This is a genomic window from Janthinobacterium sp. 1L-D-8-B-C4 (genome assembly GCF_057291295.1).
The window spans coordinates 55,853-113,236 of sequence record NZ_JBXAVX010000016.1 but is presented as its reverse complement, the minus strand read 5'-3'; the positions used below and the strand labels follow the sequence as shown (position 1 = coordinate 113,236).

Here is a 57,384-nt window from a genome sequence, read left to right as displayed (position 1 = left end):
CCGCATCAAAGCCTTCGGCCAGCTTGGTGATCGACAGGCCCGAGGTGTTCGAGGCGAAGATCGCGTTCGGGCCGATATGCGGCGCCACCTTCTGGTACAGGTCGTGTTTCCAGTCCATGCGCTCGGCGATGGCTTCGATGATCAGGTCGCAACCGGCCAGCAGGTCCAGGTTGTCTTCGTAGTTGGCGACCTGGATCAGGGCCGCGTCATCCTTGTTGCCCAGTGGCGCAGGCGACAGTTTTTTCAGGTTCTCGATGGCGCGCAGGACGATGCCGTTCTTCGGGCCTTCCTTCGCTGGCAGGTCGAACAGCACCACCGGCACTTTCGCGTTGATGCAATGGGCGGCGATCTGCGCGCCCATCACGCCGGCGCCGAGAACGGCAACTTTTTTAACGATGAAATTGGTCATATTTTCCTCAAGTCTTAGAACAGGTCTGCGTCGAGTGCCATCAGGTTGGCCGAACCGGAGCGCGCCTGGCGGATCAGGGTGGCCGTTTCAGGTTGCAGGCGGGCGAAATAGAAGCGCGCGGTGGCCAGCTTGGCGGTGTAGAAGGTGTCGCCACTGGATTCTTTTTCCAGTGCGATCTTCGCCATCTGCGCGAACAGGTAGCTGTAGATCATGTGGCCGACCACGCGCAGGTAAGGCACGCAGGCCGCGCCCACTTCGTCCGGATTCTGGAACGCCTTCATGCCGATTTCCATGGTCAGCTTGGTGACCTTGTCGCCCAGGTCGCCCAATGGCGTGACGAATTCGCTCATCGCTTCGTCGGTGCCGTTGTCTTCGACAAACGCCTTGATCTTCTCGCCGAACTTGCGCAGCTTGGCGCCGTTGTCGCCCAAAATCTTGCGGCCCAAGAGATCCAGCGACTGGATGGTATTGGTACCTTCGTAAATCATGTTGATGCGCGCGTCGCGCACGTATTGTTCCATGCCCCATTCCGAAATATAGCCGTGGCCGCCGAACACTTGCATCGCGTCCGAGGTGGCGATCCAGGCGTTGTCGGTAATAAAGGCCTTGATCACGGGCGTCAAGAGCGCGACTTCGTCGGCCGCTTCCTTGCGCACGTCGGCGTCCGGGTGGTGCAGTTCGCGGTCGATCTGCAGCGCCACGTATGACGTGAAAGCGCGCGCGCCTTCGGCGTAGGCTTTGCCGGTCAGCAGCATGCGGCGCACGTCAGGGTGAACGATGATGCGGTCGGCCGGCAGTTCCGGGTTCTTGATGCCGGACAGCGAACGCATCTGCGTACGGTCCTTGGCGTAGATCAGCGCATTCTGGAACGCGATCTCGGTCAGGCCCAGCGACTGCATGCCCACGCCCAGGCGGGCCGCGTTCATGAACACGAACATGGCGTTCAGGCCCTTGTTCGGCTGGCCGATGATCCAGCCACGCGCGCCGTCCAGGTTCATCTGGCAGGTCGAGTTGCCGTGGATGCCCATTTTTTCTTCGATGGCGCCGCAGGTGATCGGGTTGCGCTCACCAACCGAACCGTCTTCTTTCGGCAGGAACTTCGGCACCAGGAACAGCGAAATGCCTTTCGAGCCTTCCGGTGCGTCCGGCACGCGGGCCAGCACCAGGTGCAGAATGTTTTCCGCCATGTCGTGTTCGCCGGCGGAAATGAAAATCTTGTTGCCGGTGATCAGCCACGAACCGTCGTCCTGTGGCAGCGCTTTCGAGCGCAGCAGGCCCAGGTCGGTGCCGCAATGCGGTTCGGTCAGGCACATGGTGCCGGTCCATTCGCCCGACACCAGTTTCGGCAGGTAGACCTGTTTCTGGTGGTCGGTGCCATGTTCCTTCAGGCACTCGTAGGCGCCGTGCGACAGGCCAGGGTACATCGACCAGGCCTGGTTCGACGAGTTGAGCATTTCATAGAACGAGTTGTTCAGTACCACCGGCAGGCCCTGGCCGCCGTATTCCGGATCGCAGGCCAATGCCGCCCAGCCGCCATCGACGTACTGCTTGTACGCTTCCTTGAAGCCTTTTGGCGTGGTCACGGTGTGGGTTGCGGCGTCGTGCTTGCAGCCTTCGCGGTCGCCCGAGTGGTTCAGCGGGAACAGTACTTCGGAGGTGAATTTGGCGCCCTCTTCCAGCACCTGGTTGATGATGTCGGCATCGACATCGGCGTAATCGGGCATGGCTTTGAGTTCTTCACCGACGTTCAGGAACTCATGCAGAACGAATTGCATATCACGGATAGGCGCGACGTATTGACCCATTATTTTCTCCTCAAGGCATTAGCTGAATGTTGGTATGTGTTCGTTGTTGCGGATGCTGCTGAACTTCTTATTCTGTGACGGCGGCGTGGTTCTGGTACGACTCGATCAGGCGCTCGAAACCGCGCTGCGCCCGCTCGATGCTGCCCGGCACGCGCAAAAAGCGCGCGTCGTGATGCAGGGCCAGAATCAGGCCATACATTTCATACACCATCTGCTGGGCGTCGGTGCCCGCCTTCAGGTCGCCCGACGCGATCGATTGCTGCACGCTGCGCAGCAAGGCGCCCTGCCAGGCTTGCACCATCGCCACCAGCGACTCGCGGATCGGACCCGGGCGGTCGTCATACTCGACGGCGCCGCTGATATAAATGCAGCCCGAGGCGATTTCCACGCTGACGCGCTTGACCCAGCGCGCGAACATCGATTGCAGGCGCGCGATGCCACGTGGCTCCTTCATGGCAGGGAAAAACACTTCCTGCTCGAAACGATGGTGGTAGAGCTTGAGCACTTCCATCTGCAAATCTTCGCGCGAGCCGAAGTGGGCAAACACGCCCGACTTGCTCATGTTCATTTTGTCGGCCAGCAGCCCGATGGTCAGCCCTTCCAGGCCGTCGCGGCTGGACAGGTCCAGCGCCACGTCGAGAATGGCGGCCCGGGTCAGTTCGCCCTTGCGCATGAATTTGACTGAAGTATTCAAAATGACCGTTCTAAAGTAATGGTGCCAATCTGGTGGATTTTGCCGGCGCGGCAAAAAAAAGCACGCCATGAAAAAATCCGAACGCTCGTACTATTATCCAGTGAGCCTCAAAAGTCAAACACGAAATTTAGAGCGGGCGTTCTATTGATGCGATGCAGCAATTCCCGGCCGCCTTATCACGGCCAGGAAACGGCGTATTGAACCACCTCAGGAGAGGTCGCCGGCCTTGCTCAGTTGACGGCGGTCGCGCTTGGTCGGCCGCCCTTTGATGGTGCTGCCCGGCTCGCGGAACAGTTTGCGCTCTTCCTGGGCCTGCTCGCGGCGGGCGATGCTGGCCGGCGTTTCGGCATACAGCAGGCGCGCCACGGGCGCCGCGCCGCGCTTGTCGGACAGGCCCAGCACCGCCACTTCCCAGGTGTCGGAGCCATTGTCGATCGCCAGCTCGTCCCCGATGCGCAGGCCGCGCGCCGGTTTTACACGTTCGCCGCCAACCTTTACCTTGCCCGTATCGACGGCCTCGCTGGCCAAGGTGCGCGTCTTGAAAAAGCGCGCCGCCCACAGCCATTTGTCGATGCGCAAATTGGTCATTTCGTTCATGCGTATTTCCCTACCGAAAAAATGCGCATTACCAGGCGGTAGGTCCAGAACGCCAGTTCATAACCGATGCGCTGCACCCGGCCGATATGCTTGAAGTCGTCCTGGTGGATCACCTTGCCGTCGGCAATGCCCTGTTCTATATGCTGGCGCAAGGCCTGGGCAAACGCCACGTCCTTGATCACCACATTGGCTTCCTGGTTCAGGAACAGGCTCAGCGCGTCGATATTGCTCGAACCCACCGTGGCCCAGTCGTCATCGACCACCGCCACCTTGGCGTGCAGCTGCGTCTTGCGGTATTCGACGATCTTCACGCCGGCCGCCAGCAGCTTCGGATAAAACGAGTGCGCCACCGCGTCCTGCATGCGAAATTCGCCCACGCCGATCAGCAGCACCACGTCCACGCCGCGCTGGGCGGCCTGCGCCAGCGCCCGGCGCAGCTTGTGGCCGGGTGCGAAATACGGGTTGGCCAGCATCACGCTCTTGCGCGCCTGGCCCAGCGCCTGCAGATAGGCGCGCTGGATGGTGCGGCGGTTGCGCAGGTTGTCGCGCACCACGAAGCCGGCCACCACCGGGTTCTTCGCCAGCTCCTTGCCGACCACCCGCATCTTGCGATACAGCTTGATGCGGCGCACCAGGTTCATCTTGCCCAGGCGCGCCCACTGCGCCTGCGCTTCCATATGGATGGCGTCGACCAGCGGGCCTTTCACCTGCACCGCAAAATCCCAGCGCGGCGCTTCCAGGCTGATATTGTGGTCGTAGTCGCAGAACATGTCGTCGTTGATATTGATGCCGCCCACCAGCGCCACTTCGAAATCGACCACGCAGATTTTCCGGTGGGTGCGCGTGATGCCGCGCAGGAACCACGGGTTGAACACGCGGTGATGCACGCCGGCCGCTTCCAGCTGGGCATGCATGGCGTTGACCCGGCGCCGGCCGGTGCCGAACCAGTCGGTAATCATGCACACCAGCACGCCGCGCGCGGCCGCCCGCTTGAGGGCATCGAGCACCAGGGTGCCGGTGGCATCGTCGGCAAAGATATAGGTCTCGAAATAGACCTCTTTCTTTGCGCTGTCGATGGCGCCGATCAGCGCGGGAAAATAGTCGGTGCCACATTTGAGCAGCTGGATGTCGTTGTGGGCGGTGTAATGAACTGAACGCATGCGCGACTCTATGCCAGTTTCAAGGCGGCAACGATCGGCGCGTGATCCGACAATTTTGCCCACAAGGTGCCGTGCATTACTTGCGCGCCTTCCACCTGGAAGCCGCGCACATAGATCCGGTCGAGGCGGAACCACGGCAAGGCGGCCGGAAAGGTGCGCGCCGGCACCGGCACCGGCGGGCGCGCCTGGCGCCGCGCCAGGGTCCGCACCAGGTCGCCCAGCGCCGAATTCGAAGCGCGCTGGTCGAATACTTCCACCACGCCCAGCGCATTTCTCAGCTTGTCGCTGAGGGTATTGCGCCAGTCGTTGAAGTCGCCGGCAATAATCACCGGCTCGCCATTCGGCGCCGAGGCCATCACGGCGTCGATCAGGGCCTGCGTCTGGCGGCCTCGCCCGGACTCGAACAGGCCCAGGTGCACCACATAGCAGTGCACGTCGGCATCGGGTGTTTTCAGCACGCAATGCAGGATGCCCCGCTGCTCGTACGCATGGTCCGACACGTCGTGGTTGACCTGGGAGCCGATCGGATATTTGCTGAGCAAGGCGTTGCCGTGGTGGCCATGGTCGTACACGGCGTTCATGCCGTAAGCCGTATGATGCTCGGGGCCGGCAAAGAATTCATGCTGCGACGCTTCCGGCCAATGCTTGTGGCCATGCGTCTCTGCGCCATAGCGGGCCGCATTGCGGTCGTGCTTGCCCTGCACTTCTTGCAGGAAGACAACGTCGGCATCGAACAGGGCAATCGCCTGCTTGAGGGCATGCACGCGGGGCAGTCCCCGTACGGAGGAGACGCCCTTGTGGATATTATAAGTTGCTACGCGGATTTTCATGCATTGATTCTACTCCCAGACGAGCGCTTTTCGCTGCTTCAATGGTGCGCGCGTGCGCCCCATCCGGCAAGTTGAATCAAGCCAGCATGCGCCCTACGCCGGCCGTCACGCTGACCAGCAGGGCCGTGATGGCGGCCGCCCACACGATCTTGACCAGCAGCGGCGCGCCGCGCCAGGCCACCGTGCGCTTGCCGGGCATAAACGCCCCCGGATGCAGCAGCCAGCCCAGCGCCACCAGCGGCATGCCGATCGGCGGCGTGCGCTCGGGCGGATTAAAGCGGAACAAGGCCAGGATCACGCAGATGCAGAACGCGATACCAAGCGCGCCCAGCAGCTTTTGTTGCATCGTCAAATAATTCCAGTTCAGCATCAGGTACTTTCTCTCGGGGCAAGACCCGTAATCGCAGGCAATTGCAAGATGGCTTCCGCATTGGAAGAAGAAAAACACTGGTCGGCCGCCGCCAGATACGGCAGCCACGTATAGCGCAGGTGTTCCCGCGGATTGACGGTCACGACGCAGTCGCGCGGCACCCGCACGCTGAATACATGTTCCGTATTGTGCAGTACGCCGGGCGCGTAGCGGTGGCGCCAGACCGGATAAATCTCGTAGATGTTCGACAACTGCCAGTCCTGCAGCGCAATCAACTGGCCATCGGCAACGATGCCGGTCTCTTCGAACAGCTCGCGCGTGGCTGCCTGCACCAGCGGTTCGTCGACGTCGTCGATCGAACCGGTGACCGATTGCCAGAAGCCGGGCTGCCCCGCGCGCTCGATCAGCAGTACTTCGAGGTCGGCCGTATGAATGACGACCAGCACGGAAACGGGGATTTTATGGCTCATGTCAGTCATGAAAAAGGCGCCTTGTCAGCGCCTTTTTATTTAGCTTGCTCAAACAGCGGCCGCTTGCGCGACCGCCCGGGCCTTACGCTACTTTAGGATCGGCGCTGCGCAAACGGATATGCAGTTCGCGCAGTTGCTTCTCGTCCACTTCCGACGGCGCATGGGTCAGCAAGTCTTGCGCGCGCTGGGTTTTCGGGAAGGCGATCACGTCGCGGATCGATTCGGAACCGGTCATCATGGTCACGATACGGTCCAGGCCGAATGCCAGGCCGCCGTGCGGCGGCGCGCCGTATTGCAACGCGTCGAGCAGGAAGCCGAATTTCAGCTGGGCTTCTTCGGCATCGATCTTCAGTGCGCGGAACACTTTCGACTGCACTTCTTCGCGGTGGATACGGATCGAACCGCCGCCCAGTTCCCAGCCGTTCAGGACCATGTCGTAGGCCTTGGCGATGCAGGCGCCCGGATCGGTTTCCAGCATGTCTTCATGGCCGTCTTTCGGCGCCGTGAACGGATGGTGGGTGGCGGTCCAGCGGTCCGCTTCTTCGTCGTGTTCGAACATCGGGAAGTCGACCACCCACAATGGCTTCCATACGTCGTCGAACAGGCCGGCTTTCTTGCCGAATTCGCTGTGGCCGATTTTCACGCGCAGCGCGCCGATGGCGTCGTTGACAACCTTGGCCTTGTCGGCGCCGAAGAAGATCAGGTCGCCGTCTTGCGCGCCGGTCTGCTCGAGGATGGTGGCCAGCACGTCGGCCGGCAGGAACTTGACGATCGGCGACTGCAGGCCTTCAGGGCCCTTGGCTTTCTCGTTGACCTTGATGTAGGCCAGGCCCTTGGCGCCGTAGATGGCGACGAACTGGGTGTAGGCGTCGATTTCCGAACGCGGCATGCTGCCGCCGCCCGGAATGCGCAGGCCCACCACGCGGCCGCCCTTCATGTTGGCGGCGCCGTTGAAGACCTTGAACTCGACCGTTTTCATGATTTCGGTCAGGTCGGTAAACGCCAGCTTGACGCGCATGTCCGGCTTGTCGGAACCGTACAGGCCCATCGCTTCGGCAAAGTCCATTACCGGGAACGGGTTAGGCAGCTCGATGTTCAGGGTGTTCTTGAACACCACGCGGATCATGTCTTCGAACAGGTCGCGGATTTCCTGCTCCGTCAGGAACGACGTTTCACAGTCGATCTGGGTAAATTCAGGCTGGCGGTCGGCGCGCAGGTCTTCGTCGCGGAAGCACTTGGTGATCTGGTAGTAACGGTCGAAGTTGGCCACCATCAGCAGTTGCTTGAACAGCTGCGGCGACTGCGGCAGCGCGAAGAAGCTGCCGGCGTTGACACGCGACGGCACCAGATAGTCGCGCGCACCTTCCGGGGTCGACTTGGTCAGCATCGGCGTTTCGATGTCGATGAAGCCCAGGTTGTCGAGGTACTTGCGCACTTCCATCGTCACCTTGTAGCGCAGGCGCAGGTTGTTCTGCATCTGCGGGCGGCGCAGGTCCAGCACGCGGTGCGTCAGGCGCGTCGTTTCCGACAGGTTGTCGTCGTCGAGCTGGAACGGTACCGGCACCGACGGGTTCAGCACTTCCAGTTCCGAGCACACTACTTCGATCTTGCCCGATTTCAGGTTGTTGTTGACCGTGCCTTCGATACGGTTGGTCACCACGCCGGTCACGCGCAGGCAGAATTCATTGCGCACGGCTTCGGCCACCTTGAACATCTCGGCTTGTTCCGGATTGCAGACGATTTGCACCAGGCCTTCGCGGTCGCGCAGGTCGATGAAGATCAGGCTGCCATGGTCGCGGCGGCGATGTACCCAGCCGCACAGGCTGACGGTTTGTCCCAGCATGGCTTCGGTGACGAGGCCGCAATATTCAGTACGCATAGACATAAAAATTCTCAGTTCAGGTTAGTGAGTGTTCAATCCGGCCACGCCCCGCATGGGACGCCTGCCTTTATTCTTTGGCTGCCAAGGCTGGCACAGCAACAACTTCTGCGGGCGCCACCACGCCCATCGAGACGATGTACTTGAGCGCCGCGTCGACGCTCATGTCGAGCTCGACCACATCGCTGCGTTTCATCATCAGGAAAAAGCCCGATGTGGGGTTGGGCGTCGTCGGTACATACACGCTGACATAGTCGCCCACCAGGTGGTTCGCCGCATCGCCGCCTGGCACACCCGTCAAAAAGGCGATGGTCCAGGAGTTCTGGTGCGGATACGGCACCAGCACGGCCTTGCGAAACGCGTTGCCCGACGAGGAAAACAGGGTGTCCGACACCTGCTTGACGCTCGAATACAGGGAGTTGACGATGGGAATGCGCTGCAGCAGACGCTCCCACAGTTTCACCACGTAGTTGCCGACCAGGTTGTTGGTCAGCAAGCCAGTCAGGAACACGATCAATATGGTCAGTATCGTGCCCAGGCCGGGAATGTCAAAGCCAAACAGCGACTGCGGGCGGAAACGTTGCGGCACCAGCAACAAGGACTGGTCCAGCGTGCCGATCACCAGGTTCAGTACCCAGACCGTGATGGCCAGCGGCACTAAAATCAGCAATCCGGTAATAAAGTATTTACGCATCGGTTTCTCGGTAATGGCCACGGGCTGCGGCTTGCGCCGCAGTGTTTCAGTCCGCCTTTGGCGTGGCAGCCGGCGTCGCCGCTGGCGTGGCGGCGGCAGGCGCGCTGTCGGCGGCCGGCTTGGCGCTGTCGGCAGGCCCGGTCGGAATGGCGGTGGTCGGCGCCGTGCCGCCACGGAAATCGGTGGCGTACCAGCCGGTACCCTTCAACTGGAAGCCGGCGGCGGTCAGTTGTTTCTTGAAACTGGGCTTGCCGCACGACAGGCACACCGTCAGCACGGGATCGGACATCTTTTGCAAGACATCCTTGGCAAAACCACACTCTTCACAGCGGTAAGCGTAAATCGGCATCAGAACTCCGCAAAAATCATCAAAAACCCTGAATTATAAAGCTTTTCCACGGCTCTTAGCAGAAATAGCCGGGGCAGGTTCAGCCGGCCTTGCGGCGCCAGCTCATCCATCGCTCCTTGCCGGCAAAGACGGCAATCGAATCGTCGACGCTTTCATCGGCCAGGCAGTCAAAATGCGGCGCCAGCAAGGCAAACAACTGTTCACGGCCGATGCCGAACGGCGGCCCCTTGGCGTTGTCGTCAAAGAAAAAGTAGCCAGCCAGCATGGCGCCCGGCGCCAGCAGCTGCGCCCAGCGAGCGGCGACCTGCGGCCACATGGCGCGCGGCATGGCGCACAGAAACGCCCGCTCGTAGATCAGGTCCAGCGCCGCGGCTGGCTGCCAGGCAAAGAAATCGGCCAGTTCCACCTGCCCTGCCCGCTCGCCCAGCACGGTGCGAGCCGCCGCCACGGCGGCCGGCGAAAAATCGATCGCGGTAGCATCCCAGCCATGATCGAGCATGAAGGCCAGCTCATACGCCGAACCGCAGCCGGGGATCAGGCAGCGCAGCGGCGCCGGGCTGCCAGCCACAAATTGCGCCAGGCGCGCTGGCACGCCCCCCTGGTCCCAGGGCGTGAACTGCTTGTCGAAACGCTCGTCCCAGAACGCGGGAGAAAGCGGATCGCGGGTCTGAAAGTCAGCCATCACTATCCTTGTCAGGCGCTTAAAAAGGCAGCTGATGCCAGCGCATATACAGTTGGAAACCGAGGGCGCCCAGCGCAAAGGCGCCGACGAAGTAAACAATAAAGCTCAGCAAACGATTGGTTTGCCGTTGCTCGGCCAGCAAGGTTTTCATCAGCTCCACCTCGTTTTCGCGCGGCTCGCCGGCCACCGTCAGGGCTTGGTGCACCAGGCGCGGCAGTTGCGGGAAGATATGCGCATAGCGTGGCGCCTCGGCGCGCAGGCGCTCCATGAAGCCTTGCGGCCCCACCTGCTTGCTCATCCATTTTTCCAGATACGGCTTGGCCGTCTGCCACAGGTCCAGTTCCGGGTCCAGCTGGCGGCCCAGGCCTTCGATATTGAGCAGGGTCTTTTGCAGCAGCACCAGTTGCGGCTGCACTTCCACGTTGAAGCGTCGCGAGGTCTGGAACAGGCGCAGCAGCACCTGGCCGAAGGAAATATCCTTCAGGGGGCGGTCAAAGATCGGTTCGCAGCAGGCGCGCACGGCAGCTTCGAGTTCGTCGACGCGGGTTTCCTTGGGCGCCCAGCCCGATTCGATATGTGCCTCGGCCACGCGCTTGTAGTCGCGGCGGAAAAAGGCCAGGAAGTTTTGCGACAGGTAATCTTTGTCGTAGTCGTTCAGGGTACCGACGATGCCGAAGTCCAGCGCGATATAGCGGCCGAACGATTCGGGCGCGATCGACACGAGAATATTACCCGGGTGCATATCGGCATGGAAAAAGCCGTCGCGGAACACTTGCGTGAAGAAAATCTCCACGCCATCGGTGGAGAGCTTGCGCAAGTCCACGCCGGCTGCCATCAGGCGGTCGATCTGCGAGACGGGAATGCCGTTCATGCGTTCCATCACGATCACGCTGCTGGAGCAGTAATCCCAGTACATTTCCGGCACCAGCAGCAAGTTCGAATCGGCAAAGTTGCGGCGCAGCTGGCTGGCGTTGGCCGCCTCGCGCATCAGGTCGAGCTCGTCATGCAGGTATTTGTCGAACTCGCCCACCACTTCGCGCGGCTTCAGTCGCTTGCTGTCGGCCCACAGGCGGCTGGTCCAGTCGGCGGCGATATGCATCAGCGCCACGTCTTCGTCGATCAGCTTTTTCATGCCGGGACGCAAAACCTTGACGGCCACTTCCTTGCCATTTTTTAACGTCGCAAAGTGCACCTGGGCAATCGAGGCCGACGCCACCGGGTCGCGCTCGAAGTGCGCAAACAGCTGGTCCGGGTGCGCGCCCAGGGAACGGGTGATCTGCGCAATCGCCAGGTCCGAGTCGAACGGCGGCACCCGGTCTTGCAGGTGCGCCAGTTCTTCGGCGATATCGGGTGGCATCAGGTCGCGCCGGGTCGACAGCACCTGGCCGAATTTCACAAAAATCGGCCCAAGCTCTTCCAGCGCCAGGCGCAGGCGCAGGCCGCGCGGCGAGGACAGGTCGCGCCAGAAGATGATGGTATCGATGAGTTTGGCGGTACGCGGTACTTTCAAGCCGGAGATGGCGATTTCATCAAGACCGTATTTGATCGATACCCGGATGATTTTCAGCAGGCGCAAAAATTTCAAGATCATGTAGACACATCCGGTGAAGGTGGCAAAGGCTGGCTGGCGGCAAGCGCCTTTTCCAGCTTGGCAAGGCGCTTGGCCAGGCGTTCGACGTCGTCGCGCACGCGCGTGACGCCGGCGGAATACTCAAGCAGGTGGGCAGGACGGATCAGCAAAGGCTGTTCTTCCAGGAAATACTCGGCGACGTTTTCCGCCAATTTTTGCTGGCTGCCACGGACAAAGGCGACGGCATCGCGCGCGCCAGCGGCCAGGCGCGTGGCAAGGATGGGACCGAGCACTTTTTCCAGGTCGTGTTCGGCATCCCAGCGCAGCCCCTTGCTCAGCTGGGAGATCGCATTGGCAAATTCGGCGTCGCCGTCGATTTTCACATACGAAAACGCGCGTTCGCGGTTTTGCGCAATCAGCGGCAAATCCGACAATTTCACGCGGATGGTGACGTTGGCCGGCATATCATTCGGTGCCGTTTCCAGCATGCCGATGCCGTCCACGCGCAGGCGGATGGCCACCGCGCCGGTGTCAATGGCGGCGAGCTTGCCGGCATGCACGGCCAGTTGCCGGCGCGCCCACGGCTCCTGCGCCAGCAAGTGGTTGATGGTGGCCACGGCTGCAAAGCTGGCGGCGCTCGTCGGGGAAAGATCTGGAATCGGAGCAATCATATGCTTGCGCGCCAGGCGCGCCCTTAAAAAGAAAAGACCGCCCGAAATACCTGCGGGCGGTCTTGATCTTAACATTTCAGCAGGCAAACTTCGTCAAGCATCATGCATCGTGCCTGGAATTAAGCCCAACTTCAGCAAGTATTTACACTTGCTGGATACCGGCCAGTACCCAGCCCGTGCTGCCACTGACCGGTTTCGACATATTCCACACTTCCGAGAACGGCTCGGCGGCAGCGCCCGGCGCCGAACGGATCTGTCCGATGAACTTCACGCTGGCCAGGTAATCGTTGACGCTGGTCTCGATGCCCAGCAATTCGGCGTCGATGGTGACGACATCGGTAAAGTCCGCTTGCGCGCCACGTTCCTGGATCTGCATGCGTAGTTCGGCATACACTTCCGGCGTGGTGAATTCACGGATATCGTTGACATCGGCCTTGTCCCAGGCGGCCTGCAGGCGAATGAAATTGCTTTTCGCATGGCGCAGGAAAGCGGCCTGGTCGAAGTCGGCCGGCACGCCCCATTGCGCGGGCGCCACCGGCGCTGCGGGCTTGTCCAGGCCCACGCCGGACGAGACCGGTTGCAGCGGTGGCAGCGGCGCAATGCGCGAGCCGATGTCCGGCGTGTTGCCGGCCGGCGCAGGCACATTGCCGCCAAAACCGGCAAATGGCGCGTTGCCAGTGCCATTGTTTTCGCGCTTGCCGCGCACCATGCGATAGATAAAGTAGGCTGCGCCGGCCAGCAAGGCGACCATCAGCAAGGTGCTGATCATGCTGGCCAGGGCGCCGCCCAGGCCGAAATGCGACAGCAGCGCGCCGAGGCCCAGGCCCAGCAAGGCGCCGCCCAGCAAGCCCTTCCAGCGGCTAGGTGGTTTGGCGGCCGCTGCCGGAGCCGGCGCGGCAGGTGCCGGTTGTGCCTGGCGTTGTGCCGCTGCTGGTGCGGGGGCTGGCGCCGGTGCGGGCGCCTGGCGGCTAACGCTTTGCGACTGGCGGCCGATCGAGCGGCCACCACCCATGGGACGGGCCAGCGCCTCGCCCAGCATCGATACGGTGGTGGCGGCCAGCATCATGCCAACCATAAATTTTTTCAGTTTCATTCCATCTCCTGTTACCAACGACCAACAAACAACTTACATCTTGATGCCGGTATGCAAAGCGGCGATGCCCGCCGTCAAATTGTAGTACTGCACGCGCTCCAGGCCCGCCGTTTCCATCATGGTCTTCAGGGTTTCCTGGTCCGGGTGCATGCGGATCGATTCGGCCAGGTAGCGATAGCTTTCCGCGTCGCCGGCAATCTTCTGGCCAAACCAAGGCAGCACCGAGAACGAATACAGGTCGTACGGTTTCTGCAGCGGCGCCGCCACCTTGGAAAACTCCAGCACCAGCAGCTTTCCGCCCGGTTTCAGCACGCGACGCATTTCGGCCAGCGCCACATCCTTGTGCGTCATGTTGCGCAGGCCAAAGGCCACGCTGACGCGGTCAAAATAGTTATCGGGAAACGGCAGTTTTTCCGCGTCACACAACATGGTGGGGGTCAACAGCCCGCGATTCAAGAGGCGGTCGCGGCCCACGCGCAGCATCGATTCGTTGATATCGGTCAGCCAGACTTCGCCGGTGGGGCCGGCCTGCTTGGCAAACGCCTTCGACAAGTCGCCCGTGCCGCCAGCGATATCGAGCACCTTGAAGCCGGGACGCACGCCCGCGTTGGCAATCGTGAAGGTCTTCCACAAGCGATGCAGGCCGCCCGACATCAGGTCGTTCATCACGTCATATTTGGCAGCGACGGAATGGAACACCTTGGCGACTTCGCGCACTTTATCGTCTTCTGCAACTGTTTTGTATCCGAAATGAGTCGTATTGGTCATGGTAGGCAGCCCTGTTGATTTGGCTGCATTATACAAGCGGCCAGCCCTTTACCGTACACAGGAGCCGGGCTGGCGTCAAGGCGATGGCAGCCCCCCGCAAACTGCGCGCGCCGGCTATACGCCGAAATACTGAGGATAATGCTTTGGGGAAATGTAATTGCGCGTGTCCAAGGGCGGATCGATACGCTCCAGCGGCACCTTGCGCAGTAATTGCTCGATGATTTCGGCATCGCGCACATTCTGTTCGGAGACCGTCCAGCTATCGCTCACGGAAATTTTGATCCTGTCGGCAAAACACCAGATAAACACCTTGATCCCCACGACTTCGCAGTGGCCAGGCTGTTCCAGCCAACGCGTGCCGGGAATGAGCGACGGGAACTGAATAAACACGTCGCCGGGATAGGACACGCCCACCTGCGCCTGCGCGGGTTGGGTATCGAACTTGCGCAACTGCACACCCAGCTGTGCCAGGCATGATGCCATCTGTTCCTGCGTCCGGTAGGCAAATACGACATCGAGCGCATCGCCATCATTCGCATGGCCGCCATAGGCCCTGAAAAAACGAAAAAACGCCAGTCTTCGCGCCCAGGCGCGCAACTCCTCTTCGGAATGCGCCTCGAATAAATATGCCTGCCATCTGTCCATCAGTTCGCCTCCATCAATGGTTCAGAGGGGCATGGAACAACACGCCTTATCCTTGGTATCGTAACCCAATCGCTGCATGCCCGCGCCAGGCATGGGCCCTGCCCGGCTGTGACAAACCCAGGTGAGCACGCAAGGTCGTGCAGCGGTCGCCGCAGATCTTATCGGTCATGCTGGACCAGATCCGCGCCACAGGCCAGTGGGCGGCCAGCCATCCGCAAGAGATCGCCGCCTGATCGGCCCGATACCGAAACCGGTGACGGTGGCGGGCAATGTGTGGGTGTGGAAGCAGGCAAAACCGTGATGTGGATTTTGTGGGTGATGCATGTCGGATTAGCGCGGCGAAGCCACGCGTAATCCGACAACATTGTTGGCGCTCGATTTAATGCTTGTGACCGCAGCTGGGGCCATGCACATGGCCCGACGACTGCTTGATCGTCATGTCGGCCTTGGCGTCGCGCCCGCTGTCGCCCGGAAAGCCGGCGGCCGTCAGGTTGTCCAGGTATTGCTGCCAAAGGGTCGCCTGCTCGGCGCCCAGCTTGTACAGATAGGTCCAGGTGTAGAGGCCCGAATTGTGGCCGTCGCTGAAGGTGGGCTGGACGGCGTAGTTGCCGACCGGGTCCAGGCTATTCAGGCCCACCAGGCGCTTGCCCAGTTGCAGGGTTTCCTGGCCCTTGCCATGGCCCTGCACTTCGGCCGATGGCGAGTACACGCGCAGGTATTCGAAGGGCAGCGAAAAGGCGGCGCCGTCGTCAAAGGTGATTTCCAGTACGCGCGACTGGTTGCGTACGGTAATGCCGGTAGGCTGGGGAGTAGTTGTGCTCATGGATAAATTCTTTATGCGGTCAAACGTTCGATGATGGCGGTGCGCAATGCCGGTAACAAGGCGCGGCGCGCGGCCAATACCTCGGGTGGCGTTGTGCGCTGGACCACGGCCCAGCTCGGATTCGGAAAATGCGCATCGTCCAGGTAGCGCGGGATCACATGCCAGTGCACGTGCGGCGTCATGTTGCCGAAACTGGCCACATTCACCTTTTCCGGCTGCATTACTTCGCGCACGGCCAGCTCGACCTGCCACACCACTTCCATGACATAGTTGCGCTCGCCTGGTGTCAGATCCGTCATTTCCTTGACGTGCCTGTTCCAGATCACGCGGCAAAAGCCGGGGTAGGACGGATCATCGACGGCCACCACCGACAGCCTATCGCTGCGCCACAGCAAGGCGTCACCGCCCTGCTGGTTGGCAAAGCCGTCGAGCAAATTGCACAGGTCGCAAGGGGTGGACATTACACCAGCACCCGTTCGATGCCGCCATCGTTGGCGCGTTTCACGTAGTCCGGCATCCAGTTCTCTCCCAGCAAGTGTTTGGCGATCTCGACGACGATATAGTCGGCGGTGGTGCCCGAATCGTCATTGTAGCGCGACAAGCCTTGCAGGCAGGACGGGCAGCTGGTGAGGATTTTCACGTCACCGGTAAAGCCATCGCCGCGCAGCTTGTCGGCGCCTTTGACCATTTCTTCTTCCTTGCGGAAACGCACTTGCGTGGAAATGTCGGGACGCGTCACGGCCAGCGAACCGGATTCGCCGCAGCAACGATCGTTCTTCTCGATCTTCACGTTGTCCACCGTGCTGATCAGGGAGTTGATGGTCTTGCCCGACTCCTGCAGCTTCATCGGATTGTGGCAAGGCTCGTGGTACATATAGCGCGTGCCGTTGACGCCTTCCAGCTTGACCTGTTTTTCCAGCAGGTATTCATGGATATCCATGATGCGGCAGCCCGGGAAAATCTTCTCGAACTGGTACGTGGCCAGCTGGTCGTAGCACGTGCCGCACGACACCAGCACCGTCTTGATGTCGAGGTAGTTAAGCGTGTTGGCCATGCGGTGGAACAGCACGCGATTATCCGTCATCATCTTTTCCGCCTTGTCGAACTCGCCGGCGCCGCGCTGCGGATAACCACAGCACAGGTAGCCTGGCGGCAAGACCGTCTGCACGCCCACTTCCCACAGCATGGCTTGCGTGGCCAGGCCCACTTGCGAGAACAAACGCTCCGAACCGCAGCCGGGGAAGTAGAACACGGCTTCCGTATCGGCCGTGGTTGTCTTCGGATTGCGGATGATCGGGATGACCTTGTCGTCTTCGATATCGAGCAGCGCGCGCGCGGTTTTCTTCGGCAGGTTGCCCGGCATTTTTTTATTGATGAAGTGAATCACCTGTGCCTTGACGGGCGGCTTGCCGGTCGATGGCGGCGGCGCCTTGGTCTGCTTCTTGGCAAATTTCTTCAGCAAGTCGTGACCCAGGCGCTGCGCCTTGTAGCCCCAGCCGATCATGACCTGGCGCGTGGCGTTGATCGTCACCGGATCGGTGGCGTTCAAAAACAGCATGGTGGCCTTGGTGCCTGGGTTAAAGCTTTTCTTTTCCATCTTGCGCAGCAGATTGCGCATGTTCATCGACACGTCGCCGAAGTCGATATTCACCGGGCAAGGCGTGACGCACTTGTGGCATACCGTGCAATGGTCGGCCACGTCTTCGAACTCTTCCCAATGCTTGATGGAAATACCGCGCCGCGTCTGCTCTTCGTACAGGAACGCTTCGATCAGCGACGAGGTCGCCAGGATCTTGTCGCGCGGCGAATACAGCATGTTGGCGCGCGGCACATGGGTCGAGCACACGGGTTTGCACTTGCCGCAGCGCAGGCAGTCCTTGACGCTGTCGGCAATCGCGCCGATATCGCTTTGCTGCATGATCAGCGACTCGTGACCCATCAGGCCGAACGATGGCGTATAGGCATTGCGCAAGTCAGCGCCCATGCCAGGCAGGTTCAGCAGCTTGCCCTTGTTGAAACGGCCTTCCGGATCGATGCGCAGCTTGTAGCTGCGGAAGTCGCCGATCTCTTCTTCGGTCAAAAATTCCAGCTTGGTAATGCCGATACCGTGCTCGCCGGAAATCACGCCATTGAGCGAGCGCGCCAAAATCATGATGCGGCCCACGGCCTCATGGGCGTCCTGCAGCATTTCGTAATTGTCCGAGTTGACCGGCAAGTTGGTGTGCACATTGCCATCGCCGGCGTGCATGTGCAGCGCCACGAACACGCGGCTACGCAGGATGCGCTGATGGATGGCGGTGGCTTCGTCGAGGATCAGCTTGAAGGCGGCGCCGTTGAAGATCTGGCGCAGCTGGGCGCGGATTTCCTGCTTCCAGGTAATGCGCACGGTGCGGTCCTGCACCACGTCGAACAGGGTCGCTTCCGGCTGGGTTTCCAGCCGTGCGTCGAACACGGGCAGCAAGCGCTCCATGCCCACTTCGGCCAGCTCGTGTTTCACGGCCGCCAGCGGACGGTCCAGCTGGGCCAGCAGATAGGTCCAGCGGGCCGTGACTTGCGCCAGCAGCAGCTGCGCCTGCTCGGCGCGGTCGCCCAGCATTTCGGCGTCGTCCACGCGGTCGTCCGAAGCGTCGTCGCTCTTGCCGATCGGCAGGTTGCCCTTGCCAAAGAACTCGGTCAGGGCGGCGGCCAGCTGCAGCTTGTTCTTGATCGACAGCTCGATATTGATGCGCTCGATGCCGTCCGTGTATTCGCCCATGCGGTTGAGCGGAATGACCACATCTTCATTGATCTTGAAGGCGTTGGTGTGCTTGGCGATCGCCGCCGTACGGGCGCGGTCGAGCCAGAATTTCTTGCGCGCTTCCGGGCTGACGGCGACAAAGCCTTCGCCGACGCGGGTATTGGCGATGCGCACCACTTCCGAAGCCGCTTGCGCCACGGCGTTTTCATCGTCGCCGACGATGTCGCCGAACAAGGCCATCTTCGGCAGCACGCCGCGTTTCGACTTGGTGGCGTAGCCGACCGCGCGCAGATAGCGCTCGTCCAGGTGTTCCAGGCCCGCCAGGCGGATAGTGGTGTACTGCTCGCCCTTGGCCGGCAAGCCGTCCAGGTAGTCCTTGATTTCCACGATCGACGGAATCGCATCGCGCGCCTGGCCGAAGAACTCCAGGCAGACGGTGCGGGCGAACTTCGGCATCTTGTGCAAAATCCAGCGGGCCGACGTGATCAGACCGTCGCAACCTTCTTTCTGGATGCCCGGCAAGCCGGCCAGGAATTTGTCGGTGACGTCCTTGCCCAGGCCTTCCTTGCGGAATTTGCGGCCAGGAATTTCCAGGATTTCGGTCTTGAATGGCGCGTTCGGTTTGGTGGCGTCGCGCGTGCTCGGGTGGCGCCATTCCAGCTGGAAACGTGCCAGCTTGATATCGTGGATCTTGCCCAGGTTATGGTCCAGGCGCGTGACATCGAGCCAGTCGCCGTTCGGGTCGACCATGCGCCACGAGGCCAGGTTGTCCAGCGCCGTGCCCCACAGCACGGCCTTCTTGCCGCCCGCATTCATGGCGACGTTGCCGCCGATACACGATGCATGCGCCGAGGTCGGGTCGACCGCGAACACGAAACCGGCTTTTTCGGCCGCTTCCGATACTTTATTGGTGATGACGCCAGCGCCCGAATAAATCGTCGCGTACTCGTGCGTGAGGCCAGGCAGCACCGTCATTTCGACCGCGCCCAGGTTGATCAGTTTTTCCGTATTGATCACGGCCGACATCGGCGTCAATGGAATCGCGCCGCCCGTGTAACCGGTGCCGCCGCCGCGCGGAATGATGGTCAGCCCCAGCTCGATACAGCCTTTGACGAGGCCAGCCATTTCCTCTTCGGTGTCCGGGGTCAGCACCACGAACGGGTACTCCACGCGCCAGTCGGTGGCGTCGGTCACGTGCGAGACGCGCGTCATGCCGTCGAAACGCACGTTGTGCTTTTCGGTGTAGCGGCCCAGCACCTTGACCGTGCGCTTGCGCAAGTCATAGGTCTTGCGGAATTCGTCGCCAAAATCGGCCACCGCCTTGCTGGCCGCTTTGAGCAGCAGTTCGACATTGTGGCTGCGCGCTTGCGCCACCTCAGGCGATTCGCCCGAAGCGGCAACGTCGCCGCCGGCCGCGTCAATGGAGAGGCGGCGCTTGTCGACTTCGGCCAGGCGGTGATGCAAGGCATCGATCAGGCCCTGGCGGCGCTTGGGGTTGTCGAGCAGGTCGTCCTGCAGGTAGGGATTGCGGCGCACCACCCATATATCGCCCAGCACTTCATACAGCATGCGCGCCGAGCGGCCCGTCTGGCGCGCGCCGCGCAGCTCGTCGAGCAGGCGCCACGAGTCCTCACCCAACAGGCGAATCACGATCTCGCGATCGGAAAACGACGTGTAGTTATACGGGATTTCGCGCAGGCGGCTGGCTGCGGGACCATTGGGCGTTTCGGCCAGTAGAGCTTGGATATGTGCGGGAGCGTTCATGGAGTATGGTGACGATGAGGACTGGACCCTAAAGGACCATTTTATCTTATTGCGCCGCACCATGCGGGAACACCCTTAGGCCGCCTAAGGTTTAAGCAGCATCGCTGCAACGAAAGCAAATATGGCTGAGCCCGCTTTTAAATGAATAAAAGTTCAATATGACAGCATTTTCCGCTTGGAAATGCCAACTTTTATCAGCGGCTGCAAATTATCAGACCGCCCAACAATGGGGCAAACCGGCGTTGCAAACCGCCCCACCATGGCACGAATCAGGACAACATCTGTCCAATCCGGTGCCATACGCCATCGGGCACATACAGCAGCAGGGTGGTCATGGTCAGGTAGCGCGCGCACTTGCCGACCGCCATATACGCCACGCTGGGCCAGAACGGCAATTTCAGCCAGCCGGCCAGCGTGCACAGCGGGTCGCCCACCCCGGGCAGCCAGGCCAGCAGCATGGTCTTGGCGCCATAGCGGGCCAGCCAGCGGAACCAGCGCGTGTCGCGCTCCTTGGCAAACGCCTGCTTGGCGCGGTAGCCCATCCAGTAATCGACGGCGCCGCCCAGGGTATTGCCGACGGTGGCAACACCGATGGCGGGCCAGAACAGGGCGGGATTGGCCTTGATGACGGCAAACACGGCCGGTTCCGAGCCCAGTGGCAGCAAGGTGGCGGAAATAAAGCTGATCAGAAAGACCGATGTCAGCCCGACCTCCGGCGCTGCTATCAGCTGCAGCAGCCAGGTGATTGCGGATTCGATCATTGAACACTTCGGTATGCGGTAAGGCTCTCCATTATAATGAAGCGCAGCTTGCGCGCCGCACGAACCGTGCGAACGGGCAAGGGCTCACCGGCCCGCAGTTCCACTGAGCACTCTTTTGCCACGCTATCCGCCCATGGCCGACGATGCCGACGTACCCGCTCCAGTCTAACCTGGCCCAGAATCACTCGCTTGCAGACTATGAACATCGACTACCTCAAGAAAATCCTGACCGCCCGCGTCTATGACGTCGCCTCCGAAACGCCGCTGGAACTGGCGCCTAACCTGTCACAGCGCATCGGCAACCAGATTTACTTCAAGCGCGAAGACATGCAAAGCGTGTTCAGCTTCAAGGTGCGCGGCGCCTACAACAAGATGGCCCATCTGAGCGAAGCGCAACTGAAACGCGGCGTCATTTGCGCCTCGGCCGGCAACCACGCACAAGGCGTGGCCCTGTCGGCTGCGCGCATGGGCTGCCGCGCCGTGATCGTCATGCCAACCACCACGCCGCCCGTCAAGATCGACGCGGTCAGGGCGCGCGGCGGCAGCAGCGTGGAAATCGTGCTGCATGGCGACTCGTATACCGACGCCTACAACCATGCGCTGACGCTGGAACAGGAACAGAAGCTGACGTTCGTGCATCCGTTCGACGATCCGGACGTGATCGCCGGCCAGGGCACCATCGGCATGGAAATCCTGCGCCAGCATTCCGGCCCGATCCATGCGATCTTTGTCGCCATCGGCGGTGGTGGCCTGATCGCCGGCGTGGCGGCCTATGTGAAACAGATACGCCCGGATATCAAGATCATCGGCGTGCAGACGGTGGACTCGGACGCGATGGCGCGTTCGCTGAAAGCCAACGAGCGCGTGACCCTGCCCGACGTCGGCCTGTTCTCCGACGGCACGGCGGTGCGCCTGGTGGGCGAGGAAACTTTCCGCCTGGCCCAGCAATACGTGGATGAAATCATCATCGTCGATACCGACGCCATCTGCGCCGCCATCAAGGATGTGTTTACCGATACGCGCTCGATCCTGGAACCGGCCGGCGCGCTGGCCATTGCCGGCGCCAAGGCCTATGTGGAGCGGGCCAGCCTGACCAAACACCCGATCGTCAATCAGACCCTGGTGACGATTGCCTGCGGCGCCAACATGAATTTCGACCGCCTGCGTTTTGTTGCCGAGCGCGCCGAACTGGGCGAGTTCCGCGAAGCCGTGTTTGCCGTCACGATGCGCGAACAGCGCGGCAGCTTCAAGCGCTTCTGCTCGCTGATCGGCGCGCGCAACGTGACCGAATTCAACTACCGCATCAGCGACGAAAAAGACGCGCATGTGTTTGTCGGCATCCAGATCGCCGACCGCCATGAGTCTGGCGCCATGGCCAAGCGTTTCGAGGAGCATGACTTCCGCACCCTGGACCTGACCAATGACGAGCTGGCCAAATCGCATATCCGCCACCTGGTGGGCGGCAAGAGCCGGCTGGCACAGGACGAACTGCTGTACCGCTTCGAGTTCCCCGAGCGCCCGGGTGCGCTGATGCGCTTTCTCGACAGCATGGCGCCGAACTGGAACATTTCACTGTGCCATTACCGCAGCCAGGGCGGCGACATGGGCCGCATCCTGATCGGCCTGCAGGTGCCGCCCGACGAGATGGCCGAGTTTGGCCGCTTCCTCGATACGCTGGGGTACCGGTATTGGGATGAGACGAGCAATCCGGTGTATAAGCTGTTTTTGGGGTAGATTGAGAAGTAACCCAACTGCAAATGCTGGGGTCAGACCCAACGGGTCTGACCCCGGTCCTTGCCGTTGGGTTGAAATAGGCTACCATTCGTGCTTGACCGAATTTACGCCATCACCATGACCACCACCATTGATCTCGCCGAACTGTCACCCCTGGGCAAAAGCTCGGCCTACCGCAGCGACTACGCACCTGAACTGCTGTTTCCGATTCCGCGCCAGGGCAAGCGCGACGAGCTGGAGCTGCGCGGCACCCTGCCCTTCTTTGGCCTCGATATCTGGAACGCCTATGAATTGTCGTGGCTGAACCAGCGCGGCAAGCCGCAAGTGGCCGTGGCGAAAGTCAGCGCGCCGGCCGACTCGCCCAACATCATCGAATCGAAGTCGTTCAAGCTGTACCTGAACTCGTTCAACCAAACCAGACTCGATAGTCCGGAAGCGCTGCTGGCCCTGCTGAAACAGGATCTGTCGAACGGCTTCGGCGCGCCGGTGCAGGTGGAACTGACCTTGCAGGAAGACTTCGGCAAGCTCAAGATGGGCGAATTCGACGGCGTGCTGCTCGACCGCCTGGACCTGGAAATCACCCAGTATTCGCCATCGCCGCAGTTGTTGAAAGCGGCGCTGCACGAGGCGCCGGTGGAAGAAAAACTGGTATCGCACCTGCTCAAATCGAATTGCCTGGTCACCGGCCAGCCGGACTGGGGCAGCGTGCAGATCGAGTACGCCGGCCCGCAGATCGACCAGGAAAGCTTGCTGCGCTACCTGATCGGTTTCCGTGAGCACAATGAATTCCATGAGCAATGCGTCGAACGCATCTTTGTCGACATCCTGCGCCAGTGCAAGCCGCAAAAATTGTCCGTCTACGCACGCTATACGCGGCGCGGCGGCCTGGACATCAACCCCTGGCGCAGCAACTTCAGCACTGGCCACATGCCAGGCAATCTGCGCAATGCGCGCCAATAAGTACTGGTCATGGCCGCCGGAAGCGCGCAGAATGATGCTTCCAGGAATGCTGGCTGTGTTTTAAAACAACGCCAGCGTCGTTGCTGCAAGCAACACAAAACGCTGAAAAGTCGGAAAATCTGCATTCGGCGACGGAAAAACCGGCAGGAGTTTCGTTTTCAATCAAGAAATAGCTAACTGGCTTTGGCGTTATTTTTTTGATAAAATGCTTGCTTGCCCCGCCAGAGTGCCCACTGCGCCGGCAGCGAGCTTATACTGTTGAGAATTGGCGTTACAGGCCACGAAAACAGGCCTATAATTCGGCTCGCAAGCCCTCTGCGCATTGCACCATTTCATTGAGTGTCATGACTAATCTTAGCAAAATACTATCCCTCGAAAACGTCCTCCTGGACCTGGAAGTCTCCAGCAAAAAGCGCGCTTTCGAGCAAGCCGGCCTGATCTTCGAAAACAACTACGGCATCGCCCGCTCTACCGTGTCGGACAATCTGTTCGCCCGCGAACGCCTGGGCTCGACGGGTCTTGGCCATGGCGTGGCAGTGCCGCACGGCCGCATCAAAGGCACCAAGACGCTGAAAGCGCCACTTGGCGCCTTTGTGCGCCTGGCCGAACCAATTCCGTTCGAGTCACCCGACGGCAAGCCGGTCAGCCTGTTGTTTTTCCTGCTGATTCCCGACCATGTGACCCAGCAACACCTGGAAATCCTGTCGGAAATCGCCGAAATGTTTTCCGACGATGCTTTCCGCACGGCGCTGGCCACCGACCCGGAACCGAAATCCGTGCATTCGCGCATCGTCAATTGGCAACCCAGTCTGCAAGCGGCAGGTTAAACTTCAGCAATTGATCCACTCCTGAAGAAAACTGCCATGTTGCAAACGCCGCTGACGATACAACGCCTGTACGACGACAATCGCGAAAGTCTGCAACTGGGCTGGTTTGCCGGCTTCCCCGGCGGCGAGCGCCTGATCTCGGGCGACGTCTCGTCGGCCGCCGACCAGGTCGGCCACTTGAACCTGATCCACCCGGGCCGCATCCAGGTGTTTGGCCACCAGGAAATCAATTACTACCAGCGCCTGAAGGTCAATACGCGCACCCACGTGATTGGCGAGCTGATTGCCGGCGGCCCGCCCGCGCTGATCATTGCGCAAGGCCTGGAAACGCCGCCCGACATCCTGGCCATCTGCGACGAGCAGAATATCCCTTTGTTTTCCACGCCGCTGCCAGCTGCCCAAGTGATCGACTTCCTGCGCGTCTACCTGTCGAAAAAGCTGGCGCAGCGCATTATCATGCACGGCGTGTTCATGGACGTGCTAGGCGTGGGCGTGTTGATCACCGGCGACTCGGGCCTGGGAAAGAGCGAGCTTGGGCTGGAGCTGATTTCGCGCAGCCACGGCCTGGTGGCCGACGACGCCGTGGAATTTTCGCGCATCGCGCCCAACATGATCGAAGGGCGCTGCCCGCCGCTGCTGCAGAACCTGCTCGAAGTGCGCGGCCTGGGCCTGCTCGACATCAAGGCCATCTTTGGCGAAACGGCCGTGCGCCGCAAGATGCGCTTGAAACTGATCGTGCACCTGGTGCGCCGCAACGCACTGGAAGAAGAAGTCGAGCGCCTGCCCTTCCTGTTCCCCACCGAAGACGTGCTGGGCCTGCCGGTGCGCAAGGTCGTCATCCCCGTCGCCGCCGGCCGCAATATCGCCGTGCTGCTTGAAGCAGCGGTGCGCAATACCATCTTGCAGCTGCGCGGGATTGATACGCTGCAGGAATTCATGGAGCGGCAACGACTCGCCATGAGTGGCGATTAATGTTGCCAAGGAGTTCGCCCTTGCAAGGGCGAACCGTTACGCAGGCACGAAGCGGTGCTTCGTGAATTCCCTGCTGCACCAATGACTCGCCATGAGCGGCGATTAATGTTGCCAAGGAGGTCACCCTTGCAAGGGCGAACCGTTACGCAGGCACGAAGCGCTGCTTCGTGAATTCCCTGCTGCACCAACGACTCGCCATGAGTGGCGACTGAGGCCGCGGGCAGCCTCCATATTCAATTGCAATAAAATGTAAAGACGATTGCCGCGGCACGCGCAGGCAGTCTTTATTGTATGATCGCGCCTATGCACATCATTCTACTTACCGGCATTTCCGGCTCCGGCAAATCTGTTGCACTCAAGGTGCTGGAGGATACCGGTTTTTACTGTGTCGACAACCTGCCGCCCGCTTTGTTGCCGAGCCTGGTGCAAACCTTGCTCGACGAAGGCACCAACAGGCTCGGCGTGGCGGTCGATGCACGCAGTGCGGAATCGCTGACTAGCCTGCCGCACAATGTGGCACTGCTGCGTGCGCAGGGGCATGACGTCAAGGTGCTGTTTCTGACCGCCACCACGCATTCCCTGGTGGCGCGCTTTTCGGAAACGCGACGCAGTCATCCTTTGTCGCATGAATTGCTTCCAGGCGAGAATCCGGCCAGCCGCCGCACGCTGATCGAATGCATCTCGGAAGAGCGCGAGCGGCTGTCGGCGATACAGCAACTGGGCCATGTGATCGACACCTCGGAGCTGAGCGCCAACAAGCTGCGTGCCTGGATCAAGGATATCGTCGCCTCCGAACGCGCGCCGCTGACCCTGTTCTTCGAATCGTTCGCCTTCAAGCTGGGCGTGCCGCTGGACGCCGACTTCGTGTTTGACGTGCGGGCCCTGCCCAATCCGTATTACGACCTGGCGCTGCGCCCGCTCGATGGCCGCGACGCGCCGGTGATCGCTTTTCTCGATGCCCAGCCCAGCGCCCTGGAACTGTTTGCCGATATCCGCAATTTCGTGGAAAAGTGGCTGCCGTCGTTCAAGTCCGACAACCGCAGCTATCTGACGGTGGCGCTCGGCTGCACCGGTGGCCAGCACCGTTCGGTATATATGGCGGAACACCTGGCGCAGTATTTTGCCGACCGCGAACGGGTCGTGCTGCGCCACCGCGAGCGTAGCTGAGCCGGAAAAATGGGCGCAAAAAAGGGCGCGAAGTAAACACAGCGCGCCCTTAGTTGATCACAACAATCCGGAGCGGCAGGCCTAGACGGCGGCGGCTTCTTCAGGAGTGTTGTCTGGCAGATGCTTGATCGCCTCTTTACCGTGCCCTTGCACTTTGGTTTTGTACTTCATCACTTGCCGGTCCAGCTTGTCGATCAGGCTGTCGATCGCGGCATACAGGTCTTGCGCCAGGCTTTCCACGTAGACGGTCTTGCCGCTCAGTCGCAGATTCACTTCGGCCTTCTGGCGTTTTTCTTTCTCTTTGAGGTTGTCGACGGTCAGAATCACGGCGATATCGATAACGTGATCGAAATGGCGTTTCACGCGCTCCAGTTTGGTTTGTACGTATTCACGGATGGCTGGTGTCACTTCGAGATGATGTCCGCTGATGGTGAGATTCATACACACTCCTAAAGATGATCGGGTTCGTGCGGTGGCCATCGTTCCGGCCCGCAGAGGAACCGAAAAAAACTACAAAGACTTACGCAGACTCACTGGCGGAATTTTCAACGCTTCCCGGTATTTGGCAACAGTACGTCGCGCAATCACCATGCCTTGTTCCCCCAGCATGTCCGCAATCTTACTGTCGGATAAAGGATTTTTAGGGTTCTCTGCTCCTGTCAATTGCACGATCAAGGCACGTATCGCCGTCGATGACGCCTCCCCTCCTGCTTCGGTGGCGACGTGGCTGCCAAAGAAATACTTCAACTCAAACATTCCATGCGGGGTCAGCATGTACTTTTGGGTTGTTACCCGCGAGATAGTACTCTCGTGTAAACCCAGTGTATCAGCTATTTCGCGAAGCACAAGTGGCCGCATGGCAACTGCGCCATGCGAGAAAAAATCCTTTTGCCGTTCCACTATCGCCTGCGCCACGCGCAGGATGGTGTCGAAGCGCTGGCGCATGTTCTTGATCAGCCACTTGGCTTCCTGCAACTGCGCGCCCATGCCGCCCTCGCCCTTGCCTTGCTTGAGCAGGTTGGCGTACATGGCGTTCACGCGCAGGCGCGGCATCACGTCATTGTTGAGCGACACCTGCCAGCCATTGCGGGCCCGCTTGACCACCACGTCCGGCACCACGTAATCGGACACGTCGGACGCAAACACGGCGCCCGGGTGCGGGTTGCACAAGCGAATCACGGTCTGCGCTTCGCGCAAGTCTTCATCGTCGCAATCGAGGGCTTTTTTCAGCTTGTTGAAGTCGCGCTGGGCAAACCAGGCCAGGTGTTTTTCAACGATGGTCAAGGCCATGCGGCGCGTCACCAGCGCCACCTGCGGCAGGCGTTTGATCTGCAGCGCCAGGCATTCGGACGCATTGCGCGCACCCACGCCGGGCGGATCGAAACTTTGCAGCAGCGACAAGGCGGTGCGCAGTTCGTCGGCGTCGACTTCCAGTTCCTCGGGCAGGCGCGCCAGGATATCGTCAAGCGATTCCTCCAGGTAGCCATTGTCGTCGAGCGCATCGATGATCAGTTCGACCAGCGCGCGGTCGCGCAGTTCCAGCACGGTCACGCGCATCTGCTCCATCAGGTGTTCGCGCAAGGTGCAATGATGGGCTTCCAGTTGCGGGCGGGAATCCTCATCGTCGGGCGCCTTGCCGCGGCTGGCCTCGTTCCAGTCGCTGTCGCCGCCTTCGGGCGCGGCCGTGCTCTCGCCGCCTTCACCATCGAACGTTTCCGCTTCGGCCGCCGGCGCCGGCGCTTCCTGGCCAGGCGGCGCAGGCGGCGCTTCGCCTGGCGCAGCAGTCGAACTCAGGGCACCATCGGACAGCAGGCGCAAGGAACGGTCGAGCGGATCGTCGAGACGCTCCAGCAAGGGATTATCGGTCAGCAATTGCTCCAGCTCCTGGTGCAATTCCAGCGTGGACAATTGCAACAGGCGTATCGATTGCTGTAATTGCGGCGTCAGTGCCAGGTGCTGCGAGGTGCGCAGCTGCAGTGATTGTTTCATCGGCTTACATGCGGAAATGTTCGCCCAGATACACGCGGCGCACCGACTCGTTGGCGATGATGTCGTCGGGCCGGCCTGATGCCAGCACCGAGCCCTGGTTGATGATGTAGGCTCGGTCGCAGATGCCCAGCGTTTCGCGCACGTTGTGGTCGGTGATCAGCACGCCGATATTGCGTTCTTTCAAAAACCGCACGATGCGCTGGATTTCGATCACGGCGATCGGATCGACGCCGGCGAACGGCTCGTCGAGCAGCACGAAACGCGGGTCGGTGGCCAGCGCGCGCGCGATTTCCACGCGGCGCCGTTCGCCGCCCGACAGCGACAGCGCCTGGTTTTCGCGCAGCTTTTCAATCTGCAAGTCGGCCAGCAATTTGTCGAGGCGCTCCTCGATCTCGGCCTTTTTCAAAGGGCGGCCGTCGACGGTCTGGATTTCCAGCACGGCGCGGATATTGTCTTCCACCGTCAGCTTGCGAAACACCGACGCTTCCTGCGGCAGGTAGGACAGGCCCATCTGCGCGCGGCGGTGGATCGGCAGGCTGGAAATATCGACGCCGCTGATATCGATGGTGCCGCCGTCGGATGGCACCAGGCCGACGATCATGTAGAACGAGGTGGTCTTGCCGGCGCCGTTCGGACCCAGCAGGCCCACCACTTCGCCGCATTCGACCTGCAGCGACACATCATGCACGACCTGCCGCTTGCCATAGGTTTTCTGCAGTCCCCGCACGATCAGGGTGCTGCCGCAACGTTCATTCTTGTTCATTATTTTTTCCCTGGCGCGGGCGCGGCGGGCGTTTTGTCTGCCGCCGGTTTGTTCTTCGGCTGGATCACCATGCGCACGCTGCCGGCGCCGGGGGCGCTGGTGCCGCTGTCGCTGTTTTCCATATTGAATAATTCATTGCGGCTGTCATACGAAATGAAGGCGCCATTGGCCACGTCGGTCGGCTTGGTGCCTTGCAGGCGCGTCAGCTTGGCCCTGGAAAACAGTTTCACGACTTCGGTCTTGTTGTTGTATTCCACCCGTTCCGCTTCGCCTTCGACCCACAGGTCGCCTTCGCCGTCGCGCTTCTGGCGGAAAGTGGCCAGCTTGCCCGCTTCGCCCCAGAAGGTGATGAACTGGTAGCCCTGCGGATCTTCCGTGATCAGGGCGCGCCCCGCCTTCATGGTCAGCGTGCCTTTCACCAGCACCACGTCGCCGGTCAGGGTGCGGGTCTGCTTGATGTCGTCGACCTGGCCGCGCTGGGCGGTGATGACGGCTTCTTTTTCGGAATCGGCCTTTTCGGCATGGGCAGCGCCCATCACGGCCAGGGAAAACAGGCTGAGCAGCAAGATTTTTTTCATTTGATAGTGTCCTTTTATTTATTTGGCCGGCACGGCTTTGCGCGGCGGAATCACGATGCGCACCGAGCTCGGCACTTCCACCACGCTGGAGGCATTATTGGCCTTCAGGCCCACGCCGGTCACATGCGAACGCCCCGACAGCAGGTCGACCGGCACGGCCGACTCCATCCGCTCTTCATCGGGGAAAATCGTCAGCGCCTCGGTTTTCAGCGTCATGTTCTGCGTTGTCGGACTGGCCACGCGGTCGATCACGACCTTGCGCGACAGTTGCAAACGCGTATTGCCCTGGTCGATATGCGCCAGTTCGGCCGTCATGTTCAAGGGCGGCACGCCCGGGCTGATCTTGCGCACGAAAGGCTGGTCGATATCGGAAGAGTCATCGGCCGGGTAATGCGTGAGCTTGGCGCCGGAAACGATATAGCTGGGCTTGCCCTGCAAGTCCATGCGCACCAGGCTGAAATTGGTGACGAAATAATCGGGCTCGTCCAATTTTTTGCCGGCACTGACGTCCTGGCTGCTCTTGTTCATCACTTCGAGCAGCCAGAAGCTGCCGAACGCCACCGCAACGGCGCCCAGCACGGTAAAAATCATGCGCCAGCGATGGGCGCCTTCTGGCTTACGCATAGTGTTTCACTCTCAAAAAAAACGTCCGCCGCCCACAGGCAGCACAGCGGGCATCAGATGACCTTGGCCTGCGTCAGGTCATGAATATGCAAGGCGCCGACCAGTTTGCCGTCAAGGTCGACCACCAGCATCTGGTTGATGCGGTGCTGTTCCATCACGGCCACCGCGTCGACGGCCAGGCGTTCGGGCGCGATGCTGCGCGGCTGGGCATGCATCACGTCGCGGATCGCCACTTGCGTGAAATCCTGCACGCGCTCGAACATGCGGCGCAAGTCGCCATCGGTAAATACGCCCACCGGGCGATCTTCGGCATCGACCACGGCCGTCATGCCCATGCCCTTTTTCGTCATTTCTTCGAGCGCCTGCAGCAGCGAGGCGTCCGCCGGCACTTTCGGCACCCGCTCGCCGCTGCGCATCACGTCATGCACATGCGTGAGCAGGCGGCGGCCCAGGGCGCCACCGGGATGCGAACGGGCAAAGTCTTCTTCCTTGAAGCCGCGCAAGTCCAGCAGCGCGACGGCCAGCGCATCACCGAGCGCCAGGGTGACGGTGGTGCTGGCGGTCGGCGCCAGGTTCAGCGGACACGCTTCTTTTTCCACCGAAACATCAAGGTGAACGTCGGCCAGTTGCGCCAGGCTCGATTGCGGCTTGCCGGTCATGGCGATCAGCACGCCGCCCATGCGCTTGACGACCGGCATGATGGCCATCAGTTCGGCCGATTCGCCCGAGTACGAGATGGCGATGAAAGCGTCATCCGAAGTGACCATGCCCAGGTCGCCATGGGCCGCTTCGGCCGGATGCACGAACATGGCCGGCGTGCCGGTCGAGGCCAGGGTGGCGGCGATCTTGCGCGCGATATGGCCGGACTTGCCGATGCCCGAGACCACCACGCGGCCCTTGCATTCGAGCAGCAGGGCTACGGCGCGGCCCACGCTGTCGTCGGTGGCCAGGCGCGCGTGCAGCGCAACGATGGCGTCGGCCTCGATCTGCAAGGTGGTGCGGGCCAATGTCACGGCGCGCTCGCTTGTCGCTTTCATGTCACTTCGATCAAAAGCTTTCTGCATTGTTTTTTCATGGGTTACACTCATCCCCAAAGTATAAACGAATTAGGAAAGCAAAAAACTTGCCAGTCACAACAAACAACGATTTCCACTGATCACCCCGGGCAACCCATGTTTTCCTCGCTAGAATTAACCCTGATGTTACTCGGCAGCGCCGTGCTTGGCGTGGTTGCTTTCAGAATGTTGCACCTGCCTCCCATGCTCGGCTACCTGGCGGTCGGCATCGTCATCGGCCCCCATGCGCTGGGCCTGGCTGCCGAAAATGAAGCGAGCCATACGCTGGCCGAATTCGGCGTCGTCTTCCTGATGTTTTCCATCGGGCTCGAGTTTTCCCTTCCCAAGTTTCTTGCCATGCGGCGCATCGTCTTCGGCCTTGGCATGGCGCAGGTGGTCACCACCATCGTCGCCACCGTCGTCTTCGGCTGGTTCGTCGGGCGCTATCTGTCGGCCTATTTTCACCTCAGCTGGCAGGCCGCGTTTGCCCTCGGCGGCGCGCTGGCCATGTCGTCGACCGCCATCGTGTCAAAAATGCTGACAGAACGGCTGGAGCTTGAAAGCGAGCACGGCCGCAAGATCATCGGCATTTTGCTGTTCCAGGACCTGGCCGTGGTACCGCTCCTGATCCTGATCCCGGCGCTGACCAAGGACTCCGAGAACCTGGCCGAAACGCTGGCCTGGGCCGGCGCCAAGGCGGTGGTGGTGCTGATCCTGCTGCTGTTCCTGGGGCAAAAAATGGTGCGCGGCTGGCTGACCATCGTTGCCAAGCGCCGCTCGCAGGAACTGTTCATGCTCAACCTGCTGCTCATTACCCTGGGCGCAGCCTGGATCACGGAAAGGGCCGGACTGTCGCTGGCGCTGGGCGCTTTTGTTGCCGGCATGCTTATTTCCGAGACCGAATTCAAGCACCAGGTGGAAGAGGATATCAAACCTTTCCGCGACGTGCTGCTGGGCCTGTTTTTCATCACGGTCGGCATGCTGCTCAATATCCGCGTGGTGCTGGACAACTGGTGGCTCGTCTTGCTGCTGCTGTGCGCGCCCGTGCTGCTGAAATTTGCCCTGATCGCCGGCCTGGCCAGGCTGTTCGGAGCCTCCCAGGGCGTGGCCTTGCGCACCGGACTGGGGCTGGCGCAAGCGGGCGAATTCGGCTTCGTGCTGCTCAATCTGGCCGGCGGCATCAGGCTGATGGACCCGTTCGTGGTGCAGGTGGTGCTGGCGGCGATGGTGCTGTCGATGCTGATGGCGCCGCTGATCATTGCAAAGTCCGACGCGATCGTCATGAAGCTGGCCGCCAACGACTGGATGATGCAGTCGCTGGCGCTGACGAAAATCGCCACGCGCACCATGGCGGCCCAGAAACACGTGCTGATCGCCGGCTTCGGGCGCAGCGGGCAAAGCCTGGCGACATTATTGACGGAAGAAAAGATCGAATACCATGCGCTGGACCTGGACCCGGAACGCGTGCAGGAAGCGCAGCTGGCCGGCGCCCATGTGTCGTATGGCGACGCCGGCCGGCGCGAAAGCCTGGTGGCGGCCGGCATTTACCGCGCCAGCGCCGTCGTGATTACCTATGCCAACACGCCGGCGGCGCTGCGCTTGCTGCATATGGTCAATGAACTGGCGCCGACCTTGCCTGTCATCGTGCGCAGCTACGACGACAGCGACCTCGATCAGCTGCGCGAGGCGGGCGCCACCGAGGTGGTGCCGGAACTGCTGGAAGGCAGCCTGATGCTGGCCTCGCATGCGCTGATCATGATGGGCGTGCCGCTGCGCCGCGTGGTGCACCGGGTGCAGGCGGCGCGCGAAGAGCGCTATGCCTCGCTGCGCGGCTATTTCCATGGCGCCAGCGACGCCGGCGACGACGCCGAACTCGAACGCCTGCATTCGGTTACCGTCGGCGACGGCGCGCGCTGCATCGGTTTGCCCTTGAGCAGCATCGACATGGCGACCTCTGGCGCAGCGGTCACCACCATTCGCCGCGGCCGCATCAGCCTTGCCGTCACGCCCGAGACGCAGCTGGCCAGCGGCGACGTGGTGGTACTGCGCGGCAGCGCCGACGCGGTAGCCAGAGCGGAAACCCTGCTGCTGAAATAAATCAGGCCGAGGCGCTGACGACCAAATTGCGGCCATTTGCCTTGGCCTGGTACAGGGCCTGGTCGGCGTGCGCCACCAGTTGCTGCGCCACCACCTCGATCGGCAAGTCATCCGATTGCGACGGCAGGCTGGCCACGCCGATCGACACGCTGACCGAGGCTTGCACGGCCCCCGCTTGCCCGGCGCCGGGCAACTCGAACGGTGCGCCGGCGATGCTGGCGCGGATGCGCTCGGCAACAAAAGTAGCGCTGGCCAGGTCCGCATCGATCAGCAGCACCACGAATTCTTCGCCACCGAAGCGCCCCAGCGCATCGGAGCGGCGCAATTCCTGGCGGATGCGGGTGGCAACTTCGCGCAGCACTTCGTCACCGCCCTGGTGACCGTGGGTGTCGTTGACGCGCTTGAAATGGTCGATATCGATATACATGCAGGCGATGCAATACTGCTGGCGCCGCGCGCGGGCGATCTCTTCGAGCAGGCGCCGGTCGATATAGCGGCGGTTATAGACGCCGGTCAGCGCATCGGTCAGGCCGATATATTTCAGCATTTCATTGCTGATCACGTTTTCCAGGCAGATCGCGATAATCGACGCCATGTGCTTGACGAAGTCGGTGCCCAGCGCCGGCGTGAAGCGCGCGCTGTCGCTGCTGGCCAGGTTCAGGCTGCCAATCAGGCGCTTGTTGCGCAGCAAGGGCACCAGCGCCACGCTGCGCAGCACCACGTCGCTGGCCGGAAAGCGCGCGCCGTGCACGGCCGCATCGAACGGCCCCAGCAGCGGCATGGGCGGCGCGCCTTCGGCGGCCTGCTTGAAACCGAGCTCTTCAGGCAATTGCACGAACAGCATTTGCGGAAAGAGGCTGAAATCGACACCCAGCTTTTCCATCACCACCAGAATGTCGTCTCCCTCGTCGACCAGGCTCAGGGTCACGCCGTCAAGTTCGGAAACCACCGGCAAGGTGCGAAAAATGGTGCCAATCAATTCGGGAAAAGTGGCGGCGCCAACGATTTCAAGGTCGAACGCCTGGTGGCGGCCCATGATGTCGTGGTTGCGTTCGAGCTGATCGAGCAAATACGCCATGCGCGCGCGCAAGGCCTGGTTTTCCGCTTCCAGGCGGGTGATAGCTGCGGCCTCGCTCCTGGCATCGCTGCCCTGCTGGCCTGACACTGGCGATATCGGTTGACTCATATGAACCTTGAACCCTTCTGTGCGGCCACAACGCTTAAAACGCCAGTTCGAAACCGACTTCCTGGCCCACCACGATGGGCTCGTCGCCGCCCGCCGTGACGATGGCGTTCATGCCGAAGCAGATCGCGCCGTCGAGTTCGGGCTTGGCCCGATAATGCATGACATCGAGCGGGTCCGGTCCCGGCACGCCCGTGGCCTGGTCGACCGCGGGAATCGGGCAGCGCGGGCAAGGCTTGACGGGTTTCAGGGTGGTGGCGCCAAACTGCAGTGTATCGGCGTAATCTTCCTCGAAAGCGCCGATGCCGTCGAGTACCAGGTTGGGCCGGAAGCGGTTCATCGGCAACGGCGCGCGGCCGGCCGAGCGCAGTTTCTCGTTCACATCTTCCAGCGACGCCACGCTGGCCACCAGCAGCGGATAGCCGTCGGAAAACAAGGTGGGCGCGGCAATGCCGCCAGTCCACTTGGTGCCGGTGGCGCGCACCACGTCAGGGTGGAAGCGCGCCAGCCGGCAGGACGTGCCGATGGCGTTGGAAAACCAGGCTGCGGTCACTTCGTCGCAATCGTAGGCGCGCACCTGTTCGTCCCACAACTGCACTTCCAGCATGGGCGCCAGTTGCGGGTGCGGCAAGCCCAGTTCAATTTCCAGGCGCAACATGCCCGGCGCACGCAATTCCAGGGTCGAGGCCTTGATGGTTGGCACGATCAGCGCCATGCGCGGATGTTCGCGCTGGGTCAGGAAACGGCCGTCAGCATCGACCACCATCCACTCGCGGTCATACACGTGTTCGCTCATCAGGCCGCAGTCTGTCAGCACGGCTTCGCGCAGGGCGATGCCGGCGCACGATTTGATCGGGTAAAGGTTAATCTCGGACAGGATAGCCATGCGCCACTGGCAGCGCCGCAGCCGCTGCCGATTCATTGTTCAGGGGCGAAGTATGGCAGCAAAGCGGGCCAGCGTAAATCTGCCTGATGAGGCAAATGCGGCGCCGGCCCGGCAGGCCATCAATAGGTGTAGAAAATACGCTGGATTTCCTGCGTGCTGTTGGTCTTGGTCAGTGCCAGCATCAGCAGGATGCGGGCTTTTTGCGGGTTCAGGGTATCCGATACAACGCTGTCGAGTTCGTCGTCATTGGCTTCGCCATTGCGCGCCACGATGCCCTGGCCGACGCGGCTCGATCGCACGATCAACACGCCCTTCTGGCGCGCTTCGACCAGCGCCGGCTTCATTTGCGCCGCCACGCTGCCATCGCCCACGCCCGCATGGATGATGCCCTTGGCGCCGGCGGCAATAAAGGCGTCCATGCCGATGCGGTTCATGTTGGCGTAGCCATACACGATGTCCACTTGCGGCAGGGAGTCGAGCTTGCTGATGTCAAATTCCGATTCCAGCGTGTGCTTGCGCGTCGACTGGCGGTAAAAGAACGGCTTGCTGCCCTGAATATAGCCCAGCATGCCCAGTTCCGGCGACTTGAAGGTGTCGGTGGTCGAGGTGTTGGTCTTGGTGACTTCGCGCGCTGCATTGATCTGGTCGTTCAAGGCCACCAGCACGCCCTTGCCGACAGCCTCCTTGCTGCCGGCCAGCAGCACCGCGTTGTACAGATTGATCGGGCCATCGGCCGAAATCGCCGTCGACGGCCGCATCGCGCCCACCACCACCACCGGCTTGTGGCTCTTCACGGTCAGGTTCAGGAAATATGCGGTTTCCTCGATGGTGTCGGTGCCGTGCGTAACGACTACGCCATCGACGTCTTGCGAGGCCAGCAGCACATTGATGCGCTTGGCCAGGGCCAGCCAGTGTTCATTGCCCATGCTTTCGCTGGCGATCTGGAACACTTGCTCGCCTTTCACGTTGGCCACTTTTTTCAGTTCCGGCACGGCGGCGATCAGGCGCTCGACACCCACGGTAGCCGAAGTGTAGCCGACGGTGGTGGTGCTGTCGGCGCCGCTGCCGGCGATGGTGCCGCCGGTTGCCAGGATCACCACGTTCGGCAATTTGACAGCTGCCTGCTGCGCGCGCGCAGGCGCCGCAGCGACAAAGCTCATCATCAAGGTGGCCAGCATCAGCTGTGCACAAGATTGGAATTTGCGTGAAAACATGGTGCTCCTGTTGGTGATATGAAGAAAGTAACAAAGTGGTGGGCAAATTATATGTCATCGGTATCGCCTGCCAGCGACGATTTCGCCGGCGGCAAGCGTGTGCGCCCGCCGATGCGCTACAGTAGTCTCATTCCGACAACTTTACCCGCCACCATGCTTCTGCGCCCCCGCACCATGCCTTGCCTGCTGCTGCCCTGCCTGCTGGCGCTGGCCGCCTGCTCCACCCAGGTCGAGCTGCGCATGGCGCAACAGCAGGAGCAATGGGCAAACGAGGCGGCCCGGCAAGGCCATTGGCCGCAGGCACTGCGCACATATGAAGAGGCCATCGACAATGTCGAACTGGGCCATGGAGATACGAGCTGGCAGGCGCGCCTGCACCAGCAAGCCGCGCAGGCCGCCGGCGCCGCCTGCCGCCCCGATGCGCTCGAACACCATGTGCGCAGCGCCGCCGCGCTGTGGCGGCGTGCCGGGGTAGCCGCCGCACCAGCACCACCGTCGATGGAGCAATCTTGTGGAGCACAACCATGATCAGGACTGTCACCCTGCTGGCCATCGCCAGCGCCGCGCCGGCGCTGGCCGCAGAACCGGCACTGCCGCTGTGGGAAGCGGGCGTCTTTGGCGGCACCGCCGTCACGCCCGCCTATCCGGGTTCAAACGAGCGCTCGACGCGCACCCTGGCCCTGCCCTATCTTGTTTATCGTGGCGAAGTGCTGCGCGCCGACCGCTCGGGCGTCGGTGCGCGGCTGGTCAATACCGACAAAACCGAATTCGACGTCGGCTTTGCCCTGTCGCTGCCGGCCAGGTCCGATGAGGTGCCGGCCCGGCGCGGCATGCCGGACCTGGGCACCCTGGTGGAATTTGGCCCGCGCCTGAAGATCAAGCTGGCCGAACCGTCGCCAAACAGCAGCGTGCGGCTGGAGCTGCCGCTGCGCGCCGTGATCGAAGCGCGTGGCGGCCTGCATCGCCAGGGCGCCACCTTCGAACCGCGTCTGGCCTACACCGTGGCCGACCCGCAGGGGCGCTGGCATGTCGATACGGCCCTGTCCGCCGTGCTGGGCAATCGTGGCATCAATGGTTATTTCTATGGCGTCGAGCAGCAATTTGCCACAGCTGCGCGCCCCGCCTATGCGGCCAAAAGCGGCCTGATGCTGACCCGTCTCGGCCTGGGCGGCTCGTACCTGCTGCACCGCGACTGGCGCGCGTTTGCCTTTCTGCGCTACGACAACTACGCCGGCGCCGCCAACCGCGACAGCCCGCTGCTGCGCCAGAACAGCGGCACCTCGGCCGGCATCGGGCTGATGTGGACATGGCAGCGTTCCGGCCGTCCGGCATGGGGTGGAGAAGAATAGCCAGAAATTCAGTCGCTTGCCTTGGACTAATGACCTGGTACAAGCACCCGCATGCATGTCCGGCGCAATGCACGAATTATCGATAGCCTGGGAAGACCGTGCTGGCTGGCCGGGTTTCTGGAAGAATATAGACGATGCCATCGGACTGCTTGAAGGCAGGACTGACGACGCCTTGGTAAAACTTGGGCGGCACATTGATGCAGCCATACGAAATACGATTGTCGAGCGGCGTGGCGCTGGCCAGGCGCTGCAGCCGCTGTTCTCGCGGATTGCTGGTAACCACCGGGTGCAGGGAAATGGCGGCGTCGTAATCGACCCACAGGATTTCGCCGCCATGCAGATTGTGGCCCAGCGAGGCGACAAAGCGGCCCGCCGGCGTGGTGCGCTCCTCGGGCCGGATATCGGCCAGCTTGCGCGTGCCGATGCCGGGCGCCGAGTCGTCGCCCGACGACTGTCCCAGCAAGGCGGCCGAGGCGCCACGCAGGCTGCCGTCGGCATGGAAGACAAATACCTTGGCGCCGTGCTTGTCGACAATGACGAACGGCAGCTGGCCGTTATCGCCGGAATCGACGATCCAGTCCGCCAGCCTGCTCGCTTCGGCGGAAGCCGGCTCCAGCTTGAAGTCGGCCCGTCCCCCGGCAGCGAGCGCACAAGGCGCCGCCGCCAGGGCGCTCAGGGCCAGCAGAACGCCACCCCATCGCCCGGCCATCAGTTGCGATCCTGTTTGCGCGGATGCACGACCGGCACATACGGTGCTGGCGGCGCTTCCAGCGCAGTGACCGGCGGCGCTGGCGGTGCTGGCGGCGTTACGACCGGCACCGGCGGCAACACCGGCGGCGGCAGCGTGAATCGCGCACCAGGCGGCAAGGCCGGCGGCACCACCACCAGTGTCGCGATGGGCGGCGGCGCAGGCGTCACGTTATTCGGCGGCACGACCACCGGCGGTACTTCGCGTGCGGGCGGCACCAGGACTGGCGGCACGACCACGACCGGTGGCACAACCACTGGCGGCGGCACCACGACCACTGGTGGAACGACAACGACGGGCGGAACCACAACTACCGGTGGGACCACAACGACGGGCGGCACGACTACCGGCGGCACCACAACCACCGGTGGCACTACAACGACTGGCGGCACGACCACCGGTGGCACCTCGACCACGGGCGGTACGACGACTGGTGGTACGACTACTGGAGGCACCACAACAACTGGCGGTACGACCACTGGTGGCACCTCGACCACGGGCGGTACGACCACTGGCGGAACCACAACCACTGGTGGCACCACAACGACTGGCGGCACGACCACTGGCGGCACTACCACGACTGGCGGCACGACCACTGGCGGCACCTCGACCACGGGCGGCACAACCACCGGTGGAACCACAACCACCGGTGGAACCACAACCACCGGTGGAACCACAACCACCGGTGGAACCACAACCACCGGTGGCACCACAACGACTGGTGGTACGACCACTGGCGGCACTACCACGACTGGCGGCACAACAACTGGTGGCACCTCGACCACGGGCGGTACGACCACTGGCGGAACCACAACCACCGGTGGCACTACCACGACTGGCGGCACGACTACCGGTGGCACCTCGACCACGGGCGGCACGACCACCGGCGGCACCACAACCACGGGTGGCACTACAACGACTGGCGGCACGACGACTGGCGGTACCTCGACCACGGGCGGCACGACCACCGGCGGAACCACAACCACGGGTGGAACCACAACGACTGGCGGCACGACGACTGGCGGTACCTCGACCACGGGCGGTACGACCACCGGCGGAACCACAACCACCGGTGGCACTACCACGACTGGCGGCACGACCACTGGTGGCACCTCGATCACGGGTGGCACGATCACCGGTGGAACTACCACCACGGGCGGCACCTCGACCACGGGTGGCACGACCACCGGCGGAACTACCACCACCGGCGGCACCTCGACCACGGGCGGCACGACAACTACTGGCGGCACGACCACGGGCGGATCAACCACTACTGGCGGGTCGACGATCACCGGCGGCACCACCACCGCAGGGGTCACGGCCAGTGCGCCATTCACATAGGTAATCGCATAGTTCGACGGCGTAAAGGTACCGCCGGCCGCATTGCCAGGCGTAATCGCGTACGGTCCGGGCGCTGCGGCGTCGGCGGCGGCGCCGGGGCTGGTGCCGCTGACGCTGCCGATGCTTTCGCCGTTTTGCAGCGCGCTCGAGGTAAAGCCGCTCAGGTCCGGTGTCTCGCCGTAAGCCTTGGTGACGTTATTGGCAGTGATGCTCAGCGGCGCCGGCGTGACTACCAGCGCGCCATTGACATAGGTGATCGCATAATTCGATGGCGTAAAGGTGCCGCCCGATGCAGCGCTCGGAATGATGGCGTACGGTCCGGGCACGGGCGCAGTGGCCAGCGTGCCGGCGCTGGTCTCGGTCACGCTGCCGATGGTTTCGCCATTTTGCAGCGCGGTCGAGGTATAGGCGGACAAGGTCGGCGTCTGGCCGTAGACCTTGCTCGCATCCATCGCCGTGATGGTCAGCGGCGCCGGCGTCACGGCCAGTGCGCCATTGACATAGGTGATGGTGTAGTTCGATGGCGTGAAAGTGCCGCCGCCGGCCGCGCTGGGCACGATGGCGTACGGTCCGGCGACCGGCGCGGTGGCGGCAGCGCCGATGCTGTTTTCGGTCACATTGCCAACCGTTTCGCCGTTTTGCGTGCCGGCATAGGTGAAGGCCGACAGGGTCGGCGTCTGGCCGTAGACCTTGCTGGCATTGGCCGCCGTCACCGTCAACGCCGCCGGCGTGATATTGGCGGCGGTCGAGGCACTGCTGTTGACCGTGTAGTTGCTGGCGTCCGCCCCGGTAAGGCCCAGGCCGGTGCCCAGCACTGCCTTGTTGTTGCCGACATTCTGGTCGGCAAAGGTGGCCGAGCCGCCGGTGTAGCTGACGGTAGCCGTATCGGCCGCCAGCACGCCGCTCAGGCTGCGGCTGGTGATATCGGCGCTCTGGTTGCCGTCGTAGACCTTGCTGGCCGCGCCGATCGAACCGAGAATGGCCAGCGCGGTAATGTTGGCCGAGCTGCTGCCGCTGCCGTTGCCGAACAGCGCGAAGCGCGCCACATTGGCGCCGCCCAGGTCATAGCCGCTGTAGGTGACGGCCTTGCCGGCACCCACATTCTTGTCGCTGAAGGTGGCGATGCCGGGCACCAGCGTGACGTCGCCGCCGGCGCGCGGATCGCTGATGAAACCCAGGCTGGCGCCATTGGTGGCGTCGTACACCTTGTTCTCGGCGCGGGCGAAGACCCAGGCGCGCGCGTCGAGCGCGCCGACCACCTTGGTGCCGTAGGCAGCGATCTCGGCGGCCGTGTTGGCATAGCCGTTCGGATTGAACAGAATCAACGTGTTGGCGCCGCTGACCTTGCCGATGCCGGCGAACACCACAGTGCCGCCGGACACGCCGGGGCCGGTGCCGTCATTGTCGGCACGCAAGGTCACCTGGCCGCCATCGGCACTGACCGCGCTGTTGATGGTGATGGTATTGTCGGCAATCATGCTCAAAGCGCCGCCGCCATTCGCGCTCAAGGCGCCATTGATATCGATATTGTTGGTCGCGCGCATGGCGGTGGAACCGCCACCGTCGGTCGTCAGCGCGCCATTGATGACGATGTTGCGCCCGGCGTCCAGGCTCACTTGCGAACCGCTGCCGCTGGCCGTGATGGCCGCCGCCGAATCGAGCACCACATCGTTGAGCGCAATGAGCTTGAGGCCGGAACCGGCGGTGCTGGCGGTAATCGCCGCATTGACCAGCACGTCGTGGCCGGCGTTCAATTCCAGCGTTTGCGGCGTGGTCCAGGTCAGCGCGCTGCCGACCGTGATGTCATTGGTCGCGGTAATCACGCGGTTGCTGCTGGCCAGGCTCAGCGTCACCTGCGCTGGCGTTTCATCGCCGCCAGCCAGCGCGATCGTGTAGTTGACCGGATCGAGCAGCCAGGTGCCGGTCTTGCCTTTCGGCGCCAGCGTGTTGACATAAGCATCGGCGCCGCGCACCACGGTCTTGCCCGAGGTTTCAATCAGGCCGCCATTGCCGGACAGCGCGCCGCCCTTTGCCGTCAGCGTGCCGCCGAACGCGGTCGTGCCATCGGACCAGACAACGATCTGGCCGCCATTGCCCTGGCTGACGGCATCGGCGTGCACCACCGCGCCACTGTCGATGCTGGTGGACAGGGCATGGGCTTCGGCGCCCTTGCCCTGGTAATTGCCGCCGATTAGCACCGTACCGCCGCCGGCGTCGCCGGAAGCGTCGATGGCCGCCGTGCCGGTCAGCGCAATGTGCTGGCCCAGCACGGTGACCTGGCCACCGCGTTCGCCTGCGGCGCGGCCCGATGCATCGAGCGTACCGGCCTGCGTGACGCTGCCGCCGGCGGTATCGCCAAGCAGGCGGATCACGCCGTTGTGGTTTTCCAGCGTGCGGGCGCGTATCACGCCGCTATTGTTGACGGCGCTGCCCAGCAGGCTGCCTGCGCCTTGTGCGCTGAGCATCACCTGGCCGCCGTCAGCCTGGATCAGGCCACCGTTCTGCGCCAGTGCGCCGAGGACGCCGCGATCGACCGTAACATTGAGCAACTGTCCGCCCAGTACATCGAGCGTGACGGCGCTGCCGGCGGCCAGCGCCACCATGCCGCGGTTGGCGACGATGCTGCCCTGGTTATCGACCTTGCCGCCGACCAGCGCGACATAGCCGCCGTTCGCATTGATCGCGCCCTGGTTGACGATGGCGCCATTGCCGTTGCCGCTGAACTGATAGCGCCCGGCCATGAAATCGCCGTCGCTCAGCCCCAGGGTCGAGCCGACCAGGCCGCCTACATTGACCGATGCGCCCTTGCCGAACAGGATGCCGTTCGGGTTAATCAGGAACACCTTGCCGTTGGCGCTGAGGTTGCCCAGGATGCTGGACGGATCGCTGCCGATGACGCGGTTCAGCGCCACCGAATTGCTGTTCGGCTGCACGAACTGCACGCTTTCGCCGGCGGCGATATTGAAACTTTGCCAGTTGATCGCCACGTTCTGCGTCGATTGATTGATCACCATGCTGCCTGGCTTGCTGTTGTTGATGGTGGCGCCGCCGGCGGTCACGGTGCCGGCGGGCGGCAGCGCATACACATTGGCGCCGAGCGCCATCATCAGCGATACCGACAAGGTCTTCAGGGCGAACATGGCGGCGCTGGCGGTGCTGCCGCGCACCGACGACGAGGCCTTGCCGGCGCTGCTGGTGTTTTCGGAAACGGCGGCATAGGCGCCGGTCTTTTCATTCCATATCGAGCGGTAAATGTGGTTCATGGTGTCTCTCTGTTCTGTGTTGGGCGTGATGGGTCGGACTGTGCGTGGATCACCACTGGCTTAGAAATACTTCACCGCCTGGATCCAGAAGCGTCCGCCCTTGTCCGGGGCCGAGGTGGCCACGGCGCCGCCCAGCTTGTGCGCGTAATACGTACGCACCACGAAATTATTGTTGTCGGCCCAGCTAAGGCCAATGCCGGCGCCGCTCAGGGTGCGCTTGTTGTCGCTCGCCGCCCACTGGTTCTTGTTCAGCGATACAGTGCCGGTATCGACAAAACCGATCAGCTGCATCTGGCCGGGCATGCTGGCCGGCAGCGGCGGCAGCCGCAGCCGCGCCTCCAGGTTCAGCACATAGCCCTGGTCGGCATATGCCTCGCCTTCCGGATAGGCGCGCACGCCGTTGACGCCGCCGAGCTCCATGCGTTCGGACACGTCCAGGTTTTTCGATGCCAGCTGGCCGTTGATGGCCGCATACAGCGACACCGAGTCGCTGACGCTTTGCAAACGCGTCGCGCTGAAAGCCAGCTTGTGGTAGCCGCCATTGCTGCGCGCCGTCAAGGCGTCAAACGCACGCACGTCGGCCGTCTGGATGTCGAGGTCGCCGCTGGTCAGCGCCAGCGCATAGTTGTTCATGCCGCCCCCGCCAAGATTGTCGCGGTGATCGCCAATCAGGCCGATGGTGGCGGCGCGCACTTTTTTATCGTTGACGATGGACGCCACCTGGACCTTGTCCTGGAAGGTCTTGTCGTCATACGACAGTTGCGCATACAGATTGCTGTCGCGCGAGCGGATCAGCGGATAACTGGCGTAGACGCCGGCGATTTTCGCCGTGCCCCGGGCGTCGAGGCTGTCAAATTCCTTGCCCAGCTTGTAATCGAGCCGGCTGTACGCGGCGCCCACCGTGGCGCGCCCCACCTGCAGCTGGTACGAGGCGCGCGCATATTTCAGGCCATCGCCGGAAGTGAGCACGCGCAAGGTCGCCACGTCGCCGAGGCCGAACGGCTGGTTCAGGTTGATCGTGCCGCCAATGCGGTGCTCACCCGTATAGCGGCTGCCGGCATTGTCGGCGTCAATGCTGCCGGTCACGCGCTGGCCGGGCTGGACATCGACCAGCAGGTCGGACGTGCCGGGCGTGGCGCCGGGCGCCAGGGTCGACTTGACGACCACCCCAGGCAAGTCCGACAGCAGCAGCAGGCGCTGCTCCAGCGGTTCACGCATTACCGTGTCGCCGCTGTCGATGCCACCGAGCAAGGCGCCGACACGGCCGTCGGACATATTGGTCTGGTTCTTCAGGCCGATCTGGCCATATTGGCCTTCCAGCACCGCGATGGTGACCACGCCCTGCTCGATATCCTGCGCCGGCAAGTAGGCCTGGGCGACAAAATAACCGTTGCGGCGGTACTCCTGTTCAATGCTCAAGGCCATGGCGTTCAGTTCGTCCACCGTCAGCGCACTGCCCGGCTGGAAGCCCGTCAGGGCCAGCAGCGCCGCTTCCGGATAGGCCACGGCCCCCGTCACGCGCAAGCGCTGGACCTTGATGCTGGCGCTGGAAGCAGGCGCGGCGGCTACCGGTGCGGCGCTTTGCTCGACGCGCAGGCGCGGTGCTTCCTGCTGCGGCGCCGGTGCTGGCGGAATCTGGCGCAGCTGGCTGCCGGCGCTCGGTACTTGCTGCGCCAGGGCGATGCTCTGCGTGAGCGCCAACATGGCGAATGGCAGGAATTTGATATGGGACATGCTGGCCTCGACTTGAATGTGTGTGAACTGTAAATTTCCAAGTTGATATTGCCTGTTGGAAAAATTACTATCTGCCGGTTACCGTACATAGCGATATTTGCCGCAACCGGCAAAATCCGGCAAAACGAGGCCGGGCGGGCCTTCCAGGGGCGCCATGCGCGCGCCGCCGGGAACAGGAAGTTTGCTAAAATGTCGTTTGTCGTGTGGTTTAGCAACACTGACAGCAGCGTCTTTCACAAGACAACAGCGCCTGTCGCTCAATAATGTGCAGCCCGCCGTATCTGACCAGAAACGGCCGTTGCGAACCAAGGGCAGTAAGCATGAACGACATTTACCGTGCCGGCACCGCCGCGCGCGCAGCCCAGCCTGCGCTCCTGAAAACGGGTCTGTTGCAAGAAGCCATCTTCAGCAGTCCTTATTTTTCCTGCATCGCCACCGATGCGCAGGGTGTGATCCAGCTGTTCAATGTCGGCGCCGAGCGCATGCTGGGCTACCAGGCCAGCGATGTGATCGACCGCATTACGCCAGCCGGCATTTCCGATCCGGCCGAGGCCATCGCGCGCGCCGCCGCGCTCTCGCTGGAACTCGATACGCCGATCACCCCCGGTTTCGAAGCGCTGGTCTACAAGGCCTCGCGCGGTATCGAAGACAGTTATGAGCTGACCTATGTGCGCAAGGATGGCAGCCGCTTCCCGGCGATCGTGTCGGTCACGGCGCTGCGCGATGCGGACGACACCATCATCGGCTATCTGCTGATCGGCACCGACAATACCGTGCGCAAGCAGGCGGAACAGGAGCGCGAGCTGCTCAACCGCGTGCTGAGCGACAATAGCGTCGAGCTGGAAAACGCACGCGCGCAAGCGGACAAGGCCAACCGCGCCAAGTCGGAATTCCTGTCCAGCATGAGCCATGAATTGCGCACGCCGCTCAACGCGGTGCTGGGCTTCGCGCAGCTGATGGCGTCGGACACGCCGCCGCCCAGCGCCTCGCAGCAACGCTCGCTGGACCAGATCCTCAATGGCGGCTGGTATCTGCTGCGCCTGATCAATGAAATTCTCGACCTGTCGATGATCGAATCGGGCCGGGTCGCCATGTCGCGCGAAGCGATGGCGCTGACCGAAGTCTTGCGCGACTGCCGCGCGATGATCACCCCGCAGGCGCAAAAGCGCCAGATTACGCTGACCTTCCCTACACTCGCCCAGCCGTTCTACGTGCATGCCGACCTCACGCGGGTCAAACAGGTGGTCATCAACCTGTTGTCGAACGCCATCAAATACAACCGCACTGGCGGCAGCGTGCTGGTGGAATGCCAACAGCATGGCGAGCGGGTGCGCCTGAGCGTGCGCGACACCGGCAATGGCCTGAGCGCCGAGCAACTGCAACAACTATTCCAGCCATTCAACCGGCTGGGACAGGAAGCCGGCACCGAGGAAGGCACCGGCATCGGTCTGGTGGTGACCAAGCAACTGGTGGAACTGATGGGCGGCACGATGGGCATGGAAAGCGAGGTCGGGGTCGGCACGCTGTTCTGGATCGAACTGGCGGCGTCATCGGCTCCAGAACTGCAGCTCGGCGAGCATGCCGCAGACATCCGGGCACCATCGGCTGACACGCCGTTCGATGCACCGCGCCGCAAGGTGCTGTATGTGGAGGACAACCCTGCCAACCTGATCCTGGTCGAGCAACTGATCTCCCGCCGCAGCGACCTAGGCATGCTCAGCGCCGTCGATGGCCACCTCGGCATCGCGCTGGCGCGCCAGCACCAGCCCGACCTGATCCTGATGGACATCAACCTGCCCGGCATCAGCGGCAGCGAAGTGCTGGGCTTGCTGCGCCTCGACCCGCTGACGGCGCACATTCCCGTCATCGCCCTGTCGGCCAACGCCCTGCCGCGCGACGTGCGCAAAGGCCTCGACGCCGGCTTCCTGCGCTACCTGACCAAGCCGATCAACGTGCCCGAGTTCATGGAAGCGCTCGACACGGCGCTCAGCCTGACGGCCGCGCCATAACCCGCTCGATATGCCAGAAACAAAAAAACCTCGCCAGCCGCGAGGTTTTTTTGTGCCTTGCAAAATGCAAGTTTCATTGACTGTACTGAACTCAGTGCTCGCCCAGCGCGGCCCGCACCGCCTGTTCCAGGTGATCGAGGCCGAACGACACATCGACCGGCTGATCATTGAGAAAAAAGCTTGGCGTGCCGCGCAGGCCCAGCTTGACAGCCGCCGCATGGTGCTCGCGCACGCGCTGCAGGTACAGATGATCGTTCATGTCGGCATGGTAGCGCGTCATGTCGAGCTCGATTTCCTCGGCATAACGCGTCAGCGCCGCTTCCTTCAGATGCTGCGGCTGGCGAAACAGCGCCGCATGCATCGCCCAGAACTTGCCTTGCGCGGCAGCCGCCTCGGACGCCTCTGCCGCCAGCTCCGCATGCGGATGGGCGGCAGCGTCGGGAAAATGGCGAAACACAAAGCGCAACCTGTCCCCATAGGTGTCCACCAGGTGGCGCGTCAGCGGCTCGGCCTGCGCGCAGTGCGGGCATTCGAAGTCGCCGTATTCGACCAGCGTTACTCTGGCTTCAAGGTTGCCGGTAGCGTGTTCGGCGGACGACAGTCCGGCAATATCAGTATCAGTATCGGTCATCAGGTTTCTCCCGGCCGCGCAAGGCGGCCTGTCAGTGTAGGGGCGTTGATTGACTATAACCCCATTGCCCATCAGGAGGTCGCGCCGTACAAACGTAACAATGCCCGCCGGCGCAAGGCGCGGGCAGGCATGGGGAAAACCAGGCCGGTGTCAGGTGGGGCCCGGCACCGCCATTATCAGACGTTGAACAGGAAGTTCAGCACATCGCCATCCTTGACGACATATTCCTTGCCCTCGGCGCGCATCTTGCCCGCTTCCTTGGCGCCAGCTTCACCCTTGTAGGTGATGAAGTCGTCATAGGCGATGGTTTGCGCGCGGATGAAGCCGCGTTCGAAGTCGGTGTGGATCACGCCGGCCGCTTGTGGGCCGGTGGCGCCGACCGGAATCGTCCAGGCGCGTACTTCCTTGACGCCGGCGGTGAAGTAGGTTTGCAGGCCCAGCAGCTTGTAGGCGGCGCGGATCAGGCGGTCCAGGCCTGGCTCTTCCATACCCATGTCGGCCAGGAAAGCGCCCTTGTCGGCGGCGTCCAGGTCGGCGATTTCCGCTTCCATCGAGGCGCAGATGGCAACGATCGGAGCGTTCTGCGATTTGGCGTAGGCGGTCAGCTGGTCCAGCAGCGGATTGTCGGTAAAACCGCTGTCCGAGACGTTGGCAACGAACATGGCCGGCTTGGCGGTGATCAGGCACAAAGGCTTGATCAGCAGCATTTCGTCGGCGTCCAGGCCCATCGCGCGCACCGGCTTGGCGTCGTTCAGGTAAGGCATCATGCGTTCCATGATGGCCAGCAGCTTGGCCGCGTCCTTGTCGCCGGAGCGGGCTTTCTTGTTTTCGCGGTGGATTGCTTTTTCCACGGTGCCCATGTCGGCCAGCGCCAGTTCGGTCTGGATGACTTCGATATCGTCGAGCGGGTTGATCTTGCCGGCGACGTGGATCACGTTGTCATCTTCGAAGCAGCGCACGACGTTGACGATGGCGTCGGTTTCGCGGATGTGCGACAGGAACTGGTTGCCCAGGCCCTCGCCTTTCGAGGCGCCAGCCACCAGGCCGGCGATGTCGACGAACTCGACGATGGCGTTGACCATGCGTTCCGGCTTGACGATGGCGGCCAGCGCATCCATGCGCGGGTCCGGCACTTCGACCACGCCGACGTTCGGCTCGATGGTGCAGAAAGGATAGTTTTCAGCCGGGATGCCGGCTTTCGTCAGCGCATTGAACAGGGTGGACTTGCCGACGTTCGGCAAGCCGACGATACCGCATTGGAGACTCATGAAAAACCTTTAATTATCAAAGCACAGTGATCAAAGCAGCCGTCGATCGGCGTGCTGGCGGTGCTGTTAGGAAAAATGGTGGTCGTGCGACGATTCCGATGGTTTGGACAACGACATTCAGGACGTCATTGTACCCCTGCCCGCCACGCGGCAACAGCTTTGCTGCACCGGCTTGCCGCACCGGCTGGCTTGTGCGCCATCGGTTTGCAACATCAGGCCGTATGCAACTTCATGGTGGCGGCCTCGAACTTGCCGTCGACAATCTGCGGCATCACCAGTAGCGACTTGTCGATCGCCTGCTCGATCAGCTCCTGGTCTTCGCGGCGCGGACGGTGCAGCACGAAATCGGCCACCTGCTGCTGCAGGTTCAGGCTGCGCGGATGGCCGATGCCCAGGCGCAAGCGCCAGTAATCCTGCGTGCCCAGTGCCGCCGTGATGTCTTTCAGGCCATTGTGGCCGCCGGCCGAGCCGCCTTTTTTCAGGCGCGCGATGCCGGGCATCAAATCGAGCTCGTCGTGCACCACCAGCACTTCGTCGGCGGCGATCTTGAAAAAGCGCGCCAGCGCGCCGACCGACTGGCCGGAGCGGTTCATGAAGGTCAGCGGTTCGAGCAGCCACACGTCCTGGCCGTTGATCGAGGTCTTGGCCAGCATGGCGTTATAGCGCGAATCGCGCTGCAAGCGCGTGCCGGGCAGGCTGTTGGCCAGGTTGTCGACCAGCCAGAAGCCGGCATTGTGGCGCGTTTGTTCGTATTCGGGTCCCGGGTTGCCGAGGCCGACGATCAGGCGTATGGGCATGGCGATGTCTGCAGTAAAAAAGCTATTATCGGTGAAAACAGGCGGAAAAAAACCCGCCGGAGCGAGCCAGGCGGGTTTTTCCTTGCCATGACCGCCTTGCGGCGGCGGCACAATTACTTCTTGTCGGCTTCAGCAGCAGCAGCGGCAGCTTCTTCGGCTTCAGCGGCAACAGCGCCAGCCGGGATCGAAGCGGTAGCGATGGTCTGGTCATCGCCGTGGCCAACAACGGTCACGCCAGCTGGCAGGACCAGGTCGCTCACGTGCAGCGAGTGACCGACGTCGATGTTCGACAGGTCAACCGAGATGAACTCTGGCAGTTGGCCTGGCAGGCACGATACTTCGATTTCGTTGGCAACGTGGCTGATGGTTGCGCCATGCAGTTTGACTGCTGGGGAAACGTCGGCGTTTTCGAAGTGCAGCGCCACTTTCACGTGGATAGCTTGCTTGGAGTCAACGCGCTGGAAGTCAGCGTGCAGTACCAGTTGTTTGTATGCGTGGACTTGGAAGTCGCGCAGCAGCACTTGCTGGGAAACACCGTCGATTTCCAGTTCCAGGATCGACGAGTGGAACACTTCTTTTTTCAGCGCGTGGTACAGAGCGTTGTGATCCAGGGAAACCAGGACCGGGGCTTCTGCGCCACCGTAGACGATACCAGGGGTCTGGCCGGAAATGCGCAGGCGGCGGCTCGCTCCGGAACCTTGCAATTCGCGTTTGAATGCGATAACTTTCATGTGAAACTCCAAATAAAACAAGACTCGCGTCTTGTGTGATGAAGACTCCCGCGACCAGGAGACTTCGGAAAATGGGTGCGGATGCACCCCGAAAACCACTAAAGCAGCGGCGCGGCCGGTTTGAAAACCGGTCGCGCCGCTGGTCTTACGTTATTTACTACCGCTTACCGTATCAATCGATAAACAGGGAAATGACCGAATCACCCTTGATGATGCGCTTGAACGTCTCGGCCAGCAGCGGCGCGCACGTCAGTTGACGAATCTTGCCGCAGGCCAGGGCCGCTTCGGACAGGGGAATCGTGTCGGTGACCACCAGCTCGTCCAGCGACGAGGCCGAAATACGGTCGATCGCCGGGCCGGACAGCACCGCGTGCGTGCAATACGCCACCACTTTCTTGGCGCCGCGCTCCTTGAGCACTTCGGCGGCCTTGGTCAGGGTGCCTGCGGTGTCGACCATGTCATCCATGATCACGCAGTTGCGGCCTTCGACTTCACCGATGATGTTCATCACTTCGGAGACATTCGCTTTTGGACGGCGCTTGTCGATGATGGCCAGGTCGCAGCCCAGGCGTTTTGCCAGGGCGCGCGCACGTACCACGCCGCCGACGTCCGGCGAAACCACCAGCAGATCCTGGTAGTTTTTCTTTTGCAAGTCGCCCAGCAGGATCGGCGAGGCGTAGATATTGTCGACTGGAATATCGAAGAAGCCCTGGATCTGGTCGGCATGCAAGTCCATGATCAGGACGCGCTCGACACCGGCTTTTTCCAACATGTTGGCGACGACCTTGGCCGAAATGGCCACACGCGCGGAGCGTGGACGACGGTCCTGGCGGGCATAACCAAAATACGGAATCGCTGCGGTGATGCGGCCTGCCGATGCGCGTTTCAGTGCATCGACCATCAGGATGATTTCCATCAGGCTGTCGTTGGTCGGGGCGCAGGTGGATTGCAAAACAAAAACATCCTTGCCGCGCACGTTTTCGTTAATCTCGACCATTACTTCGCCGTCGGAGAATTTCGAAACGTTTGCTTTACCGAGAGGGATGCCGAGATTTTTTGCGACCCCCTCTGCCAACGCTGGATTCGCGTTGCCGGTAAAAACCATCAGGTTTTCGTAAGCCATGGGAGTCCCAAGAGGTGATATAGAAGTCTTGAAAAGAACTAACCGGGCATAGGCCCGGTCAGTCTGTGTTATGCATGTGCCGTTTAACGGCTTGCTTCCCGTACTGGACGCCAACTTCGCATCGACAGACTACGGTGAAACGGGTGGCAGGGGAAGAAGGATTCGAACCTTCGCATGCTGGAATCAAAATCCAGTGCCTTAACCAACTTGGCGACTCCCCTACGCAACTGACTGCTTGCTGTCATGTTGGCCGGTATTATACCGACTTTTTGAAGCTAAGCAAAATCTTTTTTTGCTACTTGCAACATCGTGAGCAGCGGATGGTGGCTTAACGCTTTTGCCTTCCAGGCCGACCAGACGACAGGCACATTGCTGAGCACTGCATCTGCTTCTTCCTCAGTGGAAAACGCGCCAAACACACAAGCACCGGAACCAGTCATCCTGGCCTCACCGTAAGCACCCAGCCATTCTACCGCATCTGCTACCGGCTTGAAAAGACTGCATGCTACTTGCTGTAAGTCATTCTTTCCAAACCCGTTCGCGCTGCTGCTTTCTGCGAGGTGCCTGGAAAAGTCCGCTATTGTGACGGCTTCGGTATCCCTCGTCAAGCCTTCCGCGCAAAAAATTGCAGCGGTGGGTACTTGCACGCCCGGCTCGATCACCACATACCAGCATGCAGGCGTCGCGACCGCCTGCATTTCCTCGCCCACGCCTTCGGCAAAGGCGTTCTCGCCAAAGATAAAAAACGGAATGTCGGCGCCCAGCGGCAGGCCCAGCGCCATCAGCTCTTCGCGGCTCAAACCGCCCTGCCACAAGGTGTTCAACGCCATCAAGGTAGTGGCCGCGTCGGATGAACCTCCACCGAGGCCGCCCCCCATCGGCAGCACCTTGTCGATGGCGATATCGACGCCGCGCGGCAAGCTACCCGTGCGGCGCAGCACTTCGGCCTGCAGCAGCTTTGCGGCGCGGATGATCAGGTCCTGCTCTTGCGGCACGCCCGGCAGGTCGGTCACGCGCAAGATCAGGTCATCGTCGCGCAATGCAAAGTGCAAGGTGTCGCCATGGTCAACCAGCTGGAAGACGGTTTGCAGCAGATGGTAGCCGTCGGCACGGCGGCCGTTAACGTGCAGGAAAAGATTGAGCTTGGCAGGCGCCGGGCAATTGTTCAGTGTGGTCAATGTCATGGTGCGGTGGTGGCAGGAACAGGATCGAGCACGATGCGCAGCGAGACGGCGTCGGCCTGGGCGCTGGCATTGCGTTCGGCATCGATGCGGCGCGGCTGCGGTACCGCATCGGGAGTGGCCGCATCTTGCCACGAGACATAGCGAAGGCGCCAGCCATCCCTGGTTGTCACGCTGTCATTTTGCGGCGAGGCAATAAAACGCTTGCCGTCGGCGCCGGTCGCATGGCCTTGCAGCCAGTCGCGCAGGCCAGACACGGGCAGCGACCAGCCCAGTAGGCGCGCGCTGAGCGTATCGATGTCCGGCGCGCTGCGTGGCGGCTTGCCGCTTTGCGTCAAGATCGCTTCCTGCGGCGTGACGGCAATCGTCGCCAGGGTGCTGCCGACCGGCGAAAACAGGGTCACATCGGTGCGCTGGGGCGTTTGCTGCCAGGTGAAATTGACGGTGGCCGATTCGGGCTTGTCATTTTTCTGGTACACCACGTTCAGGCGGCCGGCCAGGTCGATCTGCTCGCGGTAGGCGGCGACGGTGTGCGACGAGGGCGGCTGGCCGGAGGTGAATGGGAGCGTGGTGCAGGCGGAGAGGGCCAGGCAGAGGGCTGTGAGGGGGATGAGGTTTTTTGTCATGGGAGCTTTAGAAATCACCCCAAGTGCAAAAGCCGGGGTCGGACCCTCAGGGTCCGACCCCGGTCCCTGCCTTGGGGTTTAAATTACAAACTGACATTCAACCGCGCCAAGGTACTTTTCAGCGCATCGTTTTTCGGATCCTTGGTATTCGCTTCGCGCCACAGCTGTTGCGCGCCATCCTTGTCGCCCTTCTGCCACAGCACTTCGCCCAGGTGCACGGCGATTTCCGGGTCGGGGCGTACGGCGTAGGCGCGGCGCAGCGCGTCTTCGGCGGCCGGCAAATTACCCATGCGGAACTGTACCCAGCCCATGCTGTCCATGATGAACGGGTCGCCCGGCGCCATCTGCAGCGCGCGCTCGATCAACGCCAGCGCTTCGGGCAGGCGGATATTGCGTTCGGCCAGCGAGTAGCCCAGCGCATTGTAGGCATGCTGGTTGTCGGGCGCGATCTGCATCACGCGGCGCAAGCTCGCTTCCATCTGGTCGAGCTTGTCGAGGCGCTCAGCCAGCAAGGCGTAGTCGTACAGCAGTTCGGGATTGTCGGGGAAGCGCACCAGGGCGTTTTCCAGCACCGTGTAGGCGCTTTGCACATAGCCGGCGTCGCGCAGCAGTTGCGCATCGACCAGCAGGATCTGGCCCTGGGCGGCAGGGTCGTCGACCTGCGTTTCGGCCAGGGTCTTGCGCGCGCCGTCGAGATTGCCGCTGCGCGCCATCAGCTGCGCGCGGCGCAAGCGGGCGTCCAGGTAGCCAGCGGACGCATTGCTGTCGACCTTGTCCAGCCAGGCGATGGCACCAGGAATGTCGCCGCGCGACTCGGCGATCTGCGACAGTATCATCAGTGCCTTGAACGGATCGCGCGCGTCGCCCGGGTTCTTGTCGAGCACGGCCAGGAAACGCTTGAAATATTGTTCGGCGCCCTTGGCGTCTTCCAGCTGCAGGGACACGATGCCCAGCGCATACAGGCCGGCCACATTGTCGGGCTGGCTCTTGAGCAGCGCCAGGAACTGCGTGCGCGCCGCTTCGAGCTGCTTCTGCTCGACCAGCAAGCGCGCATAGGCGGCGCGCACTTCGACCGCATCGGGGTTTTTGGCGAGGAAGTCAGACAGCACCTTGTTGGCCGCCTGCGGCTCGCCCGTCACTTGCGCCAGGGTCAGCACGGCCAGCTCGGAGGCCGGCTTCATCTGCAGGGCTTTATTGGCTTCGGCAATCGCGCGTTCGCGCTCGCCGATCGACAGCGCGCCCTGCGACAGCACCAGGTGCGCTTCGAACAGGTCATGGTACGGTTCCACCAGGCGCACCAGCATGGAATAGGCATACAGTTTGTCGTTGGCGCGGGACAAGATTTGCTGCGTCTGGAACAGGGCCACGCCGCGCGATCCGGGCGGCGCCGCTTCGATGCGCTGGGCAAAAATCGGCTCGGCTTCCTCAATCTTGTCGGTCAGCACCACGAAACCGAGGAAGAACTGGGTGGCCTCGTCGGATTCCGGCGCCAGGTCGCGCCACAAGCGGATGGCCGCCAGCGCTTCGCCGCCCTGCTTGGCCGCCAGCGCCATTTCGGACGCGCGGCGCGCCAGGCGCGGATCGCGCGTCTGCTGGGCCGCCATCATCATGGTCACGTACGGCCCCTGCCACTGGCCGTTCTTGAATTCCATTTCGGCCTTTGTCAGCTTGTACAGCAGTTCGCTGTTCAGGTCGACATTGGGCAGGGCATTCGGCTTGCCATCAGGAGCGTCGGGACTGGCCGCAGCCGGGCTGGCCGGGGCGTCCATGGGGGCGGTGGACGTTTGCGCCATGGCATGCGTAGCCATCAGGGCGGACAAGGTTACAATGGCGAAAGCGTTTTTCAAAGGCTGATCCTGGCTGAACGGCAAAGTTTGATTCTACGCCCAACCCGTGCTTTGCGTACTTCACGCATGTAACGAAATATATTCAAGCAGCAAGCGGGCATGCCATCGGCCAGCCTGCCCATCCGTTTTCATCAGCGAGTCCTATGCCAGAATTGCCAGAAGTCGAAGTCACGCGGCGCGGTGTTGCGCCCCATATCGAAGGGCGCGCCGTGCGCGCGGTGGTGCTGCGCCGCGACGGCCTGCGTTGGCCCTTCCCCGCCGCCCTCGGTGAACAGCTGTCGGGCCAGACCATCGGCCTGACCGGCCGGCGCGGCAAATACCTGCTGATCCATTTCCAGCATGGCACCCTGATCATCCACCTGGGCATGTCGGGCCACCTGCGCGTGCTGCCGCCTGGCACCGAAGCGCTCAAGCACGACCATTTCGACCTGGTGGTCTCGGGCGACGATGGCGAACAGATACTGCGCCTGACCGACCCGCGCCGCTTTGGCGCCGTGCTGTGGCACGACCTGGCCGATGGCCCGCTCGACACCCACGTGCTGCTGCGCGGCCTCGGTGTCGAGCCGCTCGAAGGGGCCTTCACGGGCCAGCTGCTGTTTGAAAAGACACGCAACCGCAACACCAATATCAAGCAGGTGCTGCTGGCCGGCGATATCGTGGTCGGCGTGGGCAATATCTATTGTTCCGAAAGCCTGTTTCGTGCTGGCATCAACCCGAAGACGCCGGCCAGGCGCATTGGCCTGGCGCGCTACGAAAAGCTGGCGCAGGCGATCCGCGACGTGCTGGCCGAAGCGATTATCCAGGGCGGCAGCACCTTGCGCGACTTTCTGAACGTGAACGGCCAGTCAGGCTATTTCCAGCAAACGTATTTCACCTATAACCGGACCGGCAAGCCCTGCCGCGTGTGCGGCGCGCCGATCCGGCAAATCGTGCAGGGACAGCGTTCCACGTTTTATTGCGTGAACTGTCAAAAATAAGGGATATGCACATGGTGAGGGACCTGGAACAATACGGCGCCTGGCGCCAGGACGTGCTGGCCGCCTTGCGCAGCTACCAGCAGGCGGCGCAAACGGCCGGCCTGGTCGACGGCGCCTCGGCGCTGCGCCTGGCGCGCTGCCTGTCGCGCCTGGCGGACGACCGCCTGTCGGTCGCCTTCGTGGCGGAATTTTCGCGCGGCAAATCCGAACTGATCAACGCCATCTTCTTTGCCGACTATGGCCAGCGCATCCTGCCCTCGGGCGCGGGCCGCACCACCATGTGCCCGACCGAGCTGCTGTACGATCCTGCTTGGGAGCCGGCCATCCGCCTGCTGCCGATCGAAACGCGGGCGCAGAACCTGTCGACCAGCGACTACCGCGAGCTGCCCGGCGCCTGGACGGTGCTGCCGCTGAACCTGGACGCCGGCGGCGACATGCAGGACGCGATCCGCCAGGTGAGCCTGACACGCAAGGTCAGCGTGGACGAAGCGGCGCGCTACGGCCTGTATGACGCCGACGACGCCGATGCGCAGGCCATGCTCGATGAAGACGGCCTGGTGGAAATTTCGATGTGGCGCCACGCCATCATCAACTTCCCGCACCCATTGTTGAAACAGGGCCTGGTGATACTCGACACGCCCGGCCTGAACGCAATCGGCACCGAACCGGAACTGACCCTGAACCTGATACCGAACGCGCACGCGGTGCTGTTCATCCTGGCGGCCGACACCGGCGTTACGCGCAGCGATATCGAAGTGTGGCGCAACCATATCGGCGCCGATGGGGGCAGCGGCCGGCTGGTGGTGCTCAATAAAATCGACAGCATGTGGGACGAGCTGCGTGGCGAAGTGGAAGTGGCGCAGGCCATCGAGCGCCAGCAGGCCAGCGTGGCGCACCTGCTGGCGCTCGATGCGGGCCAGGTGTTTCCCGTCTCGGCGC

The 57,384-nt window shown here is 62.1% G+C and carries 52 protein-coding genes and 1 tRNA gene (2 of these 53 only partly in view); 11 read left to right on the top strand and 42 right to left on the bottom strand.

What is annotated here, in order from left to right; all coding sequences use genetic code 11:
* From AC0Z42_RS24025 to AC0Z42_RS23925, 21 genes are all read right to left on the bottom strand, one after another.
* Positions 1–409, bottom strand: the 5' portion of a protein-coding gene (locus AC0Z42_RS24025; protein ID WP_485470660.1) for a 3-hydroxyacyl-CoA dehydrogenase/enoyl-CoA hydratase family protein. Its footprint begins 1,991 nt before the window's first position; the window shows 409 of its 2,400 coding nt (coding positions 1–409); the start codon lies at positions 407–409; its stop codon lies off the left edge, out of view.
* A 14-nt stretch (positions 410–423) separates the two neighbouring features.
* Positions 424–2,214, bottom strand: a complete 1,791-nt coding sequence (locus AC0Z42_RS24020; protein WP_485470659.1) for an acyl-CoA dehydrogenase C-terminal domain-containing protein — start codon at positions 2,212–2,214, stop codon at positions 424–426.
* Positions 2,215–2,281: 67 nt separating this feature from the next.
* Entirely contained in the window at positions 2,282–2,887 is a 606-nt protein-coding gene (locus tag AC0Z42_RS24015) for a TetR/AcrR family transcriptional regulator (protein ID WP_485470726.1), read from the bottom strand.
* 228 nt (positions 2,888–3,115) lie between these two features.
* Positions 3,116–3,505, bottom strand: coding sequence for an RNA-binding S4 domain-containing protein (locus AC0Z42_RS24010; RefSeq protein WP_485470658.1), 390 nt, complete (start codon positions 3,503–3,505; stop codon positions 3,116–3,118).
* Positions 3,502–4,665: a cardiolipin synthase ClsB gene (gene clsB / locus AC0Z42_RS24005; protein WP_485470657.1), complete on the bottom strand. Its 1,164-nt coding sequence runs from the start codon at positions 4,663–4,665 to the stop codon at positions 3,502–3,504. Before clsB ends, AC0Z42_RS24010 begins: the two co-directional genes overlap by 4 nt.
* Before the next feature lie 8 nt (positions 4,666–4,673).
* Positions 4,674–5,495 (bottom strand): endonuclease/exonuclease/phosphatase family protein, encoded by an 822-nt coding sequence (locus AC0Z42_RS24000; protein WP_485470656.1) that lies wholly within the window; start codon positions 5,493–5,495, stop codon positions 4,674–4,676.
* A 76-nt stretch (positions 5,496–5,571) separates the two neighbouring features.
* On the bottom strand, positions 5,572–5,847 hold the full coding sequence (locus tag AC0Z42_RS23995) for a hypothetical protein (protein ID WP_485470655.1): 276 nt from the start codon (positions 5,845–5,847) through the stop codon (positions 5,572–5,574).
* A gap of 17 nt (positions 5,848–5,864) precedes the next feature.
* The gene (gene nudB, locus AC0Z42_RS23990) at positions 5,865–6,335 is read right to left on the bottom strand and encodes a dihydroneopterin triphosphate diphosphatase (protein ID WP_485470725.1); all 471 of its coding nucleotides are present in this window, start codon (positions 6,333–6,335) and stop codon (positions 5,865–5,867) included.
* Positions 6,336–6,417: 82 nt separating this feature from the next.
* A complete protein-coding gene (gene aspS, locus AC0Z42_RS23985; RefSeq protein ID WP_485470724.1) occupies positions 6,418–8,214 on the bottom strand; it encodes an aspartate--tRNA ligase in 1,797 nt (598 codons plus the stop codon).
* 70 nt (positions 8,215–8,284) lie between these two features.
* Positions 8,285–8,908, bottom strand: a complete 624-nt coding sequence (locus AC0Z42_RS23980; protein ID WP_485470654.1) for a DUF502 domain-containing protein — start codon at positions 8,906–8,908, stop codon at positions 8,285–8,287.
* A 46-nt stretch (positions 8,909–8,954) separates the two neighbouring features.
* Positions 8,955–9,257: an FmdB family zinc ribbon protein gene (locus AC0Z42_RS23975; RefSeq protein ID WP_485470653.1), complete on the bottom strand. Its 303-nt coding sequence runs from the start codon at positions 9,255–9,257 to the stop codon at positions 8,955–8,957.
* Between the two features lie 79 nt (positions 9,258–9,336).
* A complete protein-coding gene (locus AC0Z42_RS23970; protein WP_485470652.1) occupies positions 9,337–9,939 on the bottom strand; it encodes a methyltransferase in 603 nt (200 codons plus the stop codon).
* A gap of 19 nt (positions 9,940–9,958) precedes the next feature.
* Entirely contained in the window at positions 9,959–11,530 is a 1,572-nt protein-coding gene (gene ubiB / locus AC0Z42_RS23965) for a ubiquinone biosynthesis regulatory protein kinase UbiB (protein WP_485470651.1), read from the bottom strand.
* Positions 11,527–12,180, bottom strand: coding sequence for a ubiquinone biosynthesis accessory factor UbiJ (locus AC0Z42_RS23960; RefSeq protein ID WP_485470650.1), 654 nt, complete (start codon positions 12,178–12,180; stop codon positions 11,527–11,529). The genes ubiB and AC0Z42_RS23960 overlap by 4 nt, the downstream gene beginning before the upstream one ends.
* A 142-nt stretch (positions 12,181–12,322) precedes the next feature.
* Positions 12,323–13,273, bottom strand: coding sequence for a Tim44 domain-containing protein (locus AC0Z42_RS23955; protein ID WP_485470649.1), 951 nt, complete (start codon positions 13,271–13,273; stop codon positions 12,323–12,325).
* Positions 13,274–13,306: 33 nt separating this feature from the next.
* On the bottom strand, positions 13,307–14,041 hold the full coding sequence (gene ubiE, locus AC0Z42_RS23950) for a bifunctional demethylmenaquinone methyltransferase/2-methoxy-6-polyprenyl-1,4-benzoquinol methylase UbiE (RefSeq protein WP_034778407.1): 735 nt from the start codon (positions 14,039–14,041) through the stop codon (positions 13,307–13,309).
* Between the two features lie 114 nt (positions 14,042–14,155).
* The gene (locus AC0Z42_RS23945) at positions 14,156–14,686 is read right to left on the bottom strand and encodes a hypothetical protein (RefSeq protein ID WP_485470648.1); all 531 of its coding nucleotides are present in this window, start codon (positions 14,684–14,686) and stop codon (positions 14,156–14,158) included.
* A 379-nt stretch (positions 14,687–15,065) separates the two neighbouring features.
* Positions 15,066–15,509, bottom strand: a complete 444-nt coding sequence (locus AC0Z42_RS23940) for a gamma-butyrobetaine hydroxylase family protein (RefSeq protein WP_485470647.1) — start codon at positions 15,507–15,509, stop codon at positions 15,066–15,068.
* Between the two features lie 11 nt (positions 15,510–15,520).
* Positions 15,521–15,970 carry an HIT family protein gene (locus tag AC0Z42_RS23935; RefSeq protein ID WP_485470646.1) on the bottom strand — a complete coding sequence of 150 codons (450 nt, stop codon included), beginning with the start codon at positions 15,968–15,970 and terminating at the stop codon, positions 15,521–15,523.
* Positions 15,970–20,010 (bottom strand): DUF3683 domain-containing protein, encoded by a 4,041-nt coding sequence (locus tag AC0Z42_RS23930; RefSeq protein WP_485470645.1) that lies wholly within the window; start codon positions 20,008–20,010, stop codon positions 15,970–15,972. The genes AC0Z42_RS23935 and AC0Z42_RS23930 overlap by 1 nt, the downstream gene beginning before the upstream one ends.
* Positions 20,011–20,279: 269 nt before the next feature.
* Positions 20,280–20,771, bottom strand: coding sequence for a YqaA family protein (locus AC0Z42_RS23925; protein WP_485470644.1), 492 nt, complete (start codon positions 20,769–20,771; stop codon positions 20,280–20,282).
* A 198-nt stretch (positions 20,772–20,969) separates the two neighbouring features.
* Here AC0Z42_RS23925 and ilvA point away from each other — a divergent pair, with 198 nt between their 5' ends.
* The 5 genes from ilvA (at position 20,970) to rapZ (ending at position 26,431) form a co-directional block, all read left to right on the top strand.
* Complete coding sequence (ilvA, locus tag AC0Z42_RS23920) at positions 20,970–22,505, top strand: threonine ammonia-lyase, biosynthetic (protein WP_485470643.1); 1,536 nt, start codon at positions 20,970–20,972, stop codon at positions 22,503–22,505.
* 117 nt (positions 22,506–22,622) lie between these two features.
* Positions 22,623–23,465 (top strand): NADPH-dependent 7-cyano-7-deazaguanine reductase QueF, encoded by an 843-nt coding sequence (queF, locus tag AC0Z42_RS23915; RefSeq protein ID WP_485470723.1) that lies wholly within the window; start codon positions 22,623–22,625, stop codon positions 23,463–23,465.
* 344 nt (positions 23,466–23,809) lie between these two features.
* A complete protein-coding gene (locus AC0Z42_RS23910; RefSeq protein ID WP_308923602.1) occupies positions 23,810–24,292 on the top strand; it encodes a PTS sugar transporter subunit IIA in 483 nt (160 codons plus the stop codon).
* 36 nt (positions 24,293–24,328) lie between these two features.
* On the top strand, positions 24,329–25,264 hold the full coding sequence (hprK, locus tag AC0Z42_RS23905; protein WP_034753337.1) for an HPr(Ser) kinase/phosphatase: 936 nt from the start codon (positions 24,329–24,331) through the stop codon (positions 25,262–25,264).
* A gap of 303 nt (positions 25,265–25,567) precedes the next feature.
* Complete coding sequence (gene rapZ, locus AC0Z42_RS23900; RefSeq protein ID WP_485470642.1) at positions 25,568–26,431, top strand: RNase adapter RapZ; 864 nt, start codon at positions 25,568–25,570, stop codon at positions 26,429–26,431.
* Positions 26,432–26,512: 81 nt separating this feature from the next.
* On the opposite strand, the gene hpf is transcribed toward rapZ, so the two are convergent.
* The 6 genes from hpf to AC0Z42_RS23870 form a co-directional block, all read right to left on the bottom strand.
* A complete protein-coding gene (hpf, locus tag AC0Z42_RS23895; RefSeq protein WP_065310093.1) occupies positions 26,513–26,872 on the bottom strand; it encodes a ribosome hibernation-promoting factor, HPF/YfiA family in 360 nt (119 codons plus the stop codon).
* 69 nt (positions 26,873–26,941) lie between these two features.
* Entirely contained in the window at positions 26,942–28,420 is a 1,479-nt protein-coding gene (locus AC0Z42_RS23890) for an RNA polymerase factor sigma-54 (protein ID WP_485470641.1), read from the bottom strand.
* Positions 28,421–28,424: 4 nt separating this feature from the next.
* On the bottom strand, positions 28,425–29,183 hold the full coding sequence (gene lptB, locus AC0Z42_RS23885) for an LPS export ABC transporter ATP-binding protein (protein ID WP_485470640.1): 759 nt from the start codon (positions 29,181–29,183) through the stop codon (positions 28,425–28,427).
* Positions 29,183–29,761 carry a lipopolysaccharide transport periplasmic protein LptA gene (gene lptA, locus AC0Z42_RS23880; RefSeq protein WP_485470639.1) on the bottom strand — a complete coding sequence of 193 codons (579 nt, stop codon included), beginning with the start codon at positions 29,759–29,761 and terminating at the stop codon, positions 29,183–29,185. The genes lptB and lptA overlap by 1 nt, the downstream gene beginning before the upstream one ends.
* A gap of 18 nt (positions 29,762–29,779) precedes the next feature.
* Complete coding sequence (lptC, locus tag AC0Z42_RS23875) at positions 29,780–30,385, bottom strand: LPS export ABC transporter periplasmic protein LptC (protein ID WP_485470638.1); 606 nt, start codon at positions 30,383–30,385, stop codon at positions 29,780–29,782.
* 53 nt (positions 30,386–30,438) lie between these two features.
* Positions 30,439–31,449: a KpsF/GutQ family sugar-phosphate isomerase gene (locus AC0Z42_RS23870; protein WP_485470637.1), complete on the bottom strand. Its 1,011-nt coding sequence runs from the start codon at positions 31,447–31,449 to the stop codon at positions 30,439–30,441.
* 108 nt (positions 31,450–31,557) lie between these two features.
* On the opposite strand from AC0Z42_RS23870, the gene AC0Z42_RS23865 reads away from it, so the two are divergent.
* The gene (locus tag AC0Z42_RS23865; RefSeq protein WP_485470636.1) at positions 31,558–33,537 is read left to right on the top strand and encodes a monovalent cation:proton antiporter family protein; all 1,980 of its coding nucleotides are present in this window, start codon (positions 31,558–31,560) and stop codon (positions 33,535–33,537) included.
* Position 33,538: 1 nt separating this feature from the next.
* On the opposite strand, the gene AC0Z42_RS23860 is transcribed toward AC0Z42_RS23865, so the two are convergent.
* The 3 genes from AC0Z42_RS23860 to AC0Z42_RS23850 form a co-directional block, all read right to left on the bottom strand.
* The gene (locus AC0Z42_RS23860; RefSeq protein ID WP_485470635.1) at positions 33,539–34,723 is read right to left on the bottom strand and encodes a GGDEF domain-containing protein; all 1,185 of its coding nucleotides are present in this window, start codon (positions 34,721–34,723) and stop codon (positions 33,539–33,541) included.
* 34 nt (positions 34,724–34,757) lie between these two features.
* Complete coding sequence (locus AC0Z42_RS23855; protein ID WP_485470634.1) at positions 34,758–35,606, bottom strand: MOSC domain-containing protein; 849 nt, start codon at positions 35,604–35,606, stop codon at positions 34,758–34,760.
* A 119-nt stretch (positions 35,607–35,725) separates the two neighbouring features.
* Entirely contained in the window at positions 35,726–36,820 is a 1,095-nt protein-coding gene (locus AC0Z42_RS23850; RefSeq protein ID WP_485470633.1) for a type II asparaginase, read from the bottom strand.
* Between the two features lie 51 nt (positions 36,821–36,871).
* Here AC0Z42_RS23850 and AC0Z42_RS23845 point away from each other — a divergent pair, with 51 nt between their 5' ends.
* Complete coding sequence (locus AC0Z42_RS23845; RefSeq protein WP_485470632.1) at positions 36,872–37,348, top strand: hypothetical protein; 477 nt, start codon at positions 36,872–36,874, stop codon at positions 37,346–37,348.
* Positions 37,345–38,169: a MipA/OmpV family protein gene (locus tag AC0Z42_RS23840; protein ID WP_485470631.1), complete on the top strand. Its 825-nt coding sequence runs from the start codon at positions 37,345–37,347 to the stop codon at positions 38,167–38,169. The genes AC0Z42_RS23845 and AC0Z42_RS23840 overlap by 4 nt, the downstream gene beginning before the upstream one ends.
* Positions 38,170–38,245: 76 nt before the next feature.
* On the opposite strand, the gene AC0Z42_RS23835 is transcribed toward AC0Z42_RS23840, so the two are convergent.
* From AC0Z42_RS23835 to AC0Z42_RS23825, 3 genes are read right to left on the bottom strand one after another with little or no spacing between them, the layout of a single operon-like run.
* Complete coding sequence (locus tag AC0Z42_RS23835) at positions 38,246–38,878, bottom strand: hypothetical protein (RefSeq protein ID WP_485470630.1); 633 nt, start codon at positions 38,876–38,878, stop codon at positions 38,246–38,248.
* The gene (locus AC0Z42_RS23830) at positions 38,878–43,521 is read right to left on the bottom strand and encodes a two-partner secretion domain-containing protein (RefSeq protein WP_485470629.1); all 4,644 of its coding nucleotides are present in this window, start codon (positions 43,519–43,521) and stop codon (positions 38,878–38,880) included. The genes AC0Z42_RS23835 and AC0Z42_RS23830 overlap by 1 nt, the downstream gene beginning before the upstream one ends.
* Before the next feature lie 60 nt (positions 43,522–43,581).
* Positions 43,582–45,255 carry a ShlB/FhaC/HecB family hemolysin secretion/activation protein gene (locus AC0Z42_RS23825; RefSeq protein ID WP_485470628.1) on the bottom strand — a complete coding sequence of 558 codons (1,674 nt, stop codon included), beginning with the start codon at positions 45,253–45,255 and terminating at the stop codon, positions 43,582–43,584.
* A 320-nt stretch (positions 45,256–45,575) separates the two neighbouring features.
* Between AC0Z42_RS23825 and AC0Z42_RS23820 the strand changes: the two genes are divergently transcribed.
* Positions 45,576–47,264 carry a PAS domain-containing hybrid sensor histidine kinase/response regulator gene (locus AC0Z42_RS23820; protein WP_485470627.1) on the top strand — a complete coding sequence of 563 codons (1,689 nt, stop codon included), beginning with the start codon at positions 45,576–45,578 and terminating at the stop codon, positions 47,262–47,264.
* Positions 47,265–47,355: 91 nt separating this feature from the next.
* Here AC0Z42_RS23820 and AC0Z42_RS23815 read toward each other — a convergent pair whose 3' ends face one another.
* The 9 genes from AC0Z42_RS23815 to AC0Z42_RS23775 all read right to left on the bottom strand — a co-directional run bounded on the left by AC0Z42_RS23815 (position 47,356) and on the right by AC0Z42_RS23775 (position 55,468).
* Positions 47,356–47,895, bottom strand: a complete 540-nt coding sequence (locus AC0Z42_RS23815) for a DsbA family protein (protein WP_485470626.1) — start codon at positions 47,893–47,895, stop codon at positions 47,356–47,358.
* A 176-nt stretch (positions 47,896–48,071) separates the two neighbouring features.
* On the bottom strand, positions 48,072–49,163 hold the full coding sequence (gene ychF / locus AC0Z42_RS23810) for a redox-regulated ATPase YchF (RefSeq protein WP_308923584.1): 1,092 nt from the start codon (positions 49,161–49,163) through the stop codon (positions 48,072–48,074).
* 212 nt (positions 49,164–49,375) lie between these two features.
* Entirely contained in the window at positions 49,376–49,960 is a 585-nt protein-coding gene (gene pth, locus AC0Z42_RS23805) for an aminoacyl-tRNA hydrolase (RefSeq protein WP_065310111.1), read from the bottom strand.
* Positions 49,961–50,073: 113 nt separating this feature from the next.
* Positions 50,074–50,691, bottom strand: a complete 618-nt coding sequence (locus AC0Z42_RS23800) for a 50S ribosomal protein L25/general stress protein Ctc (RefSeq protein ID WP_485470625.1) — start codon at positions 50,689–50,691, stop codon at positions 50,074–50,076.
* A 172-nt stretch (positions 50,692–50,863) separates the two neighbouring features.
* On the bottom strand, positions 50,864–51,814 hold the full coding sequence (locus AC0Z42_RS23795) for a ribose-phosphate pyrophosphokinase (RefSeq protein ID WP_065310113.1): 951 nt from the start codon (positions 51,812–51,814) through the stop codon (positions 50,864–50,866).
* 144 nt (positions 51,815–51,958) lie between these two features.
* Positions 51,959–52,035 (bottom strand) — tRNA-Gln (locus AC0Z42_RS23790).
* Positions 52,036–52,089: 54 nt separating this feature from the next.
* The gene (gene ispE / locus AC0Z42_RS23785) at positions 52,090–52,998 is read right to left on the bottom strand and encodes a 4-(cytidine 5'-diphospho)-2-C-methyl-D-erythritol kinase (RefSeq protein WP_485470624.1); all 909 of its coding nucleotides are present in this window, start codon (positions 52,996–52,998) and stop codon (positions 52,090–52,092) included.
* Positions 52,995–53,621, bottom strand: a complete 627-nt coding sequence (locus AC0Z42_RS23780; protein ID WP_485470623.1) for an outer membrane lipoprotein LolB — start codon at positions 53,619–53,621, stop codon at positions 52,995–52,997. Before AC0Z42_RS23780 ends, ispE begins: the two co-directional genes overlap by 4 nt.
* Positions 53,622–53,704: 83 nt before the next feature.
* Positions 53,705–55,468: a tetratricopeptide repeat protein gene (locus tag AC0Z42_RS23775; protein ID WP_485470622.1), complete on the bottom strand. Its 1,764-nt coding sequence runs from the start codon at positions 55,466–55,468 to the stop codon at positions 53,705–53,707.
* Positions 55,469–55,611: 143 nt separating this feature from the next.
* On the opposite strand from AC0Z42_RS23775, the gene mutM reads away from it, so the two are divergent.
* A complete protein-coding gene (mutM, locus tag AC0Z42_RS23770; RefSeq protein ID WP_485470621.1) occupies positions 55,612–56,445 on the top strand; it encodes a bifunctional DNA-formamidopyrimidine glycosylase/DNA-(apurinic or apyrimidinic site) lyase in 834 nt (277 codons plus the stop codon).
* 11 nt (positions 56,446–56,456) lie between these two features.
* Positions 56,457–57,384, top strand: partial view of a dynamin family protein gene (locus tag AC0Z42_RS23765; RefSeq protein ID WP_485470620.1) — the start only. It continues 980 nt past the right edge of the window; the window shows 928 of its 1,908 coding nt (coding positions 1–928); the start codon lies at positions 56,457–56,459; its stop codon lies off the right edge, out of view.

Coding starts and splice junctions, on each gene's coding strand:
- AC0Z42_RS23975 (WP_485470653.1), bottom strand. CDS start 9,257: ATGCCGATTTACGCTTACCGCTGTGAAGAGTGTGGTTTTGCCAAGGAT.
- AC0Z42_RS23960 (WP_485470650.1), bottom strand. CDS start 12,180: ATGATTGCTCCGATTCCAGATCTTTCCCCGACGAGCGCCGCCAGCTTT.
- clsB (WP_485470657.1), bottom strand. CDS start 4,665: ATGCGTTCAGTTCATTACACCGCCCACAACGACATCCAGCTGCTCAAA.
- lptB (WP_485470640.1), bottom strand. CDS start 29,183: ATGAACAAGAATGAACGTTGCGGCAGCACCCTGATCGTGCGGGGACTG.
- AC0Z42_RS23830 (WP_485470629.1), bottom strand. CDS start 43,521: ATGAACCACATTTACCGCTCGATATGGAATGAAAAGACCGGCGCCTAT.
- AC0Z42_RS23865 (WP_485470636.1), top strand. CDS start 31,558: ATGTTTTCCTCGCTAGAATTAACCCTGATGTTACTCGGCAGCGCCGTG.
- AC0Z42_RS24015 (WP_485470726.1), bottom strand. CDS start 2,887: ATGCGCAAGGGCGAACTGACCCGGGCCGCCATTCTCGACGTGGCGCTG.
- AC0Z42_RS23825 (WP_485470628.1), bottom strand. CDS start 45,255: ATGTCCCATATCAAATTCCTGCCATTCGCCATGTTGGCGCTCACGCAG.
- AC0Z42_RS23870 (WP_485470637.1), bottom strand. CDS start 31,449: ATGCAGAAAGCTTTTGATCGAAGTGACATGAAAGCGACAAGCGAGCGC.
- AC0Z42_RS23835 (WP_485470630.1), bottom strand. CDS start 38,878: ATGGCCGGGCGATGGGGTGGCGTTCTGCTGGCCCTGAGCGCCCTGGCG.
- aspS (WP_485470724.1), bottom strand. CDS start 8,214: ATGCGTACTGAATATTGCGGCCTCGTCACCGAAGCCATGCTGGGACAA.
- AC0Z42_RS24020 (WP_485470659.1), bottom strand. CDS start 2,214: ATGGGTCAATACGTCGCGCCTATCCGTGATATGCAATTCGTTCTGCAT.
- AC0Z42_RS23925 (WP_485470644.1), bottom strand. CDS start 20,771: ATGATCGAATCCGCAATCACCTGGCTGCTGCAGCTGATAGCAGCGCCG.
- pth (WP_065310111.1), bottom strand. CDS start 49,960: ATGCCCATACGCCTGATCGTCGGCCTCGGCAACCCGGGACCCGAATAC.
- nudB (WP_485470725.1), bottom strand. CDS start 6,335: ATGAGCCATAAAATCCCCGTTTCCGTGCTGGTCGTCATTCATACGGCC.
- lptC (WP_485470638.1), bottom strand. CDS start 30,385: ATGCGTAAGCCAGAAGGCGCCCATCGCTGGCGCATGATTTTTACCGTG.
- AC0Z42_RS23910 (WP_308923602.1), top strand. CDS start 23,810: ATGACTAATCTTAGCAAAATACTATCCCTCGAAAACGTCCTCCTGGAC.
- mutM (WP_485470621.1), top strand. CDS start 55,612: ATGCCAGAATTGCCAGAAGTCGAAGTCACGCGGCGCGGTGTTGCGCCC.
- AC0Z42_RS23930 (WP_485470645.1), bottom strand. CDS start 20,010: ATGAACGCTCCCGCACATATCCAAGCTCTACTGGCCGAAACGCCCAAT.
- rapZ (WP_485470642.1), top strand. CDS start 25,568: ATGCACATCATTCTACTTACCGGCATTTCCGGCTCCGGCAAATCTGTT.
- AC0Z42_RS23815 (WP_485470626.1), bottom strand. CDS start 47,895: ATGACCGATACTGATACTGATATTGCCGGACTGTCGTCCGCCGAACAC.
- AC0Z42_RS23945 (WP_485470648.1), bottom strand. CDS start 14,686: ATGGACAGATGGCAGGCATATTTATTCGAGGCGCATTCCGAAGAGGAG.
- ubiE (WP_034778407.1), bottom strand. CDS start 14,041: ATGACCAATACGACTCATTTCGGATACAAAACAGTTGCAGAAGACGAT.
- AC0Z42_RS23845 (WP_485470632.1), top strand. CDS start 36,872: ATGTCATCGGTATCGCCTGCCAGCGACGATTTCGCCGGCGGCAAGCGT.
- AC0Z42_RS23955 (WP_485470649.1), bottom strand. CDS start 13,273: ATGAAACTGAAAAAATTTATGGTTGGCATGATGCTGGCCGCCACCACC.
- AC0Z42_RS23940 (WP_485470647.1), bottom strand. CDS start 15,509: ATGAGCACAACTACTCCCCAGCCTACCGGCATTACCGTACGCAACCAG.
- AC0Z42_RS24010 (WP_485470658.1), bottom strand. CDS start 3,505: ATGAACGAAATGACCAATTTGCGCATCGACAAATGGCTGTGGGCGGCG.
- ubiB (WP_485470651.1), bottom strand. CDS start 11,530: ATGATCTTGAAATTTTTGCGCCTGCTGAAAATCATCCGGGTATCGATC.
- AC0Z42_RS23800 (WP_485470625.1), bottom strand. CDS start 50,691: ATGAAAGTTATCGCATTCAAACGCGAATTGCAAGGTTCCGGAGCGAGC.
- AC0Z42_RS23970 (WP_485470652.1), bottom strand. CDS start 9,939: ATGGCTGACTTTCAGACCCGCGATCCGCTTTCTCCCGCGTTCTGGGAC.
- AC0Z42_RS23820 (WP_485470627.1), top strand. CDS start 45,576: ATGAACGACATTTACCGTGCCGGCACCGCCGCGCGCGCAGCCCAGCCT.
- AC0Z42_RS23935 (WP_485470646.1), bottom strand. CDS start 15,970: ATGTCCACCCCTTGCGACCTGTGCAATTTGCTCGACGGCTTTGCCAAC.
- hprK (WP_034753337.1), top strand. CDS start 24,329: ATGTTGCAAACGCCGCTGACGATACAACGCCTGTACGACGACAATCGC.
- AC0Z42_RS23795 (WP_065310113.1), bottom strand. CDS start 51,814: ATGGCTTACGAAAACCTGATGGTTTTTACCGGCAACGCGAATCCAGCG.
- AC0Z42_RS23855 (WP_485470634.1), bottom strand. CDS start 35,606: ATGGCTATCCTGTCCGAGATTAACCTTTACCCGATCAAATCGTGCGCC.
- AC0Z42_RS23980 (WP_485470654.1), bottom strand. CDS start 8,908: ATGCGTAAATACTTTATTACCGGATTGCTGATTTTAGTGCCGCTGGCC.
- AC0Z42_RS23850 (WP_485470633.1), bottom strand. CDS start 36,820: ATGTTTTCACGCAAATTCCAATCTTGTGCACAGCTGATGCTGGCCACC.
- AC0Z42_RS24000 (WP_485470656.1), bottom strand. CDS start 5,495: ATGAAAATCCGCGTAGCAACTTATAATATCCACAAGGGCGTCTCCTCC.
- AC0Z42_RS23860 (WP_485470635.1), bottom strand. CDS start 34,723: ATGAGTCAACCGATATCGCCAGTGTCAGGCCAGCAGGGCAGCGATGCC.
- hpf (WP_065310093.1), bottom strand. CDS start 26,872: ATGAATCTCACCATCAGCGGACATCATCTCGAAGTGACACCAGCCATC.
- ilvA (WP_485470643.1), top strand. CDS start 20,970: ATGAACATCGACTACCTCAAGAAAATCCTGACCGCCCGCGTCTATGAC.
- ispE (WP_485470624.1), bottom strand. CDS start 52,998: ATGACATTGACCACACTGAACAATTGCCCGGCGCCTGCCAAGCTCAAT.
- lptA (WP_485470639.1), bottom strand. CDS start 29,761: ATGAAAAAAATCTTGCTGCTCAGCCTGTTTTCCCTGGCCGTGATGGGC.
- AC0Z42_RS23890 (WP_485470641.1), bottom strand. CDS start 28,420: ATGAAACAATCACTGCAGCTGCGCACCTCGCAGCACCTGGCACTGACG.
- ychF (WP_308923584.1), bottom strand. CDS start 49,163: ATGAGTCTCCAATGCGGTATCGTCGGCTTGCCGAACGTCGGCAAGTCC.
- AC0Z42_RS23780 (WP_485470623.1), bottom strand. CDS start 53,621: ATGACAAAAAACCTCATCCCCCTCACAGCCCTCTGCCTGGCCCTCTCC.
- queF (WP_485470723.1), top strand. CDS start 22,623: ATGACCACCACCATTGATCTCGCCGAACTGTCACCCCTGGGCAAAAGC.
- AC0Z42_RS23840 (WP_485470631.1), top strand. CDS start 37,345: ATGATCAGGACTGTCACCCTGCTGGCCATCGCCAGCGCCGCGCCGGCG.